At 48.4% G+C, this 57,671-nt stretch carries 53 protein-coding genes and 1 tRNA gene (1 of these 54 running past the window's edge); 41 read left to right on the forward strand and 13 right to left on the reverse strand.

What is annotated here, in order from left to right:
* Positions 1-290 precede the first annotated feature (290 nt).
* Together A372_RS0122830 and gyrA are read right to left on the reverse strand one after the other, a co-directional pair.
* Complete coding sequence (locus tag A372_RS0122830; protein ID WP_019423230.1) at positions 291-1,427, reverse strand: HD-GYP domain-containing protein; 1,137 nt, start codon at positions 1,425-1,427, stop codon at positions 291-293.
* A 90-nt stretch (positions 1,428-1,517) separates the two neighbouring features.
* On the reverse strand, positions 1,518-4,046 hold the full coding sequence (gene gyrA / locus A372_RS0122835) for a DNA gyrase subunit A (protein WP_019423231.1): 2,529 nt from the start codon (positions 4,044-4,046) through the stop codon (positions 1,518-1,520).
* A gap of 493 nt (positions 4,047-4,539) precedes the next feature.
* On the opposite strand from gyrA, the gene A372_RS0122840 reads away from it, so the two are divergent.
* A complete protein-coding gene (locus tag A372_RS0122840) occupies positions 4,540-5,289 on the forward strand; it encodes a YheC/YheD family protein (protein ID WP_019423232.1) in 750 nt (249 codons plus the stop codon).
* A gap of 119 nt (positions 5,290-5,408) precedes the next feature.
* Here the strand turns inward: A372_RS0122840 and gyrB are convergent, their stop codons facing one another.
* The 6 genes from gyrB to dnaA form a co-directional block, all read right to left on the reverse strand.
* A complete protein-coding gene (gene gyrB, locus A372_RS0122845) occupies positions 5,409-7,319 on the reverse strand; it encodes a DNA topoisomerase (ATP-hydrolyzing) subunit B (protein WP_019423233.1) in 1,911 nt (636 codons plus the stop codon).
* 33 nt (positions 7,320-7,352) lie between these two features.
* A complete protein-coding gene (gene remB / locus A372_RS0122850) occupies positions 7,353-7,610 on the reverse strand; it encodes an extracellular matrix regulator RemB (RefSeq protein WP_019423234.1) in 258 nt (85 codons plus the stop codon).
* 12 nt (positions 7,611-7,622) lie between these two features.
* Positions 7,623-8,735, reverse strand: coding sequence for a DNA replication/repair protein RecF (recF, locus tag A372_RS0122855; protein WP_019423235.1), 1,113 nt, complete (start codon positions 8,733-8,735; stop codon positions 7,623-7,625).
* A gap of 3 nt (positions 8,736-8,738) precedes the next feature.
* Positions 8,739-8,963: a S4 domain-containing protein YaaA gene (gene yaaA / locus A372_RS0122860; protein ID WP_019423236.1), complete on the reverse strand. Its 225-nt coding sequence runs from the start codon at positions 8,961-8,963 to the stop codon at positions 8,739-8,741.
* A gap of 84 nt (positions 8,964-9,047) precedes the next feature.
* Positions 9,048-10,190, reverse strand: coding sequence for a DNA polymerase III subunit beta (gene dnaN / locus A372_RS0122865; protein WP_019423237.1), 1,143 nt, complete (start codon positions 10,188-10,190; stop codon positions 9,048-9,050).
* 182 nt (positions 10,191-10,372) lie between these two features.
* A complete protein-coding gene (gene dnaA, locus A372_RS0122870; RefSeq protein ID WP_019423238.1) occupies positions 10,373-11,728 on the reverse strand; it encodes a chromosomal replication initiator protein DnaA in 1,356 nt (451 codons plus the stop codon).
* 898 nt (positions 11,729-12,626) lie between these two features.
* On the opposite strand from dnaA, the gene rpmH reads away from it, so the two are divergent.
* From rpmH to A372_RS0122935, 13 genes are all read left to right on the forward strand, one after another.
* Positions 12,627-12,761 (forward strand): 50S ribosomal protein L34, encoded by a 135-nt coding sequence (gene rpmH / locus A372_RS0122875; RefSeq protein WP_019423239.1) that lies wholly within the window; start codon positions 12,627-12,629, stop codon positions 12,759-12,761.
* A gap of 214 nt (positions 12,762-12,975) precedes the next feature.
* Positions 12,976-13,314, forward strand: a complete 339-nt coding sequence (rnpA, locus tag A372_RS0122880; RefSeq protein WP_026011241.1) for a ribonuclease P protein component — start codon at positions 12,976-12,978, stop codon at positions 13,312-13,314.
* Positions 13,315-13,404: 90 nt separating this feature from the next.
* Positions 13,405-14,193: a YidC/Oxa1 family membrane protein insertase gene (locus A372_RS0122885; RefSeq protein ID WP_019423241.1), complete on the forward strand. Its 789-nt coding sequence runs from the start codon at positions 13,405-13,407 to the stop codon at positions 14,191-14,193.
* Positions 14,190-14,969 (forward strand): RNA-binding cell elongation regulator Jag/EloR, encoded by a 780-nt coding sequence (jag, locus tag A372_RS0122890; protein ID WP_019423242.1) that lies wholly within the window; start codon positions 14,190-14,192, stop codon positions 14,967-14,969. Before A372_RS0122885 ends, jag begins: the two co-directional genes overlap by 4 nt.
* 257 nt (positions 14,970-15,226) lie before the next feature.
* The gene (gene mnmE / locus A372_RS0122895; protein ID WP_019423243.1) at positions 15,227-16,603 is read left to right on the forward strand and encodes a tRNA uridine-5-carboxymethylaminomethyl(34) synthesis GTPase MnmE; all 1,377 of its coding nucleotides are present in this window, start codon (positions 15,227-15,229) and stop codon (positions 16,601-16,603) included.
* Between the two features lie 101 nt (positions 16,604-16,704).
* On the forward strand, positions 16,705-18,612 hold the full coding sequence (mnmG, locus tag A372_RS0122900) for a tRNA uridine-5-carboxymethylaminomethyl(34) synthesis enzyme MnmG (RefSeq protein WP_019423244.1): 1,908 nt from the start codon (positions 16,705-16,707) through the stop codon (positions 18,610-18,612).
* A 72-nt stretch (positions 18,613-18,684) separates the two neighbouring features.
* On the forward strand, positions 18,685-19,407 hold the full coding sequence (gene rsmG / locus A372_RS0122905) for a 16S rRNA (guanine(527)-N(7))-methyltransferase RsmG (protein ID WP_019423245.1): 723 nt from the start codon (positions 18,685-18,687) through the stop codon (positions 19,405-19,407).
* 222 nt (positions 19,408-19,629) lie between these two features.
* Positions 19,630-22,005, forward strand: a complete 2,376-nt coding sequence (locus tag A372_RS39135) for a S8 family serine peptidase (protein WP_019423246.1) — start codon at positions 19,630-19,632, stop codon at positions 22,003-22,005.
* A 567-nt stretch (positions 22,006-22,572) separates the two neighbouring features.
* A complete protein-coding gene (gene noc / locus A372_RS0122915; protein ID WP_019423247.1) occupies positions 22,573-23,388 on the forward strand; it encodes a nucleoid occlusion protein in 816 nt (271 codons plus the stop codon).
* Between the two features lie 369 nt (positions 23,389-23,757).
* A complete protein-coding gene (locus A372_RS0122920) occupies positions 23,758-24,519 on the forward strand; it encodes a ParA family protein (protein ID WP_019423248.1) in 762 nt (253 codons plus the stop codon).
* Positions 24,512-25,366, forward strand: coding sequence for a ParB/RepB/Spo0J family partition protein (locus A372_RS0122925; RefSeq protein WP_019423249.1), 855 nt, complete (start codon positions 24,512-24,514; stop codon positions 25,364-25,366). The genes A372_RS0122920 and A372_RS0122925 overlap by 8 nt, the downstream gene beginning before the upstream one ends.
* A gap of 500 nt (positions 25,367-25,866) precedes the next feature.
* The gene (locus A372_RS0122930; protein ID WP_019423250.1) at positions 25,867-27,018 is read left to right on the forward strand and encodes an aminotransferase class V-fold PLP-dependent enzyme; all 1,152 of its coding nucleotides are present in this window, start codon (positions 25,867-25,869) and stop codon (positions 27,016-27,018) included.
* Between the two features lie 34 nt (positions 27,019-27,052).
* Entirely contained in the window at positions 27,053-27,559 is a 507-nt protein-coding gene (locus tag A372_RS0122935) for a DUF4446 family protein (protein ID WP_019423251.1), read from the forward strand.
* Between the two features lie 27 nt (positions 27,560-27,586).
* On the opposite strand, the gene yyaC is transcribed toward A372_RS0122935, so the two are convergent.
* Positions 27,587-28,174, reverse strand: a complete 588-nt coding sequence (yyaC, locus tag A372_RS0122940) for a spore protease YyaC (protein ID WP_019423252.1) — start codon at positions 28,172-28,174, stop codon at positions 27,587-27,589.
* Between the two features lie 89 nt (positions 28,175-28,263).
* On the opposite strand from yyaC, the gene A372_RS0122945 reads away from it, so the two are divergent.
* The 4 genes from A372_RS0122945 (at position 28,264) to A372_RS0122960 (ending at position 29,856) form a co-directional block, all read left to right on the forward strand.
* The gene (locus A372_RS0122945) at positions 28,264-28,551 is read left to right on the forward strand and encodes a DUF3343 domain-containing protein (protein ID WP_019423253.1); all 288 of its coding nucleotides are present in this window, start codon (positions 28,264-28,266) and stop codon (positions 28,549-28,551) included.
* A gap of 19 nt (positions 28,552-28,570) precedes the next feature.
* Positions 28,571-29,512 (forward strand): mechanosensitive ion channel family protein, encoded by a 942-nt coding sequence (locus tag A372_RS0122950; RefSeq protein ID WP_019423254.1) that lies wholly within the window; start codon positions 28,571-28,573, stop codon positions 29,510-29,512.
* Positions 29,502-29,705: a DUF951 domain-containing protein gene (locus tag A372_RS0122955; protein ID WP_019423255.1), complete on the forward strand. Its 204-nt coding sequence runs from the start codon at positions 29,502-29,504 to the stop codon at positions 29,703-29,705. Before A372_RS0122950 ends, A372_RS0122955 begins: the two co-directional genes overlap by 11 nt.
* Positions 29,706-29,765: 60 nt before the next feature.
* A tRNA-Ser gene (locus A372_RS0122960) sits at positions 29,766-29,856 on the forward strand.
* A gap of 387 nt (positions 29,857-30,243) precedes the next feature.
* Here A372_RS0122960 and A372_RS0122965 read toward each other — a convergent pair.
* Positions 30,244-30,438 carry a YjzC family protein gene (locus tag A372_RS0122965; protein ID WP_019423256.1) on the reverse strand — a complete coding sequence of 65 codons (195 nt, stop codon included), beginning with the start codon at positions 30,436-30,438 and terminating at the stop codon, positions 30,244-30,246.
* A 310-nt stretch (positions 30,439-30,748) separates the two neighbouring features.
* On the opposite strand from A372_RS0122965, the gene rpsF reads away from it, so the two are divergent.
* The 18 genes from rpsF (at position 30,749) to A372_RS0123055 (ending at position 49,803) form a co-directional block, all read left to right on the forward strand.
* Positions 30,749-31,033 carry a 30S ribosomal protein S6 gene (gene rpsF / locus A372_RS0122970; protein WP_019423257.1) on the forward strand — a complete coding sequence of 95 codons (285 nt, stop codon included), beginning with the start codon at positions 30,749-30,751 and terminating at the stop codon, positions 31,031-31,033.
* Positions 31,034-31,081: 48 nt separating this feature from the next.
* Entirely contained in the window at positions 31,082-31,579 is a 498-nt protein-coding gene (gene ssb, locus A372_RS0122975; RefSeq protein ID WP_019423258.1) for a single-stranded DNA-binding protein, read from the forward strand.
* A gap of 68 nt (positions 31,580-31,647) precedes the next feature.
* The gene (gene rpsR / locus A372_RS0122980; protein WP_019423259.1) at positions 31,648-31,920 is read left to right on the forward strand and encodes a 30S ribosomal protein S18; all 273 of its coding nucleotides are present in this window, start codon (positions 31,648-31,650) and stop codon (positions 31,918-31,920) included.
* 197 nt (positions 31,921-32,117) lie between these two features.
* Positions 32,118-32,609: a hypothetical protein gene (locus tag A372_RS0122985; protein ID WP_019423260.1), complete on the forward strand. Its 492-nt coding sequence runs from the start codon at positions 32,118-32,120 to the stop codon at positions 32,607-32,609.
* 866 nt (positions 32,610-33,475) lie between these two features.
* Entirely contained in the window at positions 33,476-34,453 is a 978-nt protein-coding gene (locus A372_RS0122990) for an LCP family protein (RefSeq protein ID WP_019423261.1), read from the forward strand.
* Between the two features lie 124 nt (positions 34,454-34,577).
* Complete coding sequence (locus A372_RS0122995) at positions 34,578-35,000, forward strand: CBS domain-containing protein (protein WP_019423262.1); 423 nt, start codon at positions 34,578-34,580, stop codon at positions 34,998-35,000.
* A 145-nt stretch (positions 35,001-35,145) separates the two neighbouring features.
* Complete coding sequence (locus A372_RS0123000; protein WP_019423263.1) at positions 35,146-36,072, forward strand: DUF2232 domain-containing protein; 927 nt, start codon at positions 35,146-35,148, stop codon at positions 36,070-36,072.
* Between the two features lie 11 nt (positions 36,073-36,083).
* Positions 36,084-38,042 (forward strand): DHH family phosphoesterase, encoded by a 1,959-nt coding sequence (locus A372_RS0123005; RefSeq protein WP_019423264.1) that lies wholly within the window; start codon positions 36,084-36,086, stop codon positions 38,040-38,042.
* On the forward strand, positions 38,039-38,482 hold the full coding sequence (gene rplI / locus A372_RS0123010; RefSeq protein WP_019423265.1) for a 50S ribosomal protein L9: 444 nt from the start codon (positions 38,039-38,041) through the stop codon (positions 38,480-38,482). The genes A372_RS0123005 and rplI overlap by 4 nt, the downstream gene beginning before the upstream one ends.
* A gap of 1 nt (position 38,483) precedes the next feature.
* Complete coding sequence (gene dnaB, locus A372_RS0123015) at positions 38,484-39,839, forward strand: replicative DNA helicase (protein WP_019423266.1); 1,356 nt, start codon at positions 38,484-38,486, stop codon at positions 39,837-39,839.
* 169 nt (positions 39,840-40,008) lie between these two features.
* Positions 40,009-41,292 carry an adenylosuccinate synthase gene (locus tag A372_RS0123020; protein WP_019423267.1) on the forward strand — a complete coding sequence of 428 codons (1,284 nt, stop codon included), beginning with the start codon at positions 40,009-40,011 and terminating at the stop codon, positions 41,290-41,292.
* A gap of 182 nt (positions 41,293-41,474) precedes the next feature.
* A complete protein-coding gene (locus tag A372_RS0123025; protein WP_019423268.1) occupies positions 41,475-42,278 on the forward strand; it encodes a hypothetical protein in 804 nt (267 codons plus the stop codon).
* A gap of 239 nt (positions 42,279-42,517) precedes the next feature.
* Positions 42,518-44,056: a peptidoglycan DD-metalloendopeptidase family protein gene (locus tag A372_RS0123030; protein WP_019423269.1), complete on the forward strand. Its 1,539-nt coding sequence runs from the start codon at positions 42,518-42,520 to the stop codon at positions 44,054-44,056.
* Positions 44,057-44,297: 241 nt separating this feature from the next.
* On the forward strand, positions 44,298-45,026 hold the full coding sequence (gene yycF, locus A372_RS0123035) for a response regulator YycF (protein WP_019423270.1): 729 nt from the start codon (positions 44,298-44,300) through the stop codon (positions 45,024-45,026).
* The gene (gene walK / locus A372_RS0123040; RefSeq protein ID WP_019423271.1) at positions 45,027-46,889 is read left to right on the forward strand and encodes a cell wall metabolism sensor histidine kinase WalK; all 1,863 of its coding nucleotides are present in this window, start codon (positions 45,027-45,029) and stop codon (positions 46,887-46,889) included.
* Complete coding sequence (locus A372_RS0123045) at positions 46,886-48,193, forward strand: YycH family regulatory protein (RefSeq protein ID WP_019423272.1); 1,308 nt, start codon at positions 46,886-46,888, stop codon at positions 48,191-48,193. Before walK ends, A372_RS0123045 begins: the two co-directional genes overlap by 4 nt.
* Positions 48,194-48,244: 51 nt before the next feature.
* Positions 48,245-48,985, forward strand: a complete 741-nt coding sequence (gene yycI / locus A372_RS0123050) for a two-component system regulatory protein YycI (RefSeq protein WP_019423273.1) — start codon at positions 48,245-48,247, stop codon at positions 48,983-48,985.
* Positions 48,982-49,803, forward strand: coding sequence for an MBL fold metallo-hydrolase (locus A372_RS0123055; RefSeq protein ID WP_019423274.1), 822 nt, complete (start codon positions 48,982-48,984; stop codon positions 49,801-49,803). The genes yycI and A372_RS0123055 overlap by 4 nt, the downstream gene beginning before the upstream one ends.
* On the opposite strand, the gene A372_RS0123060 is transcribed toward A372_RS0123055, so the two are convergent.
* Positions 49,757-49,981 (reverse strand): hypothetical protein, encoded by a 225-nt coding sequence (locus A372_RS0123060; RefSeq protein ID WP_019423275.1) that lies wholly within the window; start codon positions 49,979-49,981, stop codon positions 49,757-49,759. The two genes, A372_RS0123055 and A372_RS0123060, sit on opposite strands and share 47 nt — an antisense overlap.
* Positions 49,982-50,247: 266 nt before the next feature.
* Between A372_RS0123060 and A372_RS0123065 the strand changes: the two genes are divergently transcribed.
* From A372_RS0123065 to A372_RS0123080, 4 genes are all read left to right on the forward strand, one after another.
* Positions 50,248-51,492, forward strand: a complete 1,245-nt coding sequence (locus tag A372_RS0123065; protein ID WP_019423276.1) for a S1C family serine protease — start codon at positions 50,248-50,250, stop codon at positions 51,490-51,492.
* A gap of 195 nt (positions 51,493-51,687) precedes the next feature.
* Positions 51,688-51,858, forward strand: coding sequence for a CxxH/CxxC protein (locus A372_RS36620; RefSeq protein ID WP_019423277.1), 171 nt, complete (start codon positions 51,688-51,690; stop codon positions 51,856-51,858).
* 330 nt (positions 51,859-52,188) lie between these two features.
* Complete coding sequence (locus A372_RS0123075) at positions 52,189-52,926, forward strand: MBL fold metallo-hydrolase (RefSeq protein WP_019423278.1); 738 nt, start codon at positions 52,189-52,191, stop codon at positions 52,924-52,926.
* The gene (locus tag A372_RS0123080; RefSeq protein WP_019423279.1) at positions 52,904-53,479 is read left to right on the forward strand and encodes a TetR/AcrR family transcriptional regulator; all 576 of its coding nucleotides are present in this window, start codon (positions 52,904-52,906) and stop codon (positions 53,477-53,479) included. The genes A372_RS0123075 and A372_RS0123080 overlap by 23 nt, the downstream gene beginning before the upstream one ends.
* An 82-nt stretch (positions 53,480-53,561) precedes the next feature.
* Here the strand turns inward: A372_RS0123080 and A372_RS0123085 are convergent, their stop codons facing one another.
* Both A372_RS0123085 and A372_RS0123090 read right to left on the reverse strand, forming a co-directional pair.
* Positions 53,562-54,836, reverse strand: a complete 1,275-nt coding sequence (locus A372_RS0123085; RefSeq protein WP_026011246.1) for an MFS transporter — start codon at positions 54,834-54,836, stop codon at positions 53,562-53,564.
* A 161-nt stretch (positions 54,837-54,997) separates the two neighbouring features.
* Positions 54,998-57,226 (reverse strand): YhgE/Pip domain-containing protein, encoded by a 2,229-nt coding sequence (locus tag A372_RS0123090; RefSeq protein WP_019423281.1) that lies wholly within the window; start codon positions 57,224-57,226, stop codon positions 54,998-55,000.
* A gap of 204 nt (positions 57,227-57,430) precedes the next feature.
* On the opposite strand from A372_RS0123090, the gene A372_RS0123095 reads away from it, so the two are divergent.
* Positions 57,431-57,671, forward strand: partial view of a helix-turn-helix domain-containing protein gene (locus tag A372_RS0123095; protein WP_019423282.1) — the 5' end (the start) only. It continues 773 nt past the right edge of the window; 241 of the gene's 1,014 nt are visible here — the first part of the coding sequence; its start codon is at positions 57,431-57,433; the stop codon falls past the right edge of the window.

Here is a 57,671-nt window from a genome sequence, read left to right on the forward strand (position 1 = left end):
CATCGGCGACTTTTATAATATACCATAGCCTACAAACGAACGCAAGTACTTTTTTAAAGTTTCTTTAAAGATTATGTAAAAGCCTATCCCCTTGCTGATAGAGTAGCTCTATCACCTTATTCAAGCAGTCGGAAATAGACTCTTATCGAGCGTGTTCAAAAAGGTCACCTTGCAATACCGAGGAGTAAAAGTTTTCGCAAGAAAACTACATCGGAAGCATCCCTCGAAAAAGGATGCTCGCAGTGTAGGTGAGACCACATGAGCACCTGAGCTATTTTCAAGGAAACATACTATTGTCCAATTACTTCATCAATCCAAATATGACGCTCCTGCACAAGCTGGACAATCTGACCGTCAACAGAAACCCATGGGCGTGTAGGATGTCCATGCTCTGTAAATACAATCCGTCCCACGCGTCCATCGCTTAATTTCACGAACGACCCTTGATGCAGCTGTGTCACCTTATGATTAAAGATCTGCACCATTTCGGGATTTAACTTTCCGAACGACTCTTCTTTTAACTGCTCTAAGACAACATAAGGAGATGACGCCTTCTGGTAAACGCGATTCTGCGTCATCGCGTGGAACATGTCGGCAATGGCGACGATTTTGGCATAAGGATGGATTTGTTCTCCCTTTATACCTAATGGGTACCCGCTTCCGTCCATTCGCTCATGATGCTGCAAGGCGGCAAGCTTGACCCCATCATTCAAAGCCGGAACATTGCGCAGCAGCTCATAGCCATAATGGGTATGGCGTCTTATCTCGACTCTCTCTCTGTCGGTGAGCGAATCTCTTTTATTCCATATATCTTCGTCTACCTTGGCCTTGCCAATATCGTGCAGCAAACCAGCCAATGCAATCTGCATACCTTCTTGGGCTGGGAACGAACTCCACTGACCCAGCAAATATGAGGTCAGCGCCACAGCGACCGATTTGTGATACAGATACTCCCTCACATCTCCATGCAACCGGGCTTTGATTTGCGGATGAAAGGTTAGAGGAGAGTAATGCTTGCTACGGGCTAGCAGCCATTCCATCTGCTGACGCAGCTCAAGAATGGGGATTTTGGATGTACCTAAAGTATGGTAAACGTTTTTTAACAAGTTCACCATTTGCATCCATGCTTCGACGAAGCCGATATTTTCTGCGCTGTTAACATAGTCCTTCCTTTTTGGTGTTTCCACCGTAGGCTCGCTTATTCGCGCCGCAGGAAAATCAACCTCAGCTGTGGCAGAGAACTCGGCTTGAGCCGTATGAGAAGTGCTAACAATGACAACCGACTTAATTAAGAATGCATCGAGCACGTCCAAATCCCGGACACTCAACATCCTGCCCTTTTGCATTAAAATGCCGCCGAGCATCGTATGTACGTCATCTTCCAAGCTATCGCCTGGCTTTAATTGAGAAACAGGGGTTAATACCATATGGACATTGCACACTCCTGCGATTTTGTTTGAGGTGAATTGCTTAATAAGAAGGGGCGCATCCTATTGATGTACGCCCCTAACATAGTTTTACTGTTCGCTTGCCCCATCTTCATCTGAATCAGCAAGCTGGTCGACTTGAGTGTTATGTTCCTCGAGCAACTCGCCGTTCTCATCAAGAGAAGCATCGTCTTCTTCATTTTTATCGCAGCGGCTTACCGTAGACACGGAATCATCGTCACGAATATTAATTAATTTAACGCCTTGTGTATACCGGCCCATCTGGGAAATTCCAGACATGCTCGTACGGATAATCGTTCCGGATGCGGTAATAATCATCAAGTCTTCTTCATCTTGAACGACCTTCAAGCCGACGACCGGACCGTTCTTATCTGTGACGTTAATCGTCTTAATCCCTTTACCGCCACGGCTTTGAATACGATAATCGGCCATTGGCGTCCGTTTGCCGTACCCTTTGGAAGTGACGATCAAGACTTCGTTATCGATTGTAACGACATCCATACCGATGACGGCATCTTTCTCTACTAGCGTAATACCTTTGACGCCGGTCGCCGAACGACCCATCGAACGGACATCACTCTCAGGGAAGCGAATGGACATTCCATTCATCGTTCCCATAATGATCTCCTGTTCGCCATCGGTAAGACGGACACCGATAAGATCGTCATCCTCGCGCAGGTTAATGGCGATTAGGCCGCCCTTGCGAATATTAGCATAGTCATTCAACGGCGTCTTCTTCACGATCCCTTGGCGGGTTGCAAAGAACAAGTAGTTATCATCGTCGAATGTCTCTACCGGAATGACGGCGTTGATCGATTCTCCCTGTTCGATTTGAATCAGGTTGATAATCGGCGTACCTCGAGCGGTCCGGCTCAAGTCAGGAATTTCATATGCTTTGATGCGGTACACTTTCCCTTTGTCCGTAAAGAACATCAGGTAGTGGTGAGAGTTGGATACGAATAAATGCTCGACGAAGTCGTTATCTTTCGTGTCCATTCCCACAACCCCGCGTCCGCCCCGCTTCTGGCTGCGATACGTCGTTGCTGGAAGACGCTTGATATATCCGCTATGGGTAATAGTGATGATGACATCCTCTCTCGGAATGAGGTCTTCATCCAGGATGCTATCTTCGCCAATCGTAATTTCCGTGCGGCGATCGTCACCATACTTCTGCTTCACTTCTTCCAACTCGTCATTAATGATGGTCAGGACGAGCTGCTCGTTCGCCAAAATTTCGCGATACTCTGCAATTTTGAGAAGAAGCTCTTGATATTCGGCTTCGATCTTCTCGCGTTCCAATCCAGTCAGGCGGCGCAGACGCATGTCCAAAATCGCCTGAGCCTGATCGAAGCTGAGTCCGAAGCGCGATATTAAGCCTTCGCGCGCTTGTTCGTCATTTTGAGAGCCGCGAATGAGCGCGATAATCTCATCGATATGGTCAAGCGCGATACGCAAGCCTTCAAGAATATGGGCACGCGCCTCTGCTTTCTTCAGTTCGTACTCGGTACGGCGCCGGATGACTACAATCTGGTGCTCCAAGTAATAATAGAGCATGTCATGCAGATTCAACACGCGCGGCTCTTGGTTGACGAGCGCCAGCATGTTGCAGCCGAAATTAGACTGCATGGCAGTATGCTTATACAGATTGTTCAACACAACGCTTGGATTCACATCGCGGCGCAGTTCAATAACAATGCGCATCCCATTGCGGTCCGATTCGTCCCGCAAATCCGTAATGCCGTCGATACGCTTCTCGCGCACCAACTCTGCAATTTTTTCGACAAGACGCGCCTTATTGACCTGATAAGGCAGCTCGTGCACGACAATGCGCGCCTTGTTATTGTTCTCTTCGATAGTCGCTCTGGCGCGCATCGTGATTGAACCGCGTCCAGTCGTGTAAGCTTGTCGAATGCCTTCACGTCCGATAATTAATCCTGACGTTGGGAAATCCGGCCCCTTAATATATTCCATCAGATCCAGCGGCGTCAATTCCGGATTGCGGATAAGCGCCTGCAATCCGTTAATGACTTCCGTCAAATTATGCGGAGGAATATTGGTCGCCATCCCGACCGCAATTCCCGATACCCCATTGACAAGCAGGTTCGGGAATCGTGCAGGCAGAACGACCGGTTCCTGCTCTTCCCCATCATAGTTCGGGGCATAGTCAATCGTATCTTTGTTAATATCGCGCAGCAGCTCCATCGCTATCTTGGAGAGGCGCGCTTCCGTATATCTCATGGCCGCGGCGAAGTCGCCGTCGATAGAACCGAAGTTACCGTGTCCATCTATCAACATGTAGCGGAGCGAGAAGTCCTGCGCCATGCGCACCATCGTCTCGTATACCGCCGAATCACCATGCGGATGGTACTTACCAATGACTTCGCCGACGATTCTGGCCGATTTCTTATGGGGCTTGTCCGGCGACATGCCGAGTTCTGACATCGCATACAAAATACGACGATGTACCGGCTTCAAGCCATCCCGCACATCCGGCAACGCACGGCTTACGATGATGCTCATCGCGTAATCCAAGAAAGATTCCCGCATCTCGGTTCCGATGTCACGATCCCTGATTTGCGATTGTTTTTCTTCCGCCATGTTGGACCTCCTCATATTTCGTCTTTAACAGCGTCCACATTGTATGGCAAAAAGCAAAAATTTGCTCAGCAAGCGAAAACGGCTCCCAAGCCCCAATATCGGGGACGAACCGTTTCCACGGATGAATATCATTTTTTCCAAAAAAACGGCATGCCTCTTCGATTGGAGGATAACCGTTTTAAGTCGATGAATAGCCACACGATTCATGTGAAGCCAATTGAAATCTTCCTGCATTCATCAAGTCATACGGATAAAATCATATTCATCAATTCCATAACTACGCTATTTTCATTATATTACTTTCACAAAAGAGATACAATTAAACGTTCCATGAAACCGCCCAAAACCCGAACATTTTCTACAAAAAATAGGTTTTTGTTCTATTCCTCTTCAACCATAACGCCATACATTGGTATAAATCGTCTAATTGAGGGAGCAAATTGTTCCAGCAAGAAGACGTAAGCGACTATACTCCGTAAAGGGTGATGCATTTTTGTCCATTCGTCGCGTGTTCAGCAAATGGAAAAAGACCCGCAATCTGCAAAGCTCATCGTTAAAGCGATACATTCCGGAGACAGTGATCTTCAATTACGACCGCTTGGGAGAAATGTTAACCCGCCATAAGATGGTGTACGTAAAGCCGGACAAGGGAACCCATGGGAATGGCGTCATGCGCGTAAAACAGCACTCTGGCACATCCTTTGAGCTGAGGGAAGGCGTCTCAACCCAGACTCTCAATTCCTTAGATAGCTTGCATGCAGCAATCAAAACACGAATCGGTAAACGAATGTATTTGGTACAGAAAGGCATTCATATGATGACCCACCGGGGCCGAAAATTTGATTTGCGCGTCTTGGTGCAAAAAAACCTGGACAACAAATGGGAATCGATGTCCATCTTGGGCCGGAAAGCGGCAGCTCATAAAATTGTGACCAATGTGAGCAATGGCGGTAAAATGGAGACTCTGTCCAAGCTGCTCCATTCCCGCCTGAATGATGCCTCCATCCGCAGATTAGGTCGTGAGCTCGAACAATTAGGTGTATCTACCGGCAGGGAATTAAGCCGAACCTATAAGGGACTTAAAGAGCTGGGAATAGATATCGCGCTCGACAAAAGCATGCATCCATGGATACTTGAAGTGAACACCAACCCTGCTATCTATGTGTACCGCACCTTTGATCCGCGTGCTTATCGGCGAATTTGCCGCAATGCCAAAGCGTATGGACGCTTTGGCCAGAAGTAACCTTCAAGCCGCAATCCCTCAAGGTAGCCCCGGAGAGATATTCATACACCAATGCCCCAGTCCTTAGAACTGGGGCATTGAAATACTCCGAACAATTAGGCAAGGCACGTTGGCTCGCGTTAAATATCTAAGTTCTTAACAAACTTTGCGTGACGCTGAATGAAATCGCGGCGCGGTTCGACATTGTCCCCCATGAGCGTATCGAATACTTCATCCGCCATTTTGGCGTCATCGAATGTGACTTGAAGCATTTTACGGCTTTCCGGATCCATCGTCGTCTCCCACAATTGCTCCGCGTTCATTTCCCCGAGACCTTTGTACCGCTGCACGTTGACTTTCACGCCTTCGCCAAATTCCGCGATAATCTCATCCTTCTGCTTATCGCTATCGGCATAACGTACAACCTTGTTGCGCTCAATCTTATAGAGCGGCGGCTGCGCAATATACACGAAACCAGCTTCGATGAGTTTGCGCATGTAACGATAGAAGAATGTCAACATCAGCGTTCGAATATGAGCGCCGTCCACATCAGCATCCGTCATAATAATGATTTTGTGATAGCGTGCCTTCGACAAGTCGAAGTCTTCCCCAATGCTCGTACCTAAAGCGGTAATAATCGCTCGAATTTCTGCATTGGATAGTATTCTATCCAGCCGGGACTTTTCGACGTTCAAAATTTTACCCTTCAGCGGCAAAATCGCTTGGAAATGACGATCTCGCCCTTGCTTCGCCGAGCCCCCCGCGGAGTCACCTTCGACGATAAAGAGCTCACATTGTGCAGCATCCTTGGAGGAGCAGTCCGCCAGTTTCCCTGGCAAAGAGCTAACCTCGAGCGCACTCTTCCGGCGCGTCAATTCGCGGGCACGACGTGCCGCTTCGCGAGCACGGGAGGCTTGCAAGCCTTTTTCCACTACTTTGCGTGAAACCGCTGGATTCTCATTCAAGAACTCCATAAATTTCTCAGAGAAGACGGACTCTACGATGCCGCGTACTTCACTATTGCCGAGCTTTGTTTTCGTCTGTCCTTCAAATTGCGGTTCTGGAATTTTGACCGAAATGATGGCGGTCAATCCTTCCCGCACGTCATCGCCGCTCAAGTTGGAGGTGCTATCCTTCACCAAGTTCGTCTTGCGAGCATAATCGTTAATGATGCGAGTAAGCGCGCTTTTGAATCCTGATTCGTGCGTACCACCTTCATGCGTATGGATGTTGTTGGCAAATGAATAAATGTTCTCGGTATAGCTATCGTTATACTGAAGTGCGATTTCGCACGTAATGTTATCTTTTGCACCCTCTACGTAAATCGGAGGCTCGTGCATTTTTTCACGGTTACGGTTCAAATAATCGACGAATTCCATGATTCCGCCTTCGTATTTAAACGTTTGCGATTGTCCAGTCCGTTCGTCACTAAGGACCATTTCGATGCCTTTATTCAAGAAGGCAAGCTCGCGTATCCGGGAAAGAAGAATATCGTATTCGTATTCGGTCGTTTCCGTAAACACTTCCCGATCCGGTTTGAATTTAACGGTCGTTCCCGTATCCGTCGTCTCACCGATAATTTCCAAGTCTGCCTGCGGCGCACCGCGGCGATATTCCTGTTGGTGGATATAGCCGTCCCGCTTTACGGTAACCAACAGCACTTCTGACAATGCGTTGACGACCGATACCCCGACGCCATGCAAGCCGCCGGATACTTTGTAGCCGTCTCCGCCAAATTTTCCTCCTGCGTGCAAGACAGTCATAACGACCTCTACCGCAGGACGCTTCAATTTCTCTTGTACCCCTACTGGAATCCCGCGTCCGTTGTCAATGACCGTGATGCTGTTATCTTCATGGATGATCACTTGAATCTTCGTACAGTAACCGGCCAACGCCTCATCAATACTATTGTCGACCACTTCCCATACCAAATGATGAAGCCCTTTGGCACTGGTTGAACCGATATACATCCCTGGCCGTTTGCGTACGGCTTCCAAGCCTTCCAATACCTGAATCTGGCTCTCATCATAAGTATTCTGATTCAAAGACATGCCCTTCACCTACTTCATAAATTTCAGTTCCGCCTATGCTTCTTCCACTCGCACTAAATGATGCGCACGTTTCTTCAATGTCGTCGATGATATCGGAGAGTAAAATACTTTTCCCTTCGTCACGACGATGGATTTCGCAGCTTCCTCGCCTATCGTCTCCACATTTCTCACCTTGTGCGCGTTCGCCACGAACTGTTTGGATAGCTTGGATGATTTTTCTATCGACACATCAAAAATAGCGACCAGTTCTGAGGATCGAATAACCCTCTCTCCGCCCAAATGAATATACATCCCGCTCACCCCTTAACGCTTAACTTGCCCGTTTTCCACGTGGAACATATTTGCATCTTGCAGCTTGCTTGTGTTAATGCCTTCAATGCCCGTTGTCGTGATGAACGTCTGTACTTTACTCTGAAAGGTTTCAATCAGCTGCGTTTGCCGAAACGAATCCAGCTCGGACAATACATCATCGAGCAACAGTACGGGATATTCCCCTATTTCTTCATGCATGAGCTCAATTTCAGCAAGCTTCAACGACAATGCCGTCGTCCGCTGCTGCCCCTGAGATCCGTACGTTTGCACTTCTTTGCCGTTAATAAAAAAGGCTAGATCGTCCCGGTGCGGCCCGACAAGTGTCATGCCGCGCCGCACCTCCTGGTCTTTCATTTGTGTTAACTTTATCATAAATTGCTCAAATAAGACAGCGTCATCTTCGTCAGACACTGTAAACGATGGCGCATATTCTACCGTGAGCGCTTCACGTTCGTTCGTAATTCCCGCATGAATCTGTTCTGCCCACGTTTGCAGCTTCTTTAAATATTGTTTCCTCTTCTTGACAACTTTAACACCGTTATCCGCCAACTGCTCGTTGAAGATTTCCAGCATGGTGTTTGCCTGTGAGCTCGGACTGCTCCACATCTGCTTCAACAGATTGTTGCGCTGCACAAGCACCTTCTGATACTGCTGCAAATGATACAGATAGCTTGGCTGCACCTGAGCGATTTCCATGTCCAAAAACCGGCGGCGTATGCCGGGAGCGCCCTTAACAATTTCTAAATCTTCTGGAGCGAACATGACGACATTCAATGCACCAATAAACCCGCTTAATTTTTTCTGTTCAAGCCCGTTCAGCTTCGCCTTTTTGCCTTGACGGGAAATATTAAGCTCCAGCTGCACGGCACCATATTTCCGATCTACTACAGCTTTAAGCTGAGCTTGCTCCGCTTCCCAGCCAATAAGCTCCTTGTCCTTCGATGTCCGATGGGACTTGGTCAAGGCGAGTACAAAGATTGATTCCAGCAAGTTCGTCTTGCCTTGGGCATTGTTCCCGATAAAAATATTGACCCGGTTGCTCGTGTCCATTTCGAGAGCCTCATAATTGCGATACTGCTTCAATGCAACGCTTTTGACGAACACCCGCTACTCCCCCTGAGCGGGCACGATGCGGAACGTTCCGCATCCTTCCACGCTGACGACATCTCCAGCATACAGCTTGCGTCCTCGCCGCGCTTCGTCTTCGCTATTCACTTTGACCATAGCTTCCGCCAACATCACCTTGGCATGGCCTCCCGTCGACGCACAGTTCGCTAGCTTCAGAAATTGACCAAGCGTAATATATTCCGTTGAAACCTTAATGTCGTTCATGTCGCTTCCTCCTTGTTGCCGTACCGCCTTGCGTATACTCTGACTGTACCGTAAGGCGCATCACATGTAAACTGCCGTGCACGATCAGTTCGTCGTACGATATGGCAAAATCAGGTGCAAGCTGTTCACATGCTCGGTTGGTTTAATAATAATCGGACTCATGGCTCCCGTAAATCCGATGAAAATATGTTCACATTCAACAACTTTTAACACATCCAGCATATATTTAGAGTTAAACGCAATACGCAGCGGTTCCCCGTTGAACTCTTTCACTTCAAGCTGCTCCTGAACGCGGCCTAGCTCGGACGAGCTGGATGAAATTTCAATCGTTCCGTCCTCTTTCGTCTGCAGGCGCACAATATTTGTCTTTTCTTCACGAGAAAGCAAATAAGCACGGTCGATCGCATCTGTCAATTTTTTCGTGTCCAAGACGAGTTCTGTTTTGTATTGCTGCGGAATAATCTTAGAAGTATCGGGATACGTCCCGTCCAAAATACGTGAATAAAATAAGACACGATCAATTTTGAATAGTACTTGATTGTCGGCGACAACAATATCGACCATCTTATTTTGATCAGGGATGATTTTGCTCAGCTCGTTGAGCGTTTTGCCGGAAATGACGACATTGTTAAATCTCAGCTCCGGATCCACCTGAATATCTGCCACGCGGCTGGCCAGACGGTGACGGTCCGTTGCTACGAACTTCAAATTCCCTTCGTTCAAATACCACAGCACCCCGGTTAATATCGGAGTGGTTTCGTTAGATGAAATTGCAAATACGGTCTGCTTAATCATTGTCTTCAACAAATCACCATTTACGGTAATGACTTGATTCTCTTCAATGCTTGGCAAAACCGGAAATTCTTCTGGATCAAGACCGACCATTTGAATATCTGTCGTTCCCGAACGCAGAAAAGTTTGGAAATGGTCTTTTACTTCGATTTCCACATCCTGGGAAGGTAACTTTTTGATGATCTCAACAAAGAATTTAGCCGGCAAAACAACACTGCCTGGACGTTCGACTTGGACGATCGTTTGACGATCATCTTCCACCGGAATAAAGCTTTGGATGGAAATGTCGGTATCGCTTGCAGTAAGCGTTACGCCTTGAAACGTAACGTCCATTTTAATCCCGCTCAAAATGGGAATTGTAGTCCGGCTGGAAATCGCCTTGGATACGTTTTGTATCGCCTCATTCAGTTCATTTTTCAATATCGACAGTTTCATGTGCTCACTCCTTAACGCTTTAGCGTTGAATCTTGTCATGCTGCTCTTATGATGATCTATATAATCTTTTAAAATATAGTAGTAATAGTAGGGGCCCTGAATATGTGGATAAGTGTCTCAAAAGGGCATAAAGTAAAGCCTATCCACATGTGTATAGTTTGTGCATAGGCTTTTTATATTGTTCACAAGGTCGGGTTTTTAATTTTATCGATTAGATTTTGAATCACTTTATATAACTCCTGATCTTGCTGAATATTTTGGGTAATCTTATCATGAGCGTGGATGACTGTTGTATGGTCACGCCCTCCGAACGCTTCTCCTATCTTAGGCAGCGAATAATCGGTCAGCTCGCGAGATAAGTACATAGCAATTTGACGTGGGAACGCAACGGCCTTCGTCCGCTTGCGCGCTTTGAAATCCTCCAGCTTCATGCCGTAGAACTCGCCCACCTTGTGCTGTATATCTTGTATCGTAATCATTTTCGGCCGGCTCGATGGAATGATGTCCTTCAAAGCTTCGGCTGCCAGATGAGTCGTTATATCTTGATTCGTCATCGTCGAAAAGGCAACAACCCGCGTTAACGCCCCTTCCAACTCACGGATATTCGTATTGATTTGATTGGCGATATAGCCCATCGCTTCGTTCGGGATGTCCAAATTCTCTGCTTTCGCCTTCTTGCGTAAGATGGCGATCCTTGTTTCCAAATCGGGCGGCTGGATATCAGTAATGAGTCCCCATTCAAAGCGGGAGCGCAGCCGTTCCTCAAGCGTCTCGATTTCCTTCGGCGGACGATCGCTTGAAATGACGATTTGTTTATTTTCGTTGTGCAGCGCATTGAACGTATGGAAGAACTCTTCTTGCGTCTGTTCCTTCCCCGCCAAAAACTGAATGTCGTCAATAAGCAAAATGTCGATGTTGCGGTACTTGTTACGGAAGCTCTCCCCGCGATTATCGCGGATTGCGTTAATGAATTCGTTCATGAACTTCTCTGAAGTCGTATAAACGACGCGGCACGCCGGGTTATGCTCTAAAATATAATGTCCGATCGCATGCATCAAGTGAGTCTTGCCCAGCCCGACGCCTCCGTATAAAAATAAAGGGTTGTACGCTTTGGCTGGTGCTTCCGCAACGGCTAGCGAGGCGGCATGCGCAAAGCGGTTGTTCGATCCGATAACGAACGTGTCGAACGTATATTTCGGATTAAGCATGTTCGGAGCCTGTTCATCATGGACCGCTTTGCTAATTAGCGGAGTCTGTGGCTGCACGATTTCCGGCTCTGCTTGGGCCGCTTCTTCGATTATGAACTTGACGTCCACTTGTTTGCCCGTCATTTCCATGATCGTCGAGCTAACCAGCTTCGTATAGCGGCTTTCCAGCCATTCGACCGCAAAAGTGGTCGGCGCGGTGATGAGTAGTTGCGTGTCCGTAAACTTGACCGCTTTTGTGGCCTTAAACCAAGTATCGAAGCTTGGCTTGCTTAGCTTGGTCTGGATGACGGACAATATTTCCTGCCAATGTTCATTCGCTTGGCGCTCCACAGATTGCTTCACTCCTTCAAACCTGCTGCGTCGTCACATGACGCGCTTACCGGCGTTAAACGCCTTACGTACGGCTCAGCCCTTGTAAAATGGACGTGTGTTTCTAAGCGATGAATAAAATTCGATGAGTATTCATCAAAAAAGGACAATTGCCCCGACAAGACGCAAAGAAGGCTCTCCAAGGCGCAGAAAGCCCTCTTTATAAGGGCGTTTTGTCGGGGTCTATGCTGACATGACATGACAATATTCCGCTTCATCGCTTACGTGAAACGGACATAAAAAATGTCGAAGTATACCGTTTCGTGCTATTATTTATCCACAATACGCAGAGTGTGTCGGACAATTTATAACAACAAAAACTGAATTGTTCACAACTTTATCCACAGGTTGTTGATAATTATATATCCACAATCACTATTCACAACCGAAAAGCAATATAATCATAGCAGATGAGCCCTTATTTTTCAACGACAGCCCGTTTTTTATCCACAAATTCAATAACTTGTGTATAAAAATTATATACACCACTACATATTGTTCATAACATGTTGTCTTTCGACAGCTGTGGACAAGATCGTTCGAATTGTTATACACAAGATAGAATGGTAAATTGTCGATTTTCAAAATGTTTTGCACATGTGTGTAACTAAAAACGGAGAAATGAATAGACTCGGACTGTGGATAGGAAGACGATGCGTATGAATCCGATGGAACATAAAAGAGTGATACAAAAATGAGCAAGTGGAAAGACACCACCAGATGATGGATAAATATTGACTTTTCATCGGGATTCTGATTAACTATATAAAGGAATTTTGCGCAATCAGACCGAAAAGAGATATAATGAAACAATGGATTGGTTCACCATGACATATATCATTTGAGGAGGTGCAGTACGTTGAAACCGACATTTAAACCAAACGTGAGCAAACGCAAGAAAGTTCACGGTTTCCGTAAAAGAATGAGCACGAAAAACGGCCGCAAGGTGTTAGCTGCTCGTCGCCAAAAAGGCAGAAAAGAATTGAGCGCATAATAGGCGTGAATGCAAGACCACTGCGGTGGTCTTTTTTTCTTATTTTACTAAAGAGGTTGTTCAAGAGGCTCCTTTTGAACTCTTACTTTAAGGAAATAAGGGTAACGTTTATTCCTTTTGACAGAAGCGCATACTTTGTTAATGTATTTTGTCGGCATCATTGCGGTGGTACATACAGGTGATTGCTTGTCAGAGGAAAGATAGGAGAATGGACGTGCAGAAAAAGTATCGGCTTAGGGACCGCGCAGATTTTACCCGGGTATACCGCTACGGTCGCTCATTCGCGAATCACCAGCTGGTTCTTTATGTTTTTAACCGCCCTCAAGTGGACAGATTTCGCGTTGGGGTGTCGGCGAGCAAAAAGATTGGCAATGCCGTCATGCGCAACCGCATGCGCCGAATGATTAAAGAAATTGTCAGACTTCAATCCGACCGCGTGGTTGATCATGTCGATTTGATTTTTATCGTGCGCAAAGGGGCGACGACGATGAATTATGAGCAGCTGTCCAAAAGTGTTCATCATGTGCTCCGCAAAGCTTCCGTACTGAAATAAATGGTGCGGCGGTACGTGATCGAACCGTTTCCTTTGACGCTGGAAATATGATATATTTACTTTGGAATCGGATGGTTGAAGAGAGGGGTTATGCTATTGTCGTTATTGTCGCTGAAGAAGTTGTTTTCGAACCGCAAATGGCTCTTAGTGGCGGTATCTGTTCTGTTACTAGTTGTACTGACTGGATGTACGTCATCGACCACTACGCTGAAGACTGAAGACTTGCTGCAGGGAAACTTCTGGGAGCGTAATGTGGTCTATTATTTTTCGTTGGCGTTGGATACGTTTGCAGGGTGGTTTCAAGGAGAATACGGGTTTGCTATCCTGCTCCTGACCGTTATCGTGCGTGCTTGTATTTTACCGCTTACGATTAAACAAATGCGCAGCTCGAAGGAAATGCAGAAGCTGCAGCCTCAGCTCGCTGAAATAAAGAAGAAGCATAAAGACAATCCGCAAAAGCAGCAGGAAGAGACGATGAAGCTGTTCCAGCAGCACAATGTCAATCCGCTTGCCGGTTGTTTGCCGGTATTTATTCAAATGCCGGTGTTTATCGCATTGTATAACTCTATCTATATGAACTCGGCAATTCGCGAGCATACATTTTTATGGCTGAAGTTGGGACAACCTGACCCATATTATGTGCTCCCGATTATTGCTGCTCTGACGACGTTCGTGCAGTCGAAGATGATGGCTAGCCAAAATCCGATGCAGTCATCGATGCAGTTCATGATGCTGATTTTCCCTGTACTGATTTTTGTCATGTCGCTCAACTTTCCAGCTGCGCTCCCATTGTACTGGGTATTTAGCAACACGTTTACCATTGTACAGAACTATTTCCTTTATCGTTCCAAAGATAAGGAGGTTCAACCGGCGAAATGAAGACGCTGATTGTATCAGGAAAAACGATCGAAGATGCAGTACAAAATGGATTGGAACAATGGAACGTTACGGCAGATCGAGTAGCGGTTCGCGTGTTGGTCAAGCCATCGCGCGGACTGTTCGGTCTTATCGGAGTGCGTCCTGCGAAAGTGGAACTCACGCTCCGTGCGGATGCTTCAGCATCGCCGCACCCTGAACCAAAGTCAGAATCAACATCGTTTGCTAAGCCGGTTCATGTCGCGGCAGTAAAGGTGGAAGAGAGCGCAGCTAGCTTGTCGTCAAGAGAAGAGGGCACATTCAATGTATCTTCGGATTCCTCTATCGACGGGAAAGACCCGATTGAGGAAGCGAAACAGTTCATTACCGATGTGGCGCGCTCGATGGGGCTTGAAGTAGAAGTTACGGTACATAAACGCAAAGATACCGTTACTTTGGATATATGCGGCTCGGATTTGGGGCTTATTATTGGGCGCCGGGGTCAAACCTTGGATTCGTTGCAATATTTAACGAACCTGGTTGCCAACCGTTATTCCAAGCATCATCTCCGTATTATCCTTGATGCAGAGCAATTTCGCGAGCGCCGGAAGAAGACGCTTGAATCGCTTGCCGACCGTCTGGCGAGCAAAGTGATTCGCACACGGCAAGAGGTTGTATTGGAACCAATGACACCGCAGGAACGCAAGATCATTCATGCGAAGCTGCAGGATCACCAGAAGGTGAAGACCTTTAGCAAAGGCGAAGATCCTAACCGCCGCGTCGTCATTACGTTGAAATAAACACGATTGCCATTATGAATCCATATTTATAAATGCGTAAAGACAGACTCAAGATGCAATGGTTGCGCCTGATTCAGGAGTAATCATTGCATTTTTTTAACCAATAAGAAATGGTTAAGTTCTGTAAATCGATAAAGCGAAACCAAACATTCCTTAAGAGAAAGTAAAGGTGAAAAATAATCTGCTGAAAGGCAGATAAACGGGTTATAACTTGATATATAGAACATGGATGGCTCATGTAAGGAGGGTATCATAGCATGATGTATGAAACGATTGCGGCGGTGTCAACTCCGCTTGGCGAAGGTGGCATTTCCATTATACGTGTAAGCGGGGAAGGGGCGCTTACCGAGGTGGAGCGCATTTTTCGCTCGAAGACGAAGCTGACGGAGGCGGACAGCCACACGATTCACTACGGTCACATTGTTGACCCTGATAACGGTGAAAAAGTGGAAGAGGTGCTGGTGACCGTCATGAAAGGGCCGCGTTCGTTCACGGCCGAGGATGTGGTGGAGATTAATGCGCATGGCGGCGTTATCTCGGTGCGCAAGGTGATGGACCTGCTTCTGCAGCAGCAAATTCGCGTTGCGGAGCCAGGAGAATTTACGAAGCGCGCATTCCTGAACGGGCGTATTGACCTGTCCCAAGCTGAAGCAGTCATGGATTTGATTCGCTCCAAGTCGGACCGCGCCTTCTCCGTAGCGATGAAGCAAGCGGAGGGACAGTTGTCCACACGCATCAAACAGCTGCGGTATATTTTAATCGAGACGCTTGCCCACATAGAGGTCAATATCGATTATCCGGAGCATGATGTGGAGGAATTGACGAGCCTCTTCATTCAAGAGCGGTGTGGACAAGTGATATCGGAAATTGAAAAGTTGTTAAAGACGGCCTCAGAAGGGAAAATATTAAGGGAGGGCATCGTGACCGCCATCATCGGGAGACCGAATGTGGGAAAATCATCGCTGCTGAACGCCCTCGCTCAAGATAATAAAGCGATTGTGACGGATATTCCTGGCACGACCCGCGACGTTATCGAGGAATTCGTGACGATAAATGGAATTCCGCTTCGTCTACTCGATACGGCAGGAATTCGCGAAACTTCAGACATTGTCGAACGCCTCGGGGTGGAGCGGTCCAGAAGCGCGCTGCAGGAAGCCGACCTTGTTCTGTTCGTCGTGAACCACAATGAACCTCTTCATCCGGATGAACGGGAGTGGATGCAGCAAATTGTGGGTAGACAAGTGATTGTAATTGTGAATAAAATGGATCTGCCTAAACGGTTAGAGGAAGATGAATTGAAAGCCGTGTTTGGAGAGGGCAGTATCGTAACGATGTCTGTCAAAGAGCAAGAGGGGATGGACTCCCTGGAGAAGTCGATCTCCGCTCTCTTTTTCAGCGGCAGCATCGAGTCAAACGACATGACGTATGTCAGCAACGTTCGACACATCTCCCTGTTGAAAAAGACGCTGCAGTCGCTTCATGATGCGGTTGAGGCCTCTGAACAAGGCATTCCTATCGATATGATTCAAATTGATGTACGCACTGCGTGGGAGCTGCTTGGAGAAATTATTGGCGATGCCGTAGGGGATTCGTTAATTGATCAGATCTTCTCCCAATTCTGTCTAGGCAAATAATTTTAGTGCGAGTTCAAAAAAAGGTTCGTGATCAAGAGTGGACTTTTTGAACAACCTCTAATGGTAACAGAGCAAGTGTGCAGGATAAAGGAGGGAGACGCATGTCATTTGTAGCAGGACAATATGACGCCATCGTTATCGGTGCCGGTCATGCAGGCTGTGAAGCCGCGTTGGCGGCCGCACGCATGGGCTGCAATACGCTGCTGTTAACGATTAATTTAGATATGGTTGCTTTCATGCCGTGCAACCCGTCGATCGGCGGACCAGCCAAAGGGCACGTCGTACGCGAAATTGACGCGCTCGGTGGTGAAATGGGGCGCAACATTGATAAGACATTCATCCAAATGCGGATGCTGAATACCGGTAAAGGACCGGCCGTCCACGCATTGCGCGCGCAGGCGGATAAATTTTTGTACCAGCAAACGATGAAGGAAACGATAGAATCGACACCAAACTTGACACTGCGTCAAGGCATGGTGGAGGAGCTTATCGTAGAAGACGGCAAATGCGTAGGCGTTGAGACAAAGACGGGCGCCCAGTACCTTGCGAAAGCTATTGTGCTGACGACAGGAACTTATTTGCGCGGAAAAATCATTATGGGCGAGTTAATGTATGAGAGCGGCCCGAATAACCAGCAGCCTTCGTTGAAGCTGTCGGAGAGCTTGCGCAAGCATGGCTTTGAGCTAGTGCGCTTCAAGACGGGAACGCCGCCGCGCGTCCATAAGCATTCGATCGATTTTTCCAAAACAGAGATCCAACCTGGAGATGAGAATCCGAAATTTTTCTCCTATGAGACCAAGTCCTCGGACAATGAACAGCTGCCGTGCTGGCTTACGTACACATCGGAAGACACGCACCGGATCATTAACGAGAATTTGCACCGCGCCCCGATGTTCTCTGGGGTTATTGAAGGAACGGGACCGCGTTATTGTCCGTCTATAGAAGACAAAATAGTGCGTTTTGCCGATAAACCGAAGCATCAAGTGTTTCTGGAGCCGGAAGGGAAGAATACGGCTGAATATTACGTGCAAGGATTATCGACAAGTATGCCGGAAGACGTGCAGTTAAAGATTTTGCGTTCGGTTCCCGGCCTGGAAAACGTAGAAATGATGCGGACTGGGTATGCGATTGAATATGACGCGGTCGTTCCGACACAGCTCTGGCCTACGCTGGAGTCGAAGAAGGTCGAGGGCTTGTTCACAGCAGGACAGATTAACGGAACATCCGGTTATGAGGAAGCGGCTGCGCAGGGAGTAATGGCGGGTATTAACGCCGCTCGTAAAGTACAGGAGCAGCCTCCTGTCATTTTGGACCGCTCGCAAGCTTATATTGGCGTTCTGATTGATGATTTGGTCACGAAGGGAACGAACGAGCCATATCGTCTGCTCACTTCACGTGCTGAGTATCGTCTGCTGTTGCGTCATGATAATGCTGATCTGCGGCTCACGCCAATTGGTTATGATATCGGACTTATTACCGAGGAGCGCTATACATCGTTCAAGTGCAAGGTGGAATTGGTGGAGCAGGAGCTGGATCGTCTGAAGACGACGAAGGTGAAGCCGGATGAAGCGGTGCAGGCGATGCTCGCCGAAGTAGGATCGGCCCCGCTGGTAAACGGCTGTGATGTAATGACGCTGTTGCGTCGTCCTGAAGTGACCTACGCTCATGTGGAGCAGCTCTATCCGTCCACGCTGGAATTGGATGAAGAGATGAAGGAACAGGTCGAGATCCAGATCAAATATTCTGGATATATTGAGAAGCAGCTTCTGCAAGTGGAACGGCTGCGCAAGATGGAGAAGAAGCTGATTCCACATGATATCGATTATCATGACGTGCACGGAATCGCTTCGGAAGCGAAGCAGAAGCTGGCGAAGATCCGACCGCTCTCTATCGGCCAGGCTACCCGCATATCTGGGGTATCGCCTGCGGATATTTCCATCCTGCTCGTTTATTTGGAGCATTATAACCGTGTAACGGCAATTAAGCAGTCTCAGAGCGACGAGGAATAATCGCAGTCGGCTTAGCTAGCGGCTGTACGGCACATAAATTGTGCACATATTGCTGTATAGGAGATTCAGATGATGGATGCCGTACAAGAACAGTTTGCGGGCTGGTTATCCGAGCACGGATGGTCAGTCTCGGACACACAGTGGGAACAGTTTGATATGTATCACCGCATTTTGGCGGATTGGAATGAACGAATGAACTTGACGGGCATTACGGAGCGGGCTCTTGTGTATGAGAAGCATTTCTATGATTGCTTGACGCTCGGCTTCCATGTTCCGATGGCCGACGTTCAGTCGATGGCCGATATCGGATCCGGCGCGGGATTTCCCGGGATTCCGTTAAAAATCATGTTTCCGCATATCCAGTTGACGATTGTGGATTCGCTTAATAAACGAGTCCAATTTTTAAACCATTTGTCGCAGGAACTAGGACTAATCGGCGTCACCTGCATTCACGGGCGGGCGGAAGAGGTGGCGCGCAAGCCAGAGCATCGCGATCGTTATGATTTGGCTACGGCGCGTGCGGTAGCAAGGTTGAATGTATTGAACGAGTTCTGCTTGCCTTTCGTCAGACCAGGCGGTACATTCGCTGCCATGAAGGGGACGAATCCACAGGAGGAATTGGTGGAAGCGAAGCGTAGTCTACAGGTGCTGCAGGCACAGTTCGTGTCTGATTGTGCATTGAAGCTGCCCATTGAGCAAGCGGAACGCCACATTGTAATCGTGAAGAAGACAGGGCCTACACCTAAGGCATACCCGCGGAAGCCCGGAACTCCGTTAAAGTCCCCGATAGTATAATTTTATAGTTTGAAATGGTAGAAGAGTCGAGCAATCGGCTCTTTTTTTATATATTTTTGTAGTATTTTCTAAAAAAAGTAACAAATTATTTAATTGTGCGTCAAAAGATTAAGTTACTATAAATGCGTGATCGGAAAAAATAGTGCTAAAAGTACGTTAGAACAACCTTTATAAACAGTACCAAACACATCTTAGAACAACTTAGAAAGAGGGAATCAAGTAATGTCCACATCATCTTGGCGGCATCGCATGATTGCAGTGACTTGTGCGTTCGCTATGGCCGCTTGCTTATTTGCGCCGTTCTTCCATGCGGGTACGGCTTCGGCTGCAGGAGGGTCTCAAGGAAAAATAGCGAAGGCGGAACAACCGGATAAGCAAGGAAATGGCTCCTCTCCAACGTCATCCAGCATCCCCTATACGGGAAAAGGGGTTAAGGTTGCGATCATTGATTCGGGAGCAGACGTCAATCATCCATTACTAAAAGATCGGATATCCGGCGCCTATGACTTTGTGGAAAATGATGCGAATCCGCAGGATGAGAAGGGCCACGGCACACATGTCGCCGGTATCGTAGCTCAACAAGCCTCTGGCGCTTCCTTGCTTGTGTATCGCGCTATCGGGTCCAAAATTCATGATAACACGACACCGGTCGTCGCTGCGTTGAAGCAAGCTGTGAAGGATGGAGCGAAAGTTATCAATTTGTCGATGCGTGCTGATATTAATGCTCCGGGCGAACCATTGTCTATCGCAATTGCCGATGCGGTCAAGCAGGGGATCGTCGTCGTGACATCTGCCGGCAATGACGGCACTGAATCATGGAACATTACGGCTCCTGGCGGAATGGACGAGATCATTACGGTAGGGGCGGCGACCTTGACACAAGAGATGCCGCTGCTGCAGCACGAGGATAGAATGGTGCGGCTTATTCCAGCCAAAGATGTGCGGGCATTCCCTAACAATGGTACGGTAGAACCGACCTTCCTGAACAAGGTTACGGCCGAGCAATTGGCGAAGCAGTCTCATAAAGGCAAATTGCTGGTCGTTAATGCGGGGGAGGAATGGCCGAGCGATTGGTATGAAGCTGCAGTCAAATCCGGGGCAAGCGGCCTGCTGCTGTACAAGGACGGGAAGCAAGAGTGGGAATTGGAACTTGGAATAACGGGCGGAGATGAATCCAAATCGATTCCAGCGGCCAGTCTTTCAGCGCAAGGCGTCGAACAATTGCGGACGTCTGGACAAGCGGATTGGAATTGGAAATCGGAGAAGCGAGCTCGCGTGTCCGATATGAGCTCCCGCGGTCCAGCTATCGGCACATGGCTTATGAAGCCGGATTTGGTTGCTCCGGGCATCGACATTCGCAGTTCCTTGCCGCTTGACTTGAAAGACGAAGGATACGGCAGGATGAGCGGAACAAGCATGGCTTCCCCTCAGGTGGCTGCGGCTGCAGCTATTCTAATTGAGGCGCATCCTGATTGGACGCCGGCCATGATTAAGTCGGCGCTCGTCGCGCATGCCGAATCATTAATAGACGTGAATGGAAATCCTTATCCACGGAGCGCCCAAGGGGCCGGGCTGCTGAACCTTGAGCAGGCTTTAAACACTGACGTATTCGTACAGCCGGCTGCGCTTTCCTTTGGCTTGATGACAGAAGCAGATCAAAATAAGACGTCACGCGAACAATCGTTCACGATTACGAACCGTTCCGAGGAGACGCAAACATACGAGATTAAAGCAGAACGAGAAAATATGACATCTGAGTTAAGCATGGAATTCCCGTCATCGGTTACGGCTCGTGCGGGAGAGACGGTATCAGTGCCCGTAAAATGGAATGTCGGTGGATTGCAAGAAAACGGATTGCTGACAGGACTTTTACTTCTTACGAGCGGAACGGGGCAGATTGAAATTCCGTTCCAATTGATCGCCGGCGCGAATGATTATCCGCTTGTGACGGGGCTGTTCGCTGATGGGCAATTGTTGACGCCAAACGGTGATTTTAGCAAAGCGATACAGTTTCATTATTACATTACCGTTCCTTCTGACAGAGTTGTCATGACGGCTGAACGGATTGACGACACGGAGAAGGCAAGAGGCAGACAATACATTATCAAGAATGAAAAGCAGCATGCTGCTGGTTTATTTGATATGTCTTGGGGCGGCATGGATGTTGTCGGCAACAAGGTACCTGACGGTTTATACAATATAAAGGTTAAATCTTTTGTAGAACAACGCCAAGGCATGGATGATGACCAAATCATTCTCATTGACCGTAAGGCTCCACAAGCCGTCGTCGATCAGAAAAAAGCAGCTAAGGGCGTGTTAAACGGCAAGCTTCAAGACTTGATGCTGGCGCTCGATTATGCTGCCCGCCCGATGCTTGGTGAAGCGGGATATGATGAGAGCAAGCCGCTCGTTACCGTGCAATGGAGCTTGTCTAACCAAGGCGAATGGAAGCCGGTGCATGTCAATGAAGAAAACAAGGCGTTTTATGTCTCCTTGGACAAGGCCGGTCTGAAAAAAGGCAAGCATACCGTGTGGCTGAGACTGGCAGATGCCGCCGGAAATACGCAAAATCAAGTCATAACCGTAATTATTAAGTAGTAAATTTGAATGTTAAATTATGGAGGTAGAGTGGCGAGCACTCTACCTTTTTACATAGAAGTTCATGTATCAATTTACATGTATTCATATGCACAAACAATGCATGAATAAATAAAGTTGGCAGTCCCGTCTCTTTTTGTCAGAAATATATGAAATAAACTCGCTATTTGTGATAGGATAGAGAAGCAAGCTTTTGATGATTTGGGGAAATGTTCCACGTGAAACATTATTTTTTTACTCATGTTCCCAAAAGGCAGGAAAAAGGCAGGAGCTTGGAGAATACATATATAGCGGAAAAGCATTCATTCTGTCGAAGAAAAGATTTGTAGATCTCATTGCAACTCTGATGCATTCACGACATCGTGAATGATAATGGGTGATTACGTCGTTGTTACATGACAGCATCTTTGTCCTGGTTTACTATAGGAAGCGCTTAGGAAAGAACCATTTCATGTCCCTAATTGCGCTTACGTATAGTGAAGGACTAACGCAATGAGAGTGGAGCAGAGCACTACCGCTTCTTCATGTGCCTGGCATTATTTTGAAGTTAGGTGGTATTATACGGAAATGAAAGAACAACTGTCTCGGTTATTCGGTTTTGCGGAGCGTCAATCGCTGGATGAGGTGAAACAACTTCCGGTGGACGAGATTGTCACCAGTCCTTATCAACCACGCACAATTTTTGATGATGATAAAATTGATGAATTATGTCAGACCATTAAAACACATGGTGTAATTCAACCCATCGTCGTCCGGCAGCGTAATGGGAAATTCGAAATTATCGCCGGTGAGCGTCGTTGGCGTGCTGTGAAAAAGTTAGGTTTGGATACAATTCCGGGTATCGTCCGAGAAATTAATGACTCCCAGGCGGCATCCATTGCCTTAATCGAGAATTTGCAGCGTGAAGGACTTACAGCAATAGAAGAAGCGATTGCGTATCAGAAATTAATTGATTTACATGAGTTAACGCAGGAGAGCTTGGCGCAGCGGTTGGGCAAAAGCCAATCCACCATCGCCAATAAGATTCGTCTCTTGCATTTGCCGGATGGAGTCAAACAAGCTTTAATGGGACGTAAAATTACGGAACGCCACGCAAGGGCGTTGCTTGGGCTTGATTCGGAAGAGATTCAATTGAAGCTTCTGGAAGAGATTATTGCAAAAGAACTGAATGTGAAGCAGACGGAAGCAAGGGTTGCTTTTTATAAAGAAGTCCATAAGTCCAAAAAATCAAAGCGGGTTTCCTTTACGAAGGATGTTCGTTTAGCGCTCAATACGATTCGTCAATCGATTGAGATGGTGTCAGGATCGGGGCTACAGATAAAGACAGATGAACATGATCATGAGGATCATTATGAGATTGTCATTAAAATACCAAAACGATAAACGATAACATACAACATAGGATCGTGTTCAAAAAGATCACTTTTCGGCACCGAGAAGCACAAGTTTTCGCAAGAAAACTAGATCGGAAGCAAAGCTCTTCAAGAGTGAATGCAAGATTCGATGTCGAATGACAACTTTGGAAGATCAAAAGTTTTTTTGAACAACCTCAACTAGATTCACCTGGTACACGTAGCGTTGATTTTCTTTAATAAGGTGTTGCTCGAGTAAGAACAAAGCCACGATTTGGTTGTCATGCGTAGTGCTAATTAAAGTGCGGCAGCAGGCAAGAGGGCCGCTCTTTTTCTGTTTTACGAAACAATATAGTAATGCAACTAGAATCGCGAAGAAACAACATTGAGGTGAAGAGGAATGGCTAAAGTCATTGCCATTACCAACCAGAAGGGCGGCGTCGGCAAAACAACGACGACGGTAAATTTGGGTGCAGGTTTGGCACTGTTGGGGAAGCGGGTATTACTTGTAGATATTGACCCGCAAGGGAATACGACCAGCGGGGTTGGTATCAACAAAGCAGATGTGGCGAATTGCATCTATGACGTCATTATTAACGATGTGCATCCGAAAGATGCAACCATTCCGACTATGGTGGAAGGTCTGCATATTATTCCAGCAACGATCCAATTGGCTGGTGCAGAGATCGAGTTAGTGCCGACGATTTCTCGTGAAGTTCGTCTTAAGAAATCATTGCAGCTCGTCGCTCATCTTTATGATTACATTTTGATAGATTGTCCACCTTCATTAGGAATTTTAACGATTAACTCGTTGACGGCTTCACACTCGGTCATTATTCCGATTCAATGTGAATATTACGCATTGGAGGGTTTAAGCCAATTGTTGAATACCGTGCGCTTGGTACAGAAACATTTGAACACCTCATTGCAAATTGAAGGTGTACTGTTGACTATGCTCGATGCCCGTACGAATCTAGGAATTCAAGTCATTGAAGAAGTGAAAAAATACTTCCAGCAAAAAGTGTATCAGACGATCATTCCACGAAACATTCGTTTAAGCGAAGCACCGTCGCATGGTCAATCCATAATGACCTATGACCCTAAATCTAAAGGGGCGGAAGTATATTTGGAACTTGCGAAGGAAGTGATTTCGTATGAGTAAGCGCTTAGGACGTGGATTGGACGCACTTATTCCGTCGCTGTCCGTGAACGATGATGATAAGGTGGTCGAAGTATCACTGCAGCAACTGCGTCCCAATCCTTATCAACCGCGAAAAAATTTCGATGAGCAATCGATCCAAGAGTTGGCCGAGTCGATAAAGCAGCATGGTGTCATTCAGCCAATCATTGTACGCAGTGTATTAAAAGGATATGAAATCATTGCAGGTGAGCGTCGTTTCCGGGCTTCTCAACTGCTAGGACAAGCAACGATTCCAGCAGTCGTTCGTAATTTCTCGGATCAGCAAGTGATGGAGATTGCCCTGATCGAGAACTTGCAACGTGAAAACTTGAATGCAATTGAACTTGCGCTTGCGTATCAAGCATTGATGGACCAATTTGCATTAACACAAGAAGAGTTGTCTGTAAAAGTAGGGAAGTCGCGCTCTCATATTGCCAATTTCCTGCGCCTGCTACAGCTTCCAGAAGAAGTAAAGGAATATGTTTCACGTGGAACACTATCGATGGGACATGCCCGCGCTATCGTTGGAGTGAAGGATCCAGTGAAGGTAAAGCAATTGGCTAAGTCCGCCATAAGCCAAGAGTGGAGTGTGCGACAGCTGGAAGAAGCGATTCAGCAGCTTCACAAAAAGGGAAAAACGGCTGATAAGGCGAAAACAGCGCGTAAGGATCCATACTTGGATGAGTTAGAAGAAAACTTAAGAGAACGATTTCGCACAACCGTTAAAATAAAGCAAAACAAAGATAAAGGAAAAATTGAAATTGCTTATTTTAGCAAACAAGATTTAGAACGTTTATTAGAGATGCTGCAGACGTTATCTTCCAACTAAAAGGTGAGAGTTCAAAAAGCCTCTGGGGCCTTTTTGAACAACCTCTAAAAAGAATAAAAAATGATTGAAAATACACTAGTATTGTTAGTTGTCATCCGATGCAGGAAGGATTAAACTAGGAATGCTAGTTTTTTTTGTGTAACAGCTAAAAGGTTACAAAATTGTACTATATACACGTAACCATTTGCGATAAAGTTATAGATATTAAAATGCATCTGTAAGCTAGAAATGAGAGTTCAAAAAGGACCCTTTTCAGCACCGAGAAGGTTGCAAGAACTTGAAGCGTATGCTTCCGAAGCGAGTTTTGCTCCGCAAAACTTGTAGGGGGGAGCGTAGTGTAGGCAAGACTACATGAACACCTTAACTGTTTTCAAAGGAAACATACTGCGGAAGCATAAGATCTTCGAGAGTGAATGCAAGATTCGATGCCGAATCACATCTTGGGATGCTTCGTGATCAAAAGGGAACTTTTTGAACAACCTCTAGAAGGAGGAATTCATATGCCGCATTCCCCTATAATTTATTTCGATCATGCGGCAACTTCATGGCCTAAACCCCAAGCCGTTGCGGAAGCGGTGCAAGCCTCCATGCTAGAAGAAGGAGCAAATCCGGGGCGCGGTGGACATGTAATGGCTAATCGCGCAGGCAAACGTCTGCTGCGGGCAAGAATGGCGCTGGCAGAGCTGTTCCATGTATCTAATCCCATCGATATTGCCTTCACGTACAATACGACGATGGCACTCAATATGGCGATACATGGCTACGTTCGGTCAGGGGATCATGTTGTGGCAACAGCGGTTGAACACAACTCGGTCAGAAGGCCTCTCGAAGTGTTGAGGCGAAAGCACGGGGTTCAGGTTACTTATGTGGATACAGATACACAGGGGAATTTACATGTAAAGCAATTGGAACAGGCGATGACTGCCCGCACGAGGCTAGTCATCTGCAACCATAGCTCAAACCTGTTTGGGTCCATCATTCCTGTAGAAGAAATTTCCGTTATTTGCCACCGTCATGGGGCGAAATTGTTGGTCGATGCGGCGCAATCTGCTGGACTGCTGCCGATCCAGGTGGAACAAATGGGAATAGATATGCTGGCGTTCCCAGGACATAAGGGGCTGCTCGGCCCTCAGGGGACCGGTGGCTTGTATCTTCATCCAGATATAGATATTGAGCCCTTGATTCAAGGGGGAACGGGAAGTCACTCGGAAGAGGTGACTCAGCCATTAACCCGGCCTGATCGATATGAAGCAGGAACACCGAACACGGCGGGAATTGCTGGATTGGAAGCTGGAGTAAAGTATGTTCTGAATGAGTCCGTTGAAAAAATTTATACTAAGGAATGGAACTTATCACAGCGTATTATGGAAACGCTGCTGTCCTTGGATGGAATACGAGTGTTGGGACCGGAACTGGGGCGCCCGCGTACCGGAATTGTGTCCTTTGTGTCAGAACAGGCAGATAGTGCTGCGATCGCCCATCGTCTAGATCGAGAATTCGGGATTGCCGTAAGAGCGGGTTATCACTGTACACCGTTGGCGCATGGGATAGCCGGCACGCTCGGGCAAGGAGCGGTTCGCATTAGTGCAGGTTGGAATACGTCTGAGGATGATGTGGATCGTTTGTTGGAAGCCGTACAGTGGATTTTGTAAGGGATAAGTTAGAGGCAGGAGAGAACTGAGACCTATGATGAATGAAGTCAACGAGTGGTTGCCGTGGATCGTTTTATGTACAGCAGGTTTGTCATTGATGCTTGTTATTATTGTTCTTGTCCAAGGGGCGAAGCTGCGCAAGCTTCGTCGTCAATACTCAGCTATTATGGGCGATAGTGGGGTTGAACATTTGGACATGGTCTTGTCCAGCATGCATGAGGATGTTGCTAAGCTTCAGCATGCCAACGAATTGCACGATATGGACTTGAAGCAAGTTCGCAAGTCATTGAAAAAGATGAAATCCCATGTTGGCATTCAGCGTTATAACGCCTTTGCGGAGCATGGGAGCGATTTGAGCTTCTCGATTGCATGGATTGACGATGAGCAGGATGGCATCGTAATAACAGGGATACATGGACGCGAACACTCCTATGTATATGCGAAGCCGCTTGAGAAGGGGCATTCCCGATATTCTTTATCTCCGGAGGAAAAGCAAGCGATTGAAGTAGCTGAAGCCCAGCGACGTGCAGTCGCCAACTAGCTTGGACAAGGATGAGGCGACAGTATTTCAATTTATTCTACCCGTACTTGTAACGGATTGATGAACGGTCTCTGCAATTATTTCTGCCATGCTCATCACAAGGTGGAGCCGTGTGTTTTGCAATACAAAATATTCCATAAAGCCTCCGACGTTGACGATTCCAGTAATATGCATATCGCCGACCGGGGGCAATTGTTTGTTTACCCCTGCACCAGGGCGCACTGGACCTTGTTGAATCTGGACGGCCCCGACGCTGCTGCTCTGGCCAAGACAGGCATCTACGGCAACGATAAACGAATGGGGGTCTGCCGCTTGCAATGATTCTATCGTTTCCTGCAAATTCATAGCATGAACCGGTTGATTAAGCGTGCCGAGCACCTGATAATAGGGAGAAGACTGCTTAACAAGGTGCGTGCCTACTAACGGACCTAAGCAGTCTCCGGTGGAGCGGTCCGTTCCGATACATACGACGGTTACCGAGCGATATGGGGCCCGTAATGTCAAATGCTCCTGACAGGAACGAATCAATAAAGGCAGAGCATCAGGTGAATCATGAGCGACTTTGCAAGGATGACATTCGATAGGAGCTGGGTCGTTGAATAAGGGATAAGACATCGTGCAGCCTCCGTTTCTACTAATGGTAGTAACTAGTATATGGATGAAAGAGGACTTTTATACTTCTGTGCTAGGAAAATGTATCCTCGATGGAAGAAGGGGAAGATATGGAAAGCGGTCATGCGAATGAAGAATTAGTAATGGCATTTGATTCCACGCAGCAAGCATTGCGGGCCGAAATGCTGATGGAATATGTCGGCTTGGACATTGATACCTGTCCGACACCGAAAGAAATTACGGCTGGCTGTGCACTATCGATCCAATTTCATTCCGATAATCTGGAACAGGTGAAGTCGTTAGTTGTAACAGAGCATATTGAAATAAAAGGAATCTTTTGTAAGCAAGGAGCGGAATATATAATCATAAGCATTACGTAGTTATTAGGGAGTGAAGTCAATGTTATGGGCAGAACCGGCTACCCCACCAACAGTGGAAGATAATATCGAAAATACGTTATCCTTGTTCGAAAAATGGCAGCATGGGATTATTGATTGGCTGACCGATAGCGGAACTTGGGAAATGATTTTGGTCAAAGCGATCAAAATCGCACTTATTGTGCTCATTACGCGCATCGTAATTCGAGTGGTGTACCGGATGATTAACCATACGGTAATCAAGCGTGAGAAGAATAGAATGGGAATGAACCCGAGGCGTCTCCTTACGGTAGGGAAGTTATTGAAGAATGTAACTTCGTTAGTTATGAATTTCATTATGATCTTATTGATTCTATCCGAATTCAATGTGAACTTAGCACCGCTGCTGGCTGGGGCGGGGGTCGTCGGCCTTGCCGTCGGTTTCGGGGCACAGAGTCTGGTGAAGGATGTGATGACTGGTTTCTTCATTATTTTTGAGGACCAGTTTGCGGTAGGGGATGTAATCAAAGTAGGCCAGTTCCAAGGAACGGTCGAGATGATTGGATTGCGCTCCACTCGCATTCATAGCTGGACGGGAGAGGTTCATATTATTCCGAATGGAATCATTACAGAAGTAACGAATTTTTCGCTTAATAATTCCATTGCTGTTGTCGATATTTCCATTGCTTATGAGGAGAATGTGGAAGAAGCGATTGATGTCATGTCGAAGGCATTAGAAACGCTGCCAGATCGCAATGAGAATGTCGTCACCGTACCGCAAGTATTAGGGGTGCAAATGTTAGCGGCATCTGAAGTGACGATTCGTGTTATCGCAGAATGCAGACCGTACACGCAGGCGGGCGTATCCCGGCAAATGAATGCAGAAATGAAGAAGGCGCTTGAAGATCATGGTATTGAAATACCGTATCCGCGCCTCGTAACGTATCAGCGAGTGGAACAGGGGGGAGTCGACCATGGAGCGTAAAACCTTTGCCTTGGGTGACATTGTGCAGATGAAAAAGCCTCATCCGTGCGGCACAAATGAGATGGAAATTATCCGCATGGGGATGGACATTCGGATTAAGTGCGTCGGCTGCAAGCACAGTGTGCTCGTTCCGCGTGCCAAGTTCGAAAAAAACATGAAAAAAGTGCTGAAATCGGCCCAAGCGGAAGAGTAAGGGAAAAACAGAAAGGGATATTGCAATTCAGTGGAGCCTATGGTAAAATAATTTTGCTATGGAAAGGTACCCAAGAGGCCCAAGGGGGCTGACTCGAAATCAGCTAGGCGTCGCAAGGCGTGCGTGGGTTCGAATCCCACCCTTTCCGCCATTTTATTGCAAATGAGTCTCCGGAGCGATATGCTTCGGAGTTTTTTGTATATACCGGTACATAAAGAATGAAGGGACTTTGCGTACGCAAAGTCCCTTCCTCGTTGACGGTGCTTTATTTGACTTCTACACTTCACTTCTTCAGATGGCTTAGGCTATCGCATATGGTTTACGCCATACAGGAAACTCGTGTGTCAGACAAAATAGTCTTTAGCACAACCCCTCGCTTCTCTTGTGTCGTAAAGAGTTGATGTCTCCACTTGGTTTCTTCGCTCCATCATTCAACGGAACCCACCTCGCTTCGCACCGTCAGTTGTTATTATGGCCGAACTCATCTTTTATATACATCGTTTTGCACAAAAATTAATGTAAAAATGGAAATGTACAATCAGTGCGTCAGCGCATGCGATTTTTTCTTCCATTTTCGGTCTTTGTTTGTGGTTTCAGGAAATCGCTCGCCTTTTTTGAGTCTGATCTGCTTTGGATCTTGAATTTCCGTATGGAAGCTCACTTCACCCACTTCCATATAGACAGCATCGTTCGGTGCTTTATCGCCTGGCTCGAATTCGGTTTTTTCGCCCATATTGAAGACCTCCTGTACATTAATGATATGTGGATCGATATCGTCTTTAGTGTACTCGGGTGGATTGAGCTTCATGAGTGGAGAAATGTACAAATAAATCAAACTTTTTTTGTATGATGAACTTGGGTTTCCCATGGAGAACGTTATGTGGACTGTAATTTGTCTAATGGATGAGACAAGGGGGATGACTAAATCTGATTTAGACTTGCGTCATGCGGTTCATTTTGGTATATTATTTTAGTGCGAGTTTTCTCGCTCCTTGCTCCTGACTTGATCAGGGGCCTGAAGTCCAAGAGGAGGTGAACGTGAAATGCGCAAATACGAATTGATGTACATCATTCGTCCGGACATCGAGCAAGAAGCTGTTCAAGCTATAGTCGATAAATTCCAGGGCGTCATCTCTAACGGCGGTGAAATTACGAAACACGACGTGATGGGTAAACGCCGTCTTGCGTATGAGATTAAGAAGTTCCGTGACGGTATCTATGTTCTCGTGAACTTTACTGCAGAACCTGCAGTAGTAGCGGAGTTGGAGCGTCAATTGAAGATCTCTGACGAAGTTATCCGCCATCTCGTAGTAAGCGACGTGGCTTAATTGCCAACCATCGTGAGTTCGTAAGGAAACGTCGAAGGAGGGGATATCATGTTGAATCGCGTGATTTTGATTGGTCGTCTGACGCGTGACCCTGAATTGCGCTACACACCATCTGGAGTTGCGGTAACGCAATTTACGTTGGCGGTCGATCGGCCGTTCTCGAGTCAGAGTGGTGAACGTGAAGCGGATTTCATTCCAGTCGTCACTTGGCGGCAGTTGGCAGAGACATGTGCAAACTACTTGCGTAAAGGTCGGCTGACAGCAGTAGAAGGACGCATCCAGGTACGTAACTATGACAACAATGAAGGTAAACGTGTATACGTGACGGAAATTGTTGCAGATAATGTGCGTTTCTTGGAATCCAACCGCGACAGCGGTGGAACGCGCGACGATATGGGTGGGGGTTATGGTGGCGGTGCACCTGCGCCGAACAACAACTCGCAGCCGCGCGGTGGCGGTTCGAACTATTCTCGCGGGCAAGCAGCGGATCCTTTCTCTGACGACGGCAAACCGATCGATATTTCAGATGACGATTTGCCATTCTAAGGGACCGATTACGAATTGATTCGTAAAGTTGCCTGGAACGGAATTTTAACGACAAGGAGTTGAATAGAATGAGCTTCAGAAGCGAAGGCGGCGAACGTCCAGAACGTAAGTTTGGCGGTCGTAAAGGCCGTAACAAGCGCCGTAAAGTGTGCTACTTCACAGTGAATAAAATCACTCACATTGACTATAAAGACATTGAGTTGTTGAAGAAATTCGTTAGCGAGCGCGGCAAAATTTTGCCACGTCGTGTAACTGGCACAAGCGCGAAGTATCAACGTGCATTGACAATAGCGATCAAACGCTCTCGTCAAGTAGCATTGCTGCCATACACAACGGAATAATAGGACAAGCCGGGATAACCGGGTTGCCTTTATTACAGAAACCCTACATTCAGTTGTAGGGTTTTTCGTTTTTCACATTTTATTTTTTTCAGGTCAGTCCAGAGACCGAGGCCACGATTCCGTTCAGGGACCGATTTCACAGTGAAGAGATGGTGCTACAATGAGAAGCAGTAACTCATGATGAAGGGGGATGCTTCATGTGGTGGAATAACCGATTGTTTACAACGTTGCGGGGCGGGCGGGGAATTGATTATCAATGGCCTTCTCCGAGCCTGCCTATTGTCAGCATACGAACTAATGGGGGCAGACCCGGGGAAAAATTGAAGATGGCCGTCGGCCTGATTGCGTTTGGTGATATTGCGATCGGACTAGTTGCGGGGGGCATTTTTAGCATCGGTCTGCTATCGCTCGGAGTGTTTACGGTTGGCTGGTTGATGGCGCTCGGTGCCGTCGCATTAAGTGGAGTTATGTCTGTAGGAGCAGTATCGATTGGAAGTGCCTTCGCGTTAGGGGCGGTAGCGATATCTGCGGAAGTGGCTGTGGGAGCCATTGGCATCGGAACATGGGGGATAGGGGCCATCGGTATTGGCCAATACGCTTACGGGGTCATTGCGATTGGCAATCATGGCTTTGGTATTATTCCATTAACGCTGGATGCGGCACGTTGGTTCAGAAGTTGGTTTGACTAGCTTTCCGTACTTGTGATGGGGTAATCGTGAGGGTCATTCATCTATATATAGTATCAATCAGAAAATGACTTAAGGGTCAGTCATTTTTATTTTTACCTCATTGAGGTTTCTCTTTCAAATAAAGACGTGAATTAAGTGTTAAATAATAGGATATATTCTCGGTCATACTGTTCGGATTGTGCGCAAGGAATCATAATCCACCTTAAACGATAGGGATACTATGACCAACACAGCGACATAAGTCAATTAATGATGTAACGCAGCATAAAAAGTCATTATTGAATCCGTATTTATTACGTATCTATACAGTTTTTATCGCCTATCTATTCGTTACGAAAGCCGCCTTCATAGGCGGCTTCTTCCTTTCCTGCTGCTTTATTTCCATAAATGTGACGAATCTTTATTTTATTTTTCGATCGATTGCATGTAAAATAAAAATATTGTTTCTTGCATAAACATCACAACAACATCGAACTCACAGAAAAGGGCTTAATTTCAAGGACCGAAAAAGACAGATAAAATCGGTCACGCATGCTCATCCTAATTCCGATCCGTTTTCCCGCCATACGAGATAAAGCGCAAGCAAGCGGGATGATTGCTGAAGGAGGACAGGAGCACGTCTGTTGGATCATGGAACATGTGCCAGACTTGGAAGGTCAAAGGTTTCTAGGGGAGTATTATAGTCCGTGTGAGTGCTTACTTCTTTTTGTATGTTGGCAGCTCTAAGAACAACGATTCTGAGGTGCTGCATACCCAAAGTCCGCCTGTTATTCATTATGTTCAAATATGGGAACAAAATATGCATAAACAACGATTATGGTTTGATGGGAACCGTATAACACATCATTAGGAAGAAGTGGTTTTGAATGAAAAAATATAAAAAATGGGGAATAGCGTTTGCAGTCATAGCCATTATAGGTTTTAGCGGATTTTTCTTCCGTAAGCAAATCGCTGTCTTGGCCTTTGATATGTTCTTGTCGGGCCATGTGGAGGAAACGTTAGATAAGTCTTATAAGCCGATTGAGGGAAAAGAAGAAGTTGTCCGCAAAGTAACGGAACCGTTCTCGGTGCTGCTGCTCGGGGTGGACCAGCGGGATAAGGAGATAGGCCGCTCCGATACGATCATTTATTCTGTCGTCCGGCCGCAAGATAATAAGGTGCTGCTGCTCTCGATTCCGCGGGATGCGTACACGGAAATTATCGGAAAAGGGTTTAAAACGAAATTAAATCACGCATACGCCTATGGCGGTGCCAAAATGAGTATGGAGTCTGTAGATAATCTGCTTAATCACAAAGTGGACCATTACGCGACAATTAATTTTAACGGGCTAAAGGACGTCGTTGATGCGTTGGACGGCGTGAAGCTGCCGATAACGAAGGATATCGTCAACAAGGACCCGAATCACGAGAAGTTCAGAATTGAAGCCAACAAGCCGATTTATAATGGGCAAGAAGCGTTGTACTTCGTTCGTTACCGTGAGGATTCTGATATGAATCGGACTATGCGTCACCGCATCTTTTTGAATTCGGTTATGGAACGGGCTATCGAAATGGATAAAATCGCACGCATTCCGGAGCTTATTGAAATTATGGGTGATAATTTTACAACGGATATGCGTCCAAAATATATGATTGATTTGGCCAAGACGATGTTCACGCAAGATGATCCACCGCAAATTAGCAGTTACATGCTGCACGGCGATGGTAAAATGATGGATAACGTCTGGTACTACATGGTGGATGACGAAGATTTGGAATATGTGCAGAAGCTGCTTAACAATTGGTTGGATGCAAGTACGCCAAAAGCAGAGTTAATGGCGCCGCGTCCTATGCGTGAAGATTGATGAATAGCAAGTCAGCCGTATTTACGGCTGACTTTTTGTTTTTGATCCGGGAAATGTGTTAATTTAGTCTTAGGGAGTTATGGATAAATACGGCCCCTGCTTGATTGAGGAGGAGACCACACGGATGAATATCGCTTTTTTCTTAACACCGAAACATGAAGTCGTCTGCTTAACCTTGAACGCAACGCTGCGCCAGACGCTTGAACGGATGGAGTATCATCGTTATACCGCGGTGCCCATTTTGAACGAAGGCGGGGAATATGTCGGCACCGTGACTGAAGGAGATTTACTATGGCATATGAAAAATTCAAATGGCGAAGTCACATTTGAGAACGCTTCAAAGTTTATGCTTAAGGAAGTCTCGCTCAATATGCGCAATAAAAGTGTTCGCATTGATTCAAATATGGAGGATTTAATCAATCTCGCCAAGATGCAGAACTTCGTTCCGGTCGTAGACGATATGAACCGATTCATCGGTATTGTGCGCCGGAGTCAGATCATCGAATACTGTGAGCAGTTCGTTACCAAAGCTATGGACGTGAAATAATTATGGTATAATGAAAGATGACGGTTTTTTAGAGGTTAAGGTAAAAAATAGAAAAACCAAACTGCTGATCCGCCCTAAACCGCCACGGGTTTTATAAGCATCGAATGGAATAAGGAAACAATTTTTGCGCAAGAGGTGAACATTTTTGAAAAACCGCTGGTCATCGATTACATGGGCGATTGTCGCGCTCGTGTTGCTACTATCTATCTTTCAGCCGATACAGGTGTTGACGATGAGCTTTATGGCGGTTCCGTTTGTAATGCTCTACGCGACGCAATCGACGCGCAGGTTCGCATTATTTGTGGTGCCGGTGCTGGTCATCATATTTTTCTTGTTGGGCAACTTAGGGTCAATTGCCGTGCTTACGGCGCTCTATTTCATGATTCCGGGTATTGTATTCGGGCATATGTTTAAAAAGAAGAAGCCTGCACTGACCGTTTATTTTGCAGGAACGGTCACGTTTCTCATTCAGTCCTTGGTTGTGCTGGCTTTAGCCAAATGGGCGCTTAATTTCAACTTTTACGATTATATTATGACGATCATGAACGAGTCCCTGTTGGGACTTGAACAGACTGCACTGTTCCCTACGGGGATGACGTCCGATATGAAAGAGCAGTTCGTTCTGCTGATCAGTCAAATGATTCCGTTCATGCTTATCATCAGCGCGCTTTATATGGGTACGATTACGTATGCGATCAGCAGACCGCTGTTAACGGCCCAAGGCGCCGGTGTGCAGAAGATGAAGCCGCTTCATCAATGGATGCTGCCGAGAGCGCTGCTCTGGTATTACTTGATTACGATTATTTTGGATTTGGTTGTGACGAAATCGTCGGACAGCTTCTTAACGCTCATTTTATTGAATTTGGCGCCTCTGCTTCAGATGGCGTTTATGCTTCAAGGGATTTCTTTTCTCTTCTTCTTGGCGAATGCAAGGCGGTGGAATAAGGGAATACCTATCGTTATGACAATAGCGGTCATATTCCTGCCAGTGCTTCATGCGATATTACGTATTATTGGAATTGTGGATTTGGCGTTTCCTATACGGCAATCCATTTCCAAACCAAGAGTATAGGGTGAGAAGGTATGCCTAAACTATTGTTCCATCGCTGGTATACGAAGTATACGAGCTGGACGTTTGTCTTGCTGTCAGCCTTAACCATCGTCGTGACTTTCTACAATTGGATTGTTGGCATACTGGCGTTTGTCGCCATTGTTGTGCTTGCGATTGCGTCACTTGCGGCGGAGCGCAAATTCCGTCATGAGATGGAGTCATATTTGACAACGCTAGGGTTAAGGGTGAAACGAGCAGGAGAAGAAGCAGTTGTTGATTTGCCTTACGGCATTTTGTTATATAGTGATGAACGGGTTATTGAGTGGCATAATCCTTATTTGGCGCAGCTAGCTGCTCTACCCTCCCTAGTGGGGGAAGATCTGTCCGAAGCCTTTCCTCAGCTTCATATCGGGAAGGAGAAGGAACGATCGGTAGAGCTGTTTATCGGCGGACGCATCCTGCATGCGGACATCGTGCCGGAGGAGCGGGTCGTCTATTTCACGGATATTACGGATATATGGACTTTGCGCAAGCGATACGAAGAGGAACGGATCGCGGTTGGCATCGTCATTATGGACAATTTGGAAGAATCGACTCAAGGTCTGGATGATCAACAACGTGCCGCCCTATTGGCGCGTGTTACTGGACAGATTACGGCATGGGCAAGCGAACATGGCATTCTGATCAAGCGACTATCCTCGGAACGTCACTTTATGGTAATGGACGTGCAGACGTTGAAGGCGCTGGAACAGACGCGCTTCGTCATCCTCGATGAAGTAAGAGAGACGACGCTGGATAACAAGCTGCCTGTAACGCTTAGCATGGGGATTGCGGCCGGTGCAGACAAGATGACGGAGCTTGGCCAGCTTGCGCAATCGAGCCTCGACATCGCGCTCGGCCGTGGCGGGGATCAGGTAGCCGTCCGTCTAGGGCAGCGTCTGTCCTTCTATGGCGGTAAGTCGAACGCTGTGGAGAAGCGCACGCGGGTGCGTGCCCGCGTCATTGCCCACGCGCTGCGTGATTTCATTCAACAAAGCGATGCCGTATTCATTATGGGGCATAAGAACCCGGACACGGATTCCATCGGGTCGGCGATCGGCGTGCTTAATGCTTGCCGATCGCTGAATGTGGAGGCTTATATCGTACTGGAAGAGAGTAATCCGTCGATCGACAGAATGGTCGCATACTTGGAGAAGGATGAAATCTTATGGTCCCGCTTCATTTCACGAAGCGAGGCGATAGAGATGATTACTGAGGATAGCTTGGTCGTCGTTGTCGATACGCACAAGGCGTCGATGGTGGAAGAACCGCGGCTCCTGCAATCGGAGCGCATCGTCATAATCGATCACCATCGCCGCGGCGAGGAGTTCATCAATGATGCGGTGCTCGTCTATTTGGAGCCCTATGCGTCATCTACAGCCGAGCTCGTCACCGAGCTGCTGCAGTACATTAATAACCGCCTAAGCTTGAGCACGTTGGAAGCGACGTCCTTATTGGCGGGCATTACGGTGGATACGAAGCACTTTACGTTGCGGACCGGGTCACGGACGTTCGATGCGGCAAGCTTCCTGCGTCGGCAAGGAGCTGATCCGCTGCTAATTCAGAAGATATTGAAAGAAGATTTAGAAGAGTTCATTCAGAAGGCGGAAATAATTCGCCATGCGGAAATGCTATACGGCAATATCGCTATCGCGGTGACGGAACCGGGACGCAAATTTTCACAGTTGCTCATTGCGCAGGTAGCTGATACGCTGTTAAATATGACCGATGTGTTGGCCTCGTTCGTCATTAGCGAACGTCCGGACGGCATTATCGGAATCAGCGCGCGCTCTCTAGGTCAGATGAACGTGCAAGTCGTTATGGAACGGCTGGGCGGCGGGGGACATCTGACGAATGCTGCCGTGCAAATGCAAGGCACACTCGAAGAGGCGCAGGATAAGCTCAAGCGCGTGCTGGAAGAAATCGACGCGGAAGAGGGGTTGTTCGAATGAAAGTCATTTTGTTGCAGGATGTAAAAGGACAAGGCAAAAAAGGACAAGTCAAAGAGGTCTCCGAAGGATACGCACAGAACTTTCTTATCAAGCAAGGGCTGGCGCGTCCGGCGACGGAGGGCAACCTGAAGACGCTGGAGCAGCAGCATAAATCGGAATTGAAACGCAAAGAAGAGGAAAAGGAAGACGCCGAAAAGCTTGCAGCGACATTAAATGAAACGACGATTGAGCTGAAGGCAAAGGCAGGAGACGGCGGACGTTTGTTCGGTGCCATCACTTCCAAGCAAATCGCGGAAGCGTTGAGCAAGTTGAAGATTAAAGTGGATAAGCGCAAAATCGAACTTCCTGATCCGATTCGTGCGTTAGGATATACAAACGTGACGGTGAAACTGCATCCGGATGTCAAAGCAACGATGAAGGTACACGTAACGGAGGAGTAAAATGAACGAGATGTTTGTCGATCGTGTTCCGCCGCAAAATGTGGAGGCCGAGCAAGCGGTAATCGGCGCCATTTTGCTGCAGTCGGAGGCGTTGATTACATCGATGGAGCGGGTGCAATCCGAGGATTTCTACAACCCGTCCCATCAGATGATCTACGAGGCAATGATCGAGCTTGGGGAAGATAATCAGCCGATCGATCTCGTCACGCTGACGGCAAAGCTGCAAGGTAAGCAGCAGTTGGAAGACATCGGCGGCGTGTCCTATTTGACGAAGCTGGCCAATGCGGTGCCTACCGCGGCCAACGTTGATTATTACGCGCAAATTATTGAAGAAAAATCGATGATGCGCCGTCTCATTCGCACCGCCACGCAGATTGTAAGCGAGGGGTATACGGGCGGTGACGATGTCTCCGGACTGTTAAGCGATGCGGAACGTCGTATCTTAGAAATATCGAACCGCCGCTCATCGAGCGGATTTATCGCCATTAAAGACGTCCTGATGGACGTATACGAACGAGTGGAACAACTGAATTTGCAGCAGGGCATCACGACCGGCATTCCATCGGGATTTCCGGATCTAGACAAGATGACATCGGGATTTCAGCGCAACGATTTGATTATCGTCGCGGCCCGTCCTTCTGTAGGGAAGACAGCCTTTGCGCTCAACATTGCCCAGAACGTCGGTGTTCGGGCAAAAGAGACAGTAGCTATCTTCAGTCTCGAGATGTCGGCGGCCCAGCTCGTACAGCGGATGGTATGCGCCGAATCGAACGTCGATGCCGGGCGGCTCCGCACGGGTCAGCTGGAAGATGATGATTGGGAGAAGCTGACGATGTCCATTGGCGCATTGTCAGAAGCCGAGATCTATATCGACGATACGCCGGGCATCACCGTCGCGGACATCCGTGCCAAGTGCCGGCGCTTAAAGAAAGAGCGCGGCCTCGGCATGATTCTAATCGACTACTTGCAGCTTATCCACGGACGCGGCAAAGCGGGGGATAACCGTCAACAGGAAGTGTCCGAAATATCGCGGACGCTCAAGATGATTGCAAGGGAGCTTGAAGTTCCTGTCATCGCACTCTCCCAGCTTAGTCGAGGAGTCGAGCAACGGCAGGATAAGCGTCCGATGATGTCTGACTTGCGGGAATCGGGCTCGATCGAGCAGGATGCCGATATCGTTGCGTTCTTGTATCGGGATGATTATTATAACCAGGATACGGAAAAGAAAAATATAATTGAAATCATTATAGCCAAGCAGCGGAATGGTCCGGTCGGCACCGTAGAGCTCGTATTTCTGAAAAATTTCAATAAATTCGTTAGCTACGAGAGGAATCATCAGGACTTATCTGCGGGATAATACAATATAATTTATAGGAGCGAGCGTCAGTTTCCGAACATTAGTCTAAATCCGGAAATTAACGTTCGCTTTTCATTGACTTTGTGCCATATCGCTGATAAACTAGAAATGCTGCTTTTCGGTGAAGCAGCGAATAACCGGTGTGTGAACACCCGACGGGGGTATGAATATGTCTACAGTAGTCGTCGTAGGAACCCAATGGGGTGACGAGGGAAAAGGGAAAATTACCGACTTCCTCGCCGAAAGCGCCGACGTGGTCGCGCGTTATCAAGGTGGTAACAATGCGGGGCACACGATCCTAATTGATAATAAAAAGTATAAGCTGAGTCTGATTCCGTCCGGTATTTTTTATACGAACAAAATCTGTGTCATCGGCAACGGAATGGTCATCAATCCTAAGGCATTAATCGAAGAAATTGGATATATTCACGATAATGGCTTCTCGACCGACAATCTCCGCATCAGCGATCGCGCGCATGTCATTATGCCGTATCATATGGTGCTGGATGGGTTGGAAGAAGAACGCAAAGGCCCGAACAAAATCGGCACGACCCGCAAAGGGATCGGCCCTTGCTATATGGACAAAGCGGCCCGTAACGGCATTCGTATTGTCGACTTGCTCGATAAGGACGTGTTCGAAGAGAAGTTCCGCCATCTGGCGAACGAGAAGAACGAACTCATCAGCATGTACGGCGGCGAACCGCTTGATATTGAAGCAACACTGCAAGAATACTTAGGATATGCCGAGTTTATTCGCAAGTATGTCCTCGATACTTCCGTTGTATTGAATGATGCGATTGATGCTGGCAAGAAGGTGCTGTTCGAGGGCGCGCAAGGCGTTATGCTCGACATTGACCAAGGTACCTATCCGTTCGTTACATCATCGAATCCGACGGCAGGCGGCGTCTGCATCGGCTCTGGTGTAGGACCTTCCAAAATCGAAGAGGTTATCGGCGTAGCGAAAGCTTATACGACTCGTGTAGGTGACGGACCGTTCCCTACAGAGCTTAACAACGAAACCGGTGATTTCATCCGTGAAGCAGGTCATGAATACGGCACCGTAACGGGCCGCGCCCGCCGCGTTGGCTGGTTCGACAGCGTCGTTGTCCGTCATGCCCGCCGCGTAAGCGGAATTACAGGCTTGTCGCTGAACTCGCTTGACGTGTTGACTGGCTTGAAGACCGTCAAGATCTGCACCGCTTATAAATACGGCGACGAAATTATCGAGCACTATCCGGCGAACTTGAATATGCTGGCCAAGTGCGAAGCGATTTATGAGGAAATGCCAGGCTGGTCCGAAGATATTACACAATGCAAAACATTGGGAGACTTGCCGGAATCGACGCGCAACTACGTACAACGCGTATCGGAGTTGACTGGTATTCCAATCTCTATTTTCTCCGTCGGCCGCAACCGCGAGCAGACGAACCAAGTTCAACCAATCTACCGTTAATATGGAATCCGGCTTCTTCCTTAGGAAGGGGCCGGATTTTTTTGATGAATTACGGGCATACTAAGCAGTAAATGATTTTGCGCCATTCCGTGACTTTCAAGGAAATGATAGAACTAGAAGCGCCGTCGTATCGCGGTCAAGAAGCGACTAGTAACGGGAAGGCTAGCTGGGAGGCATCATTTATGCGATGGACGATGCGCGTAGTTCGAATGGTGATTACGATATTGATGGTAAGTTTGATTTCAAGTCTATTAACGGTAGGAACGACAGCAATCGTCGTTGACCAGTATATTCAGACGGCGTTAAATACCTTTCACATTCCGTTGGAACGAAAACCGTTAACACTAACATCGATGTGGGGCGTTCTGCTCGGCTCAGGATCGGCAACCGATCCAAACAAGGCATCTGGGTCTGTGACGGGAGGAGTCCAGCCTGCAGGAGAACGAGGCGATGCAGGCGACACGGAATCAGGAGAAGCAGGGGGAGCAGGAGGCGGGTCGTCAACAGGGAATCAATCCAAGCCGGATCCGAATGCAGCCGCTGGTGAACCGTCAGACGGCGCGCTGCCGGTAATGGGGGGCATATCATCAGGGCAGGAGGCCCGTCAGCAAGAGCGGGTCGTCGTTCCGCCGGATGTGCTGTCTAAGAACAAAGACGATATGTCCAAGACGAAGAAAGAAGAGCTGTTCACCGCACTCATGAAGAAGCTCCCGCAAGAGGAATGGCAGCATCTCTCCACGTTAATGGAGGATGGCTTAACATCGAGTGAGCTGACGGAAGTGGAGCAAATTTTAGCAAAGCATCTCAATGATGAAGAGTATAAGCAGATGCGGGAATGGCTTGTCGGAGAGAGCGGGACAGCCATAAAAGAAGATGGCGGCTCAGGGGCTGCCGCACAAAATACACAGGAAGTCGAACCGGGATCCGGGCCGGAAGCCAGCTCAAGATTGGGGCCTGAATCCGGGCAAGACACGGGACAAGACTAATCCAGCAATAAATACCATGTATATAAAACGCGAAAAGAGTCATCTTCAATAGAAGAGGCCATTCGCGTTTTTTTCTATATATATGACTTTCCAGGGGCAGGCGCTTGCTCCCGGCGTCAGTTGCATTGTTCTTTCGACCTGTGTTACATTAAACAAGATGAAAAAAGATGACAAAACGTTAACCTTTGTCACTTTGTGCTGAAATCGTAATGGATGAACTTGAAATAAAGGAGACCAACATGGAACGTTTCAACGGAAATCGTCGGGACAACGAAGTCGGACAAGACTCGAAGAACCGATGGCAACAATGGACGGCAGCATGGCGGCAGCGGCTGGCATCGAGCACCGCTACACGATGGGTTGCGAAATCTCGCAAGCAAATCGTGCTTTCAGTTGGCGGATTGGCGCTCATTGCGTCTGCCGTATGGGGCGGTACAGCCTATGTACAAGCAAATACAGTATCTTTCTTTCATGTATATAAAAATAATGAGCTCGTAGGAACGATATCTGCTCTTGATGATTTGGAAGGCTTCTACGCTAAGAAGCAGGATGAAGTACAGGCAAAGCATCCGAATGCGCATATGCAGCTTGATATGGAAGGCATCCGCACGGTGGCTGATTCCGGCTTCAAGGCGCAGCCCGCAACGAAGGAGACGCTGGTGAAGCTCGGCGGCATGATGACCGCTTATGCGGTAGGCGTAGAGTTGAAGGTAAATGGCCAGAGCGTCGGCATTGTGAAGGACGAAGCGACGGCTGAGAAAATATTGCAGCAGGTCAAAGGAAAATATACAGAGAAAAGCACGAAGAACAGCAAGAATGCGAAGGAAGTCAAAGTGCTGTCTGCTCCGGTGCGATCCGTTAATGCGACAAAGGCGATGTCGCGTCTGGAGTCGGTGAGCTTCCGCGAACGGGTAAGCATGGAAGGCAGCAACACGGATCCGGACAAGCTGCTTAGTCCGCAAGAAGCAATTAACAAATTGACCACTGGCCAGAATAAGCCGAGTAAATATAAAGTGCAAAAAGGTGATACCGTCTCCTCCATTGCGAAGAAGATGAACGTATCGATTCAAGCGATTTATACGAATAATCCATCTGCCGGCGAAGAGGTACTGCAAGTGGGCCAAGAGCTCGATCTGACGGAAGCGAAGCCGTTGATTACCGTAAAGACGGTCGAAGCATACAGCGAGTATATCGTGACAGAGCCGCAGAAGATTGTGAAAGAGGACCCGGAAATGCGAGCGGGGGAATCTAAAGTCGTGCGTGAAGGCAAGCAGGGCTTAAAGCGCATGTCGTACCGTCTCATTAAAGATAACGGTATGCTGTCGAATGAAGAGTGGATCGATCAAGAAGTAATCGAGCCAGCGATTCCGGAAATTGTCATACGGGGAACGAAAGTCGTGAGCGGAGAAGGGACTGGCTCGTTCGATTGGCCGGTCAGCGGCGCAACGCTGACGAGCGGATACGGCAAACGCTGGGGACGGATGCACAAAGGCATTGATATGATATCATCCGACCGTTCTATCATGGCGGCCGATGAAGGGGTTGTCGTGTTCGCAGGCGAGAAGAGCGGTTACGGCAACTGCATTATTGTGAACCATCGCAACGGTTATAAGACGTTGTATGGACATCTAAGCAAGATTGATATCAATGTCGGCGATATTGTGGAAAAAGGTCAGAATATCGGCGTCATGGGCAGCACGGGAAATTCAACAGGAACGCATCTTCACTTTGAGATTCATAAAGATGATGAAGTGCAAAATCCTCTAAAATATTTATAAACAAGCAGAAGGCGGGACGAATCACGTTCCCGTCTTTTTCGTTATAGAGGTTGTTCGTGCTGAAAAGCGGGTCTTTTTGAACACGAGCCTATAGGCCGTCTGGACTCACTTTTTCAATCCTCCAACGTTTGCTATCGGGATGAAGAGACAATTATGGTAAAATAGAGTGACACTGGTTAACAGCTATCATGAATAGGAATCGAACTAAGTGATATTGAAATTGGAGAGAGGTGCAGATTCCATGTACGGCAAAATTCTCGTCGTGGATGATGAACAGCCGATTGCGGATATTTTGAAATTCAATCTGGAAAAAGAGGGCTATGAGGTCGTGTGTGCCTTCGATGGAGGAACAGCGGTGGAGCTGGCTTTATCGGAGAAGCCGGACCTGATACTGCTCGATTTGATGCTGCCCGTCAAGGACGGGATGGACGTGTGCCGTGAAGTGCGTCAGCACCTTCAAATGCCCATCATTATGCTGACCGCGAAGGATACGGAGATCGACAAGGTGCTTGGTCTCGAGATGGGCGCTGATGATTACGTGACGAAGCCATTCGGCACAAGAGAGCTGCTGGCGCGAGTCAAAGCGCATTTGCGGCGTCAGAACAAAGTGGCAGTCCAAGGCGAGGATGCTGGTGCAGGGGCGGCGGAGAAGCAGGGCATGCGCTTGCACGAGCTGCTTATCGATACGGATATGTATGTCGTCTATAAAAATGGGGAGATGCTCGATTTAACACACCGGGAGTACGAGCTACTCCATTACTTGGTGCGCAGCTCTGGAAAGGTGATGACGCGGGAGCATCTGCTGCAGGCCGTATGGGGATACGAATACTTCGGCGATGTGCGCACCGTCGATGTGACGATTCGCCGTCTGCGCGAGAAGATCGAGGACGATCCGAGCAAGCCGGAGTATATTATTACGCGCCGCGGTCTCGGCTACATGATGCGCAATCCTCGTAACGGAGGCTTCTAGATGAAATGGGGCATCGGCCGCTTCTTTCGAACGATACAGGCAAAGCTCATCATTATTTATGTGCTGCTCATTTTGATTGCGATGCAACTTATCGGGGTGTACTTCGTCAGTTCGATGAAGCATTCCCTTACGAACAATTTTACGAAAGATTTGCAGACGACGGCCGAGCTTATGTCCATTTATGCCGGACAGACGTTGAAGGGCGAGGAAATGCTGGAGAACGAACGCACATTGGAAGAGTTGAATACGTATGTGCATAGCTTCTTCAATATGAACGGTGTCGAGATTCAAGTCATCGACGCAACCGGGAAAGTACTAACGACTTCCGTGCAATCTAACATGGAAATCGTCGGCCGCAAAAATACGGAGACGGTGGTCAACCGCGCGTTGCAAGGAATCCGCGACAATCAGCAAGTTATTATTGACGAGGACAATGTGCGCAAGCAGGTGCTGGCTAAGCCGGTCTTTTCGAACGACAAAAACAATAAGATCGTGGGCGCCCTCTATATCGTCGCGTCGATGAAGGATCTGTATGCGACGATTGAAGGCATCAACCGCATCTTCGTCTCGGGTATGGCGATTGCGCTCGGACTAACGGCGGTGCTCGGCATCATATTGGCGCATACGATTACTCAGCCGATTAAAGAAATAACGAAGCAAGCGACGAAGGTGGCGGAAGGGAACTTCGCCGGGCAAGTGCCTGTATTGGGAACCGATGAAATCGGCCAGTTGAGCGAGGCGTTCAATTATATGACCCGGCGCCTGCAGGAAGCGCTGAATGCGAACGAAGAGGAGAAGGAGAAGCTGGCTTCGATTCTGACCAACATGAGCGATGGCGTTGTGTCCACCGATGAGAACGGCAAGGTCATTCTCGTCAACCGCCGTGCCTGCAAGATGTTGGATGTAGATACGGAAGGCGCGGAGGGGCGCAATATTGCCGATTTGCTGCGCGTGCCAATGTCACAGGTGGAGCAGCTTGTCAGCGGCCAGCTCAATTGGATTCTAATCTCTCCGGTGGAAGGAGAGAGTCACGCTCAAGAGGAGAGCGATACGGTGCTGCGCGTCTCGTTCACACCGGTTCACCGCCGCGGAGAAGGAATGACAGGCTCTATCGTCGTGCTGCAGGACGTGACTGAGCAGGAGAAGCTGGAGCAGTCTCGTCGCGAGTTCGTCGCGAACGTGTCGCATGAGCTTCGTACCCCGCTTACGACGATTAAGAGCTATGTGGAAGCGCTCGATGACGGGGCGCTTGAGGAGCCACAGCTGGCTGAACGCTTCGTCGGCGTCATACGCAATGAGTCGGAGCGCATGATCCGGCTCGTAACCGACCTGCTTCATCTGTCGCGGCTTGATTCCAAGCAAGCGACACTGCGCAAGCAGCCGACGGATATCGTGGAGATGCTGGAGGATGTCGTAGACCGCTTCTCCTTCCAATTCCGCAATCGGGGGATTGTGGCGAAGGTAGAGGCGGAAGATGGCATCGGCAACGTCGTCATCGATCGCGATCAGATCGACCAACTGCTGGACAATCTCGTATCCAATGCCGTGAAATATACACCAGACGGCGGCGAGGTGACGTTGTCTGCCTCCCTGTCTGAGACGAAGCAGTTGGTGCACTTGACGGTGAAGGATACCGGAATGGGCATTCCAAAGAAGGATTTGGAGCGAATCTTTGAGCGGTTCTATCGGGTCGATAAAGCCCGATCGCGCAATATGGGCGGGACAGGCCTCGGGCTGTCCATTGCCCGGGAAATTGTAAGAGCGCACGGAGGCGACATTCGGATTGAGTCAGAGTGGAATGTCGGCACGCAAGTGACCTTTAGCTTGCCGATGACATTCGAAGGGAGTGAAGCAAGCGAATGATAGAGCGGGTTAAAACGGTGCTGCTCACCGTTCTCGTGCTGCTCAGTCTTGTGCAGAGCTTCTTCCTCACCTATGACATGCCGAACTTTGATGTGGTTGAGAAGACGTCAAGCGACTATATTAAGACCGAACCGTTAGGCCCGGAGGAAAAAGTAGAGAATCTGGTGTTCCCTGATCAGGTCGTGCTTCATCTTGGAGAGAACAAGCATACGGTGCTGTACCCGGGGATGACGTTCTATAACATGATTATGAAACGGCTGCAAGGCCGCTCCTATGATGGGTTCCAGGGCCGCCCGGTCTCATCGGTCGAATGGACGCGAATCCGGGAGCAGAACGAAGGTGTGGAGCTGCGCTTCTTATCTCCCGTTCCAGCTAAGCTTCTGCAGAAGGAGTTCCCTATTGCCGATGATGCCGCATTTTTGACCGAGGAAATTCGTAGTATTTGGCTGTACGCGACGAAAGATGCCAGTGAAGTACGCGTATTCTTCTTCAATGAGAAGGGGGATACGGCATACGAATCCACGCGCGCGAATTTAACGGTCCAGGATGTGAAGCAGCAGGTTGAATTCGGACGCAAATGGACACCGTACAAGCTGGTGAACGGAACGTATTACGTTCCGGAGCAGCCGCTCGAATTAATGGACGTGACGCTGCCCTTCGAACGAGTTACGATAGAGGAGATGCAGCGAAGCTTATTCTTCGATCCGACCGTAACGAAAAATATCGAAACGGGAAGCTCTGAAATATATACAGATGCCAAGCGCGGGCTAGAGGTTAATCGGGCACAGCAGTGGATTATTTATTCCGATCCGGCAGTGCCGACAGAGGGTCGTCAAGATGTCGCGGCCGACGTGACGGGCGCGGTACGGTTCATCAATCAGCACGGCGGGTGGAACGGCCGCTTCCGCTTCGTCATGATGGACCCGGATGAGAAGCCCATCGGGGTGTTCGGTGGATCGACGAGCTTGGGCAGGGTATTTCGCTTCCAACAATATTGGGGCTCGTATCCGATTATAAGCACAAGCGCCTTCCGCTTCGGTTATATGCAGGTAACAATGCAGCAAGGCACCGTAACGAGCTATGAGCGTTCACTCGTTCAGCTCTTGCAGCGGGCAACCGAGAAAGAAGTGCGCCACCTGCCAAGCGGCGATGCGCTTATTAACAAGCTGAATTTGCTGGACAAGGGGAAAATGATTGAATCGCTTGACCCGGTCTATGTTCCGTCGCAGGAGAAAGATGTAATACGGCTTATTCCCACCTGGCAGGTGAAATATAGCGACGGCACGGTGTCATTGCTGAAATAAACATTCGTAATGCATGGCAGAATTCAATCACTCACAGAGGGGAGGATCCGCATGGATTGGAGTCGGGCCAAAAATGTATTAATCTATGCGTTTTTATTGCTTAATATCGTGCTCGGTTATCAGCTCTGGCAGGATGTTCGAGATCGGATGCACTCTGATCTCGACTGGACGTCTTTATCCGAGGAGACACGTCAAATTATGGACGTGAAGCACATTCAAGTACCGGCGAAGATACCAGCGGAGACTCCGACGCTGAGGGAGATTACATACCGATTCGTTAATCGCGGGACGGAGCGGGTACCCATACAGACACCGAAGGATAGCACGATCATCTTTTTAGAAAAAGAACTGATACGCTCGCTGCAAGGCGACATCCCGCATATCGAGATGTACCGCTATGATGAGCTGTCGGGCAAACCGGGCACATTTGTGCTTCATCAACGGCTGGCGAACGGCTTGCCGATCTTCGAGGTATCCTTGGAACTATCTGTGAGCGAACAGAAAATAACGGCATACCGTCAGCAGTACGTGGAGCTCATCGAAACCAAGAGCAATAAGGAGCAGAAGATTTTGCCGGCCTCGCAGGCGCTTGGCAGTGTAATCGAGAAGGTGATGCCGGGTTCGATCGTGAAGGATATCCAGCTTGGATACCACGGGCAAATTTTCGACGCGGAGACACAGGTATCCGCCCCGTCTTGGCGAATTATGCTGGAAAATGAGGTTTATTACGTAAACGCCATTAACGGCGCGGTCGATAATTTGCAAGCAGGAAAGAAGGAGATAGACAAATGAGTTTACGATTTACCGTATTGTCGAGCGGATCGACGGGCAATGCGACAGTGATTCAAAATGATGAAGCGACGCTTATGATTGATGTCGGTTTAAGCTGTAAGCGTACGGAGCAGCTGCTGGAGGAACAGGGCCTCTCCGGCAAGCAGATAGACGGCATTCTTGTTACGCATGAGCATTCGGACCACATCAAAGGGTTGGGCGCGTTTGCCCGTAAGTATGATGTGCCCATTTATGCCAATGAAAATACGTGGGAGGCGCTGACGAAGCATGTCGGTGCGATCGCGGACGAGAAACGGATTGTGATGCAGACGGGCGAAGCTCGCGATTTTGGAGATTTGCGCGTGGAATCGTACGGTATTTCCCATGATGCGGCTGAACCGGTCGGCTACAGCTTCTATGAAGGGGATACGAAGCTGAGCGTCACGACGGACCTCGGTTATATGAGCGATAAGGTCAGAGATGCGGTCATCGATTCCGACGTGCTCGTTATGGAGTCGAATCACGATGTTGAAATGCTGCGGATGGGACGATATCCTTGGAACATTAAACGGCGTATTTTGGGCGATATGGGCCACTTGTCGAACGAAGCAGCAGGCGAAGCGTTAGGTGAGGTCGTGACGGGCAATACGCGCCGTGCTTATTTGGCGCATTTGAGCCGCGATCATAACATGATGGACCTCGCCCGCATGTCGGTGCAAAACGTGATGGAGGATAACGGACATTTTTTCAAAGAAAGCGAGTTTCAATTACGAGATACGTATTATGACAAGCCTACGCCATGGGACACGGTTCATGCGAAGTCTCCAGTTCGTCTGTAAGCCACAGCTCGAGCTGCTCGGCTTTGAGGGCGATATCTTCATGCGTAAGCAAGCCTTTCTCCACGAGCAGTTCCATTAACGTGGAAAGGGCTAACGTTAGGCGATATTGGTCTTCCTTCATATCGGCAAGCTTCCCGATCAGATCCACGTCCGACCAGACAGAAGATGATGATTTCATAGGCATGTACTCCTTTCAATTGGAATAGGATGATAGTGGTTACAATCCCGATTCTTTTCTCTCAATTTCTCTTTTGTATGATAGAATATGTACAAGGTTGCAAATCTATGACATTTCATTTCACATTATAGGCTCATAGTAAGCATTAATATATAGTGTTGACCGATTGAACGCATAACATTCAGGTGAACGGGGTGTTATGGCGGTAAGGTGCGGTGGATCAACCGGACATGGCGAAGAGCCCGTGTTGAGGGGAGTTGGGTCGGATGAGCTTTTTTGATGATGATTTTTTCTCGCCGAAGGTATCGCGTCGGATCAAGAGAAAATGGCACGGGCAAACGGAAGCGCCGGGATGGAAACAAAAGAAGCTCAGACGGGATTCGGGTCGCAAATGGTCAACCGTACAAGTTGCGGTCGTTAGTTCGGTAATTAGTGCGTTGTTAGCGGTCCTTCTATACAGCTGGTTAGTCGGTGCCGGAACGGCTTCGCAGCAGCCGGTTGCAGTAGCGGGCAGCGAGAACGCGTATGATCCGTATGAACGGATCGTGCAGGCTGCGGAGAAGGTGAGCCCTGCCGTCGTCAGTATCGTGAATCAGCAGAAGAGTATTACGGATGACAGTGAAGCAGTGAAGGATACGAACTTGGGATCCGGGGTTATTTTCAGTCAGGAGAACGGAAAAGCGTATGTGCTGACGAATGAACATGTCGTGCAAGGCGCCGATAAGCTCGAGGTTGTACTGGCAAATGGACAGCGTAAGAACGCGGAGTTGATCGGTAAAGACCGTGTGATGGATATTGCAGTCATTCGCATGGACGATGCTGGTGTGACGGCGGTGGCGGAGATCGGAGATTCCAAGAAGCTGCGGCGCGGCGAGACGGTGATTGCGATTGGCAATCCGCTTGGATTTGGGGATTCGCTTACAGCGGGAATTATCAGCTATACGAACCGCGTTATACCAGTGTCGCTCAATCAAGACGGCATATATGATTGGGAGCAGATGGTCATTCAGACGGATGCGGCCATTAACGAAGGCAACAGCGGCGGTGCCTTGGTCAATCTGAACGGGCAAGTGATTGGTATTAATACGATGAAGATTGCGACGACCGGTGTGGAAGGACTGGGCTTCGCCATTCCGACAAATGAAGTGATGTGGGTTGTAGATCAAATTACACAGTACGGCAAAGTCGTGCGCCCTTACTTGGGCGTGTATACAGTGGATTTGAATAATCCGTATGCTCCCATCACTCAAGAACAACGGGAAGATCTACAGCTGCCGCTAGAGGTAACGGCGGGTGTTATTGTTTTGGAAGCGACCGGACCGGCGAAGAAGGCTGGCATGCAGCTGAACGATGTAATTGTCCGGTTCGATAACGATCCTATCGGTACGACGCTTGATCTCCGCAAATATTTATATGAGAAGAAGAAGATCGGGGAGAGCTTGGACGTGAAGTTCTACCGGGACGGCAAGCTGATGACGACGTCGGTGGAACTGTCGGATAAGCCAGAGTGAGCAGGATACAATAAGAGCGAATCACACATTTTCTCGGCGCTGAAAAGTAACCTTTTGAACATGCGTATATATGCATTACATCTTACGGGAACATATAGAACTATGATATGATGGACAGGGAGCGCTGTGCCGAATGGCTGAGGCGTGCCACATGGTGTTAGAGGACAGCAGGACTGGCAAGAAAGAGGGAACGACATGTACGTAGTATGCAAAGATCATGTAGAATTGGCTATCGACAAATTCGTAGATGAATTCGAGGACGCTCCGGACATTGTCGATCTGGATGAAGTGGAATTCAGCGATTGGGAAAGACCGATCAAATGCTGCATGGATTGTGAGCATGAAGCGAATTTCCTTGTCGTGTAACGTGCCAAGGGCGTAAGGCATATCGTAAGGGACATTCTTACGTCAGGCTGAATAGGGAGAAGAACGGAACAAGGGCGAGAGACCACAAGGGTCGCAGGCCCTTGTTTTTTGATCATTATGGAATGTTTGAATTGGGTGAGGTGATTCGTTCTGTTTTGACTGTGAGCAACTTCCGGATCGGGTGTGGATAATGGGGAAAAGGCGAAAAACGTCATGAAATTCAAGTTATCCACATGTGGATATTGAAATATAGGGAAAAATACTGCTTGCCAAAACTAATGTAGTTAGTTATTATACTAATAAAATTAGTTTAATTGGGAGTTGGTTTTTATGCGGATGCGTAAACACGGTTTTATTATTCAATTGACATTTTTACCTCATCTGTTTCCGGTGAATTGTTACTTGGTGGAGGAGGAGCATGAGTTGACCTTGGTCGATGCGGCGCTTCCCTTCAGCGTTAAAGGAATATTAAAGGCGGCGGAACGGCTTAGCAAGCCAATTACACGGATTGTACTTACCCATGCGCATGACGACCATGTCGGTGCGTTGGATGCGTTGAAGGAGGCTCTGCCGCAGGCTCAAGTCTTGATCTCGGAACGGGATGCCAAATTGCTGCGCGGTGATCGCTCTCTTGAAGCGGGTGAGCCTCAGACTCCAATACGGGGAGGCGTTCCGAAAGCGGTGCGCACACAGCCGGATGTGCTCCTTCAGGATGGAGATCGCATTGGTTCGTTAACGGCGATATCTGCACCAGGGCATACGCCGGGCATGATGGCCTTCCTGGATGAGCGAAGCGGTGCTCTCTTGGCCGGTGACGCGCTCCAGACCCGCGGCGGCATCGCCGTCTCTGGCAAGCTTAAGCCGCTGTTTCCGTTCCCGGCCTTCGCGACCTGGGACAAGGCCGCTGCGCTCGATAGTGTGCGCAAGCTCCGCGCATTGTCGCCAACGCTGCTGGCGGTCGGTCACGGCGAGATGATTGTCGACCCGCAATCGGCGCTCGACCGGGCCATTATGGATGCAGAACAAGAATGGGGGAAGATGGAGCATGTCCAGAAAATCACTCGATAAAGCGACCATTCTGCAGGCTGCAATTGAGCTGGCCGATGATATGGGATTGGAACAAGTAACGTTGTCCTCCTTGGCGCAACGGTTGGGCATCAAGTCGCCATCGCTTTACAATCATATCGATGGCATGCCGGGCTTGCGGAGGGAGCTGGCCCTTCACGGACTGCAGCTGCTGTGCGATGCAATGACGAAAGCAGCGGTCGGCAAAGCGGGAGAGAAGGCGCTCCTCTCCATCGGAATCGCCTACGTGGCGTTTGTGCGAGAGCATCCCGGGCTGTACGAGGCGACGCAGCCCGCGCCCGATCAGATGGACGAGGAACTGGTGGCTGCATCGTACCGGAGCGTGCAACTGCTGCTTGACGTGCTGGATGAATATCAGTTGGAACGTGACGACGCACTGCATATGGTGAGGGGGCTGCGCAGCATGCTGCATGGGTTCGCTTCATTGGAGCTGAGGGGGGGATTCGGCCTGAAGCTTGATACCGATGAGAGCCTGATGCGCATGCTTCGGACGTACCTGTCTGGCATGGAGCTGCAAGTGCGGACAATCGATTGAACATAGGAATAGCCTAACTTACAAAAAGCGAACCGCCCTGAAGGGGTTCGCTTTTAACATTAGTATCACTGCAATCCACTGCTTACTTGGCGATTTCCTTGCTTATGCCGAGCGGGATGTGGGCCTTTTTCTCTTTGAACATGAAGTAGTAGCAAATGGCTGATGTCACATACAAGATACCCGTCATGCTGAACGTTATTGCGTACCCCCAATAGTAGCCGTATGTGGTGACCAAGTACGACTGCACGGATCCCATGCTGGCCCAGCCAAGCATGAAGGCCGTCTGCGTGAGCGAGTTGGCGATTCCCCGGCGGGAGTCTGAAATCCGATCCACCATGACGGCCGATTGAATGGGATTGGCAGCATTCATAAGCGCTTGCCGGAACAAGAAGCTGACACTGGCGATTAGGATTAGGTTCGTAAATCCGGTCAAGAGCAGAAATGGCAGCGACAGCATTTGAAAAATAACGATCGCTTTCACTTGGCCTACCCGCTTAACCAATGTCGGCCCGATAAGCATAGAAATGATCGTCATTACTTGTCCGAGTGAAATGAGAATGCCCACCGACGTTAGCGACACAGAGAACCGATTCGTAAAATAAAGGTTCAAATAAGGCACGACCAGTCCTGATCCGAGGCCAACAAGGAGCTGACAGTATGTAAGACGGCGAATGTCTCTCCATTCAAGCTTGGGATTCAATGACTTCGGACGAATTTCTGTTGCGGATGGCGACACGGTCGGCACCTTTTTCTGCTCCAACACGAAGAGGAGCGGAAGAAAGGCGGCAAAGCTCGCGACGCCGCCAACCATCAAGACGGTCTGCAGACTCGCAACTTTGCTCCAGCCGGCGGTCTGCAGCAGGTCGGCCATATATCCGCCCCCCATACTGCCTAGCACCTGCCAAGCAAGCCCTAGCGCAAAGTGATAGCTGAACAGCTGCAGCCGCTGCTCTTTGCGCGTATTTTCAGCAAGGAATGGCACCGCTATCACTTGGAAGCACGCAGCGAACAGTCCAGAGAAGATGGCGAGGGAATGCAAGCCCCACTCTGACACCACATACGAACGCCCGACGAAGCCAAGGCCGGTGAACAGCGCACCGGCAATCAGAATCCATTTGCGACTCGTCCGGTCTCCGAGAAAGCCAATCGGGACAAACATCAGTGCAGTCGCCAACGATTGCAAACTAATAATTGTCCCGTTCATCTCATCGCCGTAACCGAGCGATTGAATATACAAGTTATACAGCACCATGAACATGCCGCTGCCGATTTGAAATAAGCCATTTGCCAGAAAAAACACTCTAATATTGCGATTCCATGTCTTGAAGTCCATTACCGCTTGCTGATAAAAACGCATGATCGCTCCTCCATTAAAGCGCGTAATCGAAAAGGCTTTGGCCTTTGGAATAGCCACTAAAGTCGATAGCCTTCTCCATTGTAACAAGGGAACCCTTTCCAAGGAAGAGGATCATGCAACAATGTGCGCGGAACGCGGACAACGTGGAGCCCCGATTCTGCTTAATGAATGAGCTTGCTTTCCTTCGCCTTCTTGACGAACTTCGCGCTGGATCTATTAATCGGTGTCTTCAATGCCAAGCCGATGACGAGCGTAAGCCCCACATAAATGCACATCATGAGCAAGTCGCGCTGGATGACATCCCACGATATCCCGCCCACGGCCTCGCGCATCATGCTAATTCCGTACGTAAAGGGAAGGTAAGGATGAATCGCTTGAAAGAACGGCGGCGTCACTTGAATCGGGAACGTCCCCCCGGAACCGGCAAGCTGCAGCACGAGCAGGACGATGCTGAGCGCTTTGCCGACATTGCCGAACACCGAGACAAGCGTGTACACAATGAGCATGAAGACAGCGCTCAAAATGAGGCCGAACGTGACGAACCACAGTTTATTAAGCACGTAGGCGCCCAGCACGTAAATGTCGCCTGTCGTGACGAGAAGCGACTGGAGCAAGGCAATGGTGACGAACGTCAAGTATCTGCCGAAGTAGACGTGATGGTCCTTCATCGGGGAGGCGAACTTCTCCTTCCGTGAATGGAATCCGTTCTCGGGATCAGGATTGGTATTCGCTTGAATGCTGTTCATCTCCTCTGGTTCCCTATGTACCTCCACCGTTAGCAATGACACGAGCAGCAAGGCGCCGACCCATAGCGATAGGGTAGTAAAAAAGGGTGACATCGCGGAACCGTAGTTCGGGATTGGGTACAACTTGTTCTCCTTCAATACAACCGGCTGAGCGAAAAATTCACTTTCCTTCTCGAAGTTGTTCCGCAGCAAATCGATAATTTCATTAATATCGCCCTGGGCTTCCAATGCGCGGATTTTATCGGCGATATGTTTGATTTTCGACTGAGCGACGGGAAGGTCGCGTTTCAGTGCGATAATTTCTTGATTGCCGAAAGTGAGCGCCTTTGCCGCATCGTTCAATATGTTTTTGACGTCGGGAATCCGCTTGAGCGCATCGTGCAGCAGCGTTTGTGTATTCGCTACCGTGCTGCGCGCCTTATCGACACCTTGCAAGATTTTAGGCTTGATTTCGCCGTCATATCTACCGAGCAAGTCGCCGGCAATGGCGGCCGTATCGCGGGCCAACCTATTCAGACGGTCGGCAAGCTCACCGGATATGGTTCTGCCTGCATTGACGGCTGCCTTCATCTCGCTGATGGTGGATAATTGCTGCCCGAACTTATCGGCAATCCGCTGCAGCTTTCCGATCTCGGACCCGAATATATTTCTGGGGGTTAATTGGTTCAGACGCCCCAGCCATTCTATCGTTCCATTTACGATCTTCAGTGCGGTATCGAGCCGCCGCGAAGCTTGATCCAGCGCGTTGAGGACGACAGACGGCTTTGCATTCACATCCTGCACGATGGCGGTCAATTGCTCCATCGCGAGCGATGTTTGCTGTACGGAAGCGAGGTCCTGCTTGATAAATGGGGAAATGGCCTCGATTCCTTCCTGGCTGTACTTGAGAAGCTCCCCGATGCGCTGCGAGAATTGTTCTCCCTCGGCGGCGATCTGTGCGACAAGGGGGAGGTTCTTCTGCGCTTCTTGAACGATTTCATTCGCTTTGCTCACGTCGGCCAAGGCGGTGTTCGCGATGCGGACGAACTCGGGAAAGCCTTTTTCCAGCTTGAAGACGAGGCTCTTCACCTTCTCAATCGTCGGCAACTCATTTTTCAACTCGACTCCGATCTCATTGAAGATTTGAAAGATGGTCCGGTTCGCCGTCTTGACGAAGTTGGAGCTCACCTGTTCGATGATGCTTGATGCGCCTTTTGACGTAATTTTCGGGGAAATGGCATTGATTTTTTCGTTCACGTAATAGACGATCTCCGCTTTCACCGGCTCGTCTGAGAGCACGGTCCCGATACGAGCAGAGAAACTGTCCGGAACGATGATGCTTGCGTAATAGGTCCCGCGTTTTACCCCGGTCAACGCTTTTTTCTCGTCGACGAAGGTCCAGCCGATCTGCGTATTTTCTTTCAGCGATGCAACGATTTCCTTCCCGATATTAATCGGTTTATCGAGGATGGTCGTTCCTTTGTCGTTGTTGGCGACAGCGATGGCGATGCCTTTCGTATTGCCGTATGGATCCCAGGAAGCGAGAATATTGAACCACGCATATAAGGAAGGCAGCCCGATTAGACCGACAATGATGATGAATGCGGCCCAATTGCGCGTTATGTTTTTCAAGTCCGTTGCATAGATGAAGAAAATGTGTTTCATGATGGCCCCCAATGAATCCTTTTGACTTCATTATGCCTAAGATCCATTTTGACCATCCGAATAGGGAGATGATTGGTTGGTAGGCCGAGTGATAAGATTTTAATAAGATTGGCTGCAAGCCCGCTGTATATGGCTGGTAATATGTTACTTTGAAGAGGTTGAACACGCACTTGAAAGAAACAACCTATTTAGAAGAGGGGGCATATGATGTTACAGGTGTTGCTAGTGGATCATAATCCGTCTGAGCGTAAGAAAATAGCAGATATGATAGGGGCATGCGGGCATACCGTCGCGGGGGAAGCTGGAAATTTTGGAGAAGCGCTGGCCTGGATCGAACGGGGTTGGCCTACTGTAGTAATGACCGATCTGACAGTTCCCCATCCGGAAGGGCTCCGGCTTGCCCGCTATGTCCATGAACAGCGTTTGCCCATCGTCACCGTCATGC

Origin of the sequence: Paenibacillus sp. OSY-SE, from assembly GCF_000283315.1 — a bacterium.
GTDB classification, from domain to species: Bacteria; Bacillota; Bacilli; order Paenibacillales; family Paenibacillaceae; genus Paenibacillus_B; species Paenibacillus_B profundus.

What these genes read in the sequence shown, in the direction of transcription:
- A372_RS0122830 (WP_019423230.1), bottom strand. Translation starts at nt 1,427, where the DNA reads ATGGTATTAACCCCTGTTTCTCAATTAAAGCCAGGCGATAGCTTGGAA.
- gyrA (WP_019423231.1), bottom strand. Translation starts at nt 4,046, where the DNA reads ATGGCGGAAGAAAAACAATCGCAAATCAGGGATCGTGACATCGGAACC.
- gyrB (WP_019423233.1), bottom strand. Translation starts at nt 7,319, where the DNA reads ATGTCTTTGAATCAGAATACTTATGATGAGAGCCAGATTCAGGTATTG.
- remB (WP_019423234.1), bottom strand. Translation starts at nt 7,610, where the DNA reads ATGTATATTCATTTGGGCGGAGAGAGGGTTATTCGATCCTCAGAACTG.
- yaaA (WP_019423236.1), bottom strand. Translation starts at nt 8,963, where the DNA reads ATGAACGACATTAAGGTTTCAACGGAATATATTACGCTTGGTCAATTT.
- dnaN (WP_019423237.1), bottom strand. Translation starts at nt 10,190, where the DNA reads ATGAAACTGTCGATATTGAAAAATGAACTGAATGAGGCGATACAAAAC.
- A372_RS0122885 (WP_019423241.1), top strand. Translation starts at nt 13,405, where the DNA reads ATGCTATTGTCGTTATTGTCGCTGAAGAAGTTGTTTTCGAACCGCAAA.
- jag (WP_019423242.1), top strand. Translation starts at nt 14,190, where the DNA reads ATGAAGACGCTGATTGTATCAGGAAAAACGATCGAAGATGCAGTACAA.
- mnmE (WP_019423243.1), top strand. Translation starts at nt 15,227, where the DNA reads ATGATGTATGAAACGATTGCGGCGGTGTCAACTCCGCTTGGCGAAGGT.
- mnmG (WP_019423244.1), top strand. Translation starts at nt 16,705, where the DNA reads ATGTCATTTGTAGCAGGACAATATGACGCCATCGTTATCGGTGCCGGT.
- rsmG (WP_019423245.1), top strand. Translation starts at nt 18,685, where the DNA reads ATGGATGCCGTACAAGAACAGTTTGCGGGCTGGTTATCCGAGCACGGA.
- A372_RS39135 (WP_019423246.1), top strand. Translation starts at nt 19,630, where the DNA reads ATGTCCACATCATCTTGGCGGCATCGCATGATTGCAGTGACTTGTGCG.
- noc (WP_019423247.1), top strand. Translation starts at nt 22,573, where the DNA reads ATGAAAGAACAACTGTCTCGGTTATTCGGTTTTGCGGAGCGTCAATCG.
- A372_RS0122920 (WP_019423248.1), top strand. Translation starts at nt 23,758, where the DNA reads ATGGCTAAAGTCATTGCCATTACCAACCAGAAGGGCGGCGTCGGCAAA.
- A372_RS0122925 (WP_019423249.1), top strand. Translation starts at nt 24,512, where the DNA reads ATGAGTAAGCGCTTAGGACGTGGATTGGACGCACTTATTCCGTCGCTG.
- A372_RS0122930 (WP_019423250.1), top strand. Translation starts at nt 25,867, where the DNA reads ATGCCGCATTCCCCTATAATTTATTTCGATCATGCGGCAACTTCATGG.
- A372_RS0122935 (WP_019423251.1), top strand. Translation starts at nt 27,053, where the DNA reads ATGATGAATGAAGTCAACGAGTGGTTGCCGTGGATCGTTTTATGTACA.
- yyaC (WP_019423252.1), bottom strand. Translation starts at nt 28,174, where the DNA reads ATGTCTTATCCCTTATTCAACGACCCAGCTCCTATCGAATGTCATCCT.
- A372_RS0122945 (WP_019423253.1), top strand. Translation starts at nt 28,264, where the DNA reads ATGGAAGAAGGGGAAGATATGGAAAGCGGTCATGCGAATGAAGAATTA.
- A372_RS0122950 (WP_019423254.1), top strand. Translation starts at nt 28,571, where the DNA reads ATGTTATGGGCAGAACCGGCTACCCCACCAACAGTGGAAGATAATATC.
- A372_RS0122955 (WP_019423255.1), top strand. Translation starts at nt 29,502, where the DNA reads ATGGAGCGTAAAACCTTTGCCTTGGGTGACATTGTGCAGATGAAAAAG.
- A372_RS0122965 (WP_019423256.1), bottom strand. Translation starts at nt 30,438, where the DNA reads ATGGGCGAAAAAACCGAATTCGAGCCAGGCGATAAAGCACCGAACGAT.
- rpsF (WP_019423257.1), top strand. Translation starts at nt 30,749, where the DNA reads ATGCGCAAATACGAATTGATGTACATCATTCGTCCGGACATCGAGCAA.
- ssb (WP_019423258.1), top strand. Translation starts at nt 31,082, where the DNA reads ATGTTGAATCGCGTGATTTTGATTGGTCGTCTGACGCGTGACCCTGAA.
- rpsR (WP_019423259.1), top strand. Translation starts at nt 31,648, where the DNA reads ATGAGCTTCAGAAGCGAAGGCGGCGAACGTCCAGAACGTAAGTTTGGC.
- A372_RS0122985 (WP_019423260.1), top strand. Translation starts at nt 32,118, where the DNA reads ATGTGGTGGAATAACCGATTGTTTACAACGTTGCGGGGCGGGCGGGGA.
- A372_RS0122990 (WP_019423261.1), top strand. Translation starts at nt 33,476, where the DNA reads ATGAAAAAATATAAAAAATGGGGAATAGCGTTTGCAGTCATAGCCATT.
- A372_RS0122995 (WP_019423262.1), top strand. Translation starts at nt 34,578, where the DNA reads ATGAATATCGCTTTTTTCTTAACACCGAAACATGAAGTCGTCTGCTTA.
- A372_RS0123005 (WP_019423264.1), top strand. Translation starts at nt 36,084, where the DNA reads ATGCCTAAACTATTGTTCCATCGCTGGTATACGAAGTATACGAGCTGG.
- rplI (WP_019423265.1), top strand. Translation starts at nt 38,039, where the DNA reads ATGAAAGTCATTTTGTTGCAGGATGTAAAAGGACAAGGCAAAAAAGGA.
- dnaB (WP_019423266.1), top strand. Translation starts at nt 38,484, where the DNA reads ATGAACGAGATGTTTGTCGATCGTGTTCCGCCGCAAAATGTGGAGGCC.
- A372_RS0123020 (WP_019423267.1), top strand. Translation starts at nt 40,009, where the DNA reads ATGTCTACAGTAGTCGTCGTAGGAACCCAATGGGGTGACGAGGGAAAA.
- A372_RS0123025 (WP_019423268.1), top strand. Translation starts at nt 41,475, where the DNA reads ATGCGATGGACGATGCGCGTAGTTCGAATGGTGATTACGATATTGATG.
- A372_RS0123030 (WP_019423269.1), top strand. Translation starts at nt 42,518, where the DNA reads ATGGAACGTTTCAACGGAAATCGTCGGGACAACGAAGTCGGACAAGAC.
- yycF (WP_019423270.1), top strand. Translation starts at nt 44,298, where the DNA reads ATGTACGGCAAAATTCTCGTCGTGGATGATGAACAGCCGATTGCGGAT.
- walK (WP_019423271.1), top strand. Translation starts at nt 45,027, where the DNA reads ATGAAATGGGGCATCGGCCGCTTCTTTCGAACGATACAGGCAAAGCTC.
- A372_RS0123045 (WP_019423272.1), top strand. Translation starts at nt 46,886, where the DNA reads ATGATAGAGCGGGTTAAAACGGTGCTGCTCACCGTTCTCGTGCTGCTC.
- yycI (WP_019423273.1), top strand. Translation starts at nt 48,245, where the DNA reads ATGGATTGGAGTCGGGCCAAAAATGTATTAATCTATGCGTTTTTATTG.
- A372_RS0123055 (WP_019423274.1), top strand. Translation starts at nt 48,982, where the DNA reads ATGAGTTTACGATTTACCGTATTGTCGAGCGGATCGACGGGCAATGCG.
- A372_RS0123060 (WP_019423275.1), bottom strand. Translation starts at nt 49,981, where the DNA reads ATGAAATCATCATCTTCTGTCTGGTCGGACGTGGATCTGATCGGGAAG.
- A372_RS0123065 (WP_019423276.1), top strand. Translation starts at nt 50,248, where the DNA reads ATGAGCTTTTTTGATGATGATTTTTTCTCGCCGAAGGTATCGCGTCGG.
- A372_RS36620 (WP_019423277.1), top strand. Translation starts at nt 51,688, where the DNA reads ATGTACGTAGTATGCAAAGATCATGTAGAATTGGCTATCGACAAATTC.
- A372_RS0123075 (WP_019423278.1), top strand. Translation starts at nt 52,189, where the DNA reads ATGCGGATGCGTAAACACGGTTTTATTATTCAATTGACATTTTTACCT.
- A372_RS0123080 (WP_019423279.1), top strand. Translation starts at nt 52,904, where the DNA reads ATGTCCAGAAAATCACTCGATAAAGCGACCATTCTGCAGGCTGCAATT.
- A372_RS0123085 (WP_026011246.1), bottom strand. Translation starts at nt 54,836, where the DNA reads ATGCGTTTTTATCAGCAAGCGGTAATGGACTTCAAGACATGGAATCGC.
- A372_RS0123090 (WP_019423281.1), bottom strand. Translation starts at nt 57,226, where the DNA reads ATGAAACACATTTTCTTCATCTATGCAACGGACTTGAAAAACATAACG.